50 protein-coding genes, 1 other RNA gene and 1 pseudogene are annotated in these 52,841 nt (G+C 69.5%); 22 read left to right on the forward strand and 30 right to left on the reverse strand.

Annotation, left to right across the window (positions count from 1 at the left end):
- The 7 genes and pseudogenes from MFF30_RS04910 to gap all read right to left on the reverse strand — a co-directional run.
- A pseudogene (locus tag MFF30_RS04910) lies at positions 1-165 on the reverse strand (inositol monophosphatase); the annotation flags it as partial.
- 146 nt (positions 166-311) lie between these two features.
- Positions 312-1,352: a tetratricopeptide repeat protein gene (locus tag MFF30_RS04915; protein WP_373320840.1), complete on the reverse strand. Its 1,041-nt coding sequence runs from the start codon at positions 1,350-1,352 to the stop codon at positions 312-314.
- Positions 1,349-2,005, reverse strand: coding sequence for a thiamine phosphate synthase (locus MFF30_RS04920; protein WP_238277246.1), 657 nt, complete (start codon positions 2,003-2,005; stop codon positions 1,349-1,351). The genes MFF30_RS04915 and MFF30_RS04920 overlap by 4 nt, the downstream gene beginning before the upstream one ends.
- 12 nt (positions 2,006-2,017) lie before the next feature.
- Positions 2,018-3,091 (reverse strand): class II fructose-bisphosphate aldolase, encoded by a 1,074-nt coding sequence (gene fba, locus MFF30_RS04925; protein WP_238277248.1) that lies wholly within the window; start codon positions 3,089-3,091, stop codon positions 2,018-2,020.
- 116 nt (positions 3,092-3,207) lie between these two features.
- Positions 3,208-4,410: a phosphoglycerate kinase gene (locus MFF30_RS04930; RefSeq protein ID WP_238277250.1), complete on the reverse strand. Its 1,203-nt coding sequence runs from the start codon at positions 4,408-4,410 to the stop codon at positions 3,208-3,210.
- 34 nt (positions 4,411-4,444) lie between these two features.
- A complete protein-coding gene (locus MFF30_RS04935) occupies positions 4,445-4,936 on the reverse strand; it encodes a hypothetical protein (protein ID WP_238277252.1) in 492 nt (163 codons plus the stop codon).
- A gap of 72 nt (positions 4,937-5,008) precedes the next feature.
- Positions 5,009-6,016 carry a type I glyceraldehyde-3-phosphate dehydrogenase gene (gene gap, locus MFF30_RS04940; protein ID WP_056476152.1) on the reverse strand — a complete coding sequence of 336 codons (1,008 nt, stop codon included), beginning with the start codon at positions 6,014-6,016 and terminating at the stop codon, positions 5,009-5,011.
- Between the two features lie 477 nt (positions 6,017-6,493).
- Between gap and MFF30_RS04945 the strand changes: the two genes are divergently transcribed.
- The 7 genes from MFF30_RS04945 to MFF30_RS04975 all read left to right on the forward strand — a co-directional run bounded on the left by MFF30_RS04945 (position 6,494) and on the right by MFF30_RS04975 (position 10,958).
- The gene (locus MFF30_RS04945; protein ID WP_238277254.1) at positions 6,494-6,775 is read left to right on the forward strand and encodes a DUF4164 domain-containing protein; all 282 of its coding nucleotides are present in this window, start codon (positions 6,494-6,496) and stop codon (positions 6,773-6,775) included.
- A 30-nt stretch (positions 6,776-6,805) separates the two neighbouring features.
- The gene (locus MFF30_RS04950) at positions 6,806-7,165 is read left to right on the forward strand and encodes a cell division protein ZapA (protein ID WP_238277256.1); all 360 of its coding nucleotides are present in this window, start codon (positions 6,806-6,808) and stop codon (positions 7,163-7,165) included.
- 48 nt (positions 7,166-7,213) lie between these two features.
- A non-coding RNA gene (gene ssrS, locus MFF30_RS04955) (6S RNA) lies at positions 7,214-7,371 on the forward strand.
- Positions 7,361-7,969, forward strand: coding sequence for a 5-formyltetrahydrofolate cyclo-ligase (locus MFF30_RS04960; protein WP_238277266.1), 609 nt, complete (start codon positions 7,361-7,363; stop codon positions 7,967-7,969). Before ssrS ends, MFF30_RS04960 begins: the two co-directional genes overlap by 11 nt.
- Positions 7,970-7,996: 27 nt before the next feature.
- Positions 7,997-8,818: a TIGR00282 family metallophosphoesterase gene (locus tag MFF30_RS04965; protein ID WP_238277276.1), complete on the forward strand. Its 822-nt coding sequence runs from the start codon at positions 7,997-7,999 to the stop codon at positions 8,816-8,818.
- A 144-nt stretch (positions 8,819-8,962) separates the two neighbouring features.
- Entirely contained in the window at positions 8,963-9,943 is a 981-nt protein-coding gene (locus MFF30_RS04970; RefSeq protein WP_238277285.1) for a MotA/TolQ/ExbB proton channel family protein, read from the forward strand.
- Between the two features lies 1 nt (position 9,944).
- The gene (locus tag MFF30_RS04975) at positions 9,945-10,958 is read left to right on the forward strand and encodes a peptidoglycan -binding protein (RefSeq protein ID WP_238277287.1); all 1,014 of its coding nucleotides are present in this window, start codon (positions 9,945-9,947) and stop codon (positions 10,956-10,958) included.
- Positions 10,959-10,965: 7 nt separating this feature from the next.
- On the opposite strand, the gene MFF30_RS04980 is transcribed toward MFF30_RS04975, so the two are convergent.
- Genes MFF30_RS04980 through MFF30_RS04990 form a run of 3 tightly spaced genes read right to left on the reverse strand, consistent with a single transcriptional unit; the run spans position 10,966 to position 13,403 of the window.
- Complete coding sequence (locus MFF30_RS04980; RefSeq protein ID WP_373320841.1) at positions 10,966-11,343, reverse strand: hypothetical protein; 378 nt, start codon at positions 11,341-11,343, stop codon at positions 10,966-10,968.
- 12 nt (positions 11,344-11,355) lie between these two features.
- Positions 11,356-12,909 (reverse strand): S10 family peptidase, encoded by a 1,554-nt coding sequence (locus MFF30_RS04985; protein ID WP_238277289.1) that lies wholly within the window; start codon positions 12,907-12,909, stop codon positions 11,356-11,358.
- A 41-nt stretch (positions 12,910-12,950) separates the two neighbouring features.
- On the reverse strand, positions 12,951-13,403 hold the full coding sequence (locus MFF30_RS04990; protein WP_238277381.1) for a DNA polymerase III subunit chi: 453 nt from the start codon (positions 13,401-13,403) through the stop codon (positions 12,951-12,953).
- 573 nt (positions 13,404-13,976) lie between these two features.
- On the opposite strand from MFF30_RS04990, the gene MFF30_RS04995 reads away from it, so the two are divergent.
- Positions 13,977-14,201, forward strand: coding sequence for a hypothetical protein (locus tag MFF30_RS04995; protein ID WP_238277291.1), 225 nt, complete (start codon positions 13,977-13,979; stop codon positions 14,199-14,201).
- A 78-nt stretch (positions 14,202-14,279) separates the two neighbouring features.
- Here MFF30_RS04995 and MFF30_RS05000 read toward each other — a convergent pair whose 3' ends face one another.
- The 5 genes from MFF30_RS05000 to secG form a co-directional block, all read right to left on the reverse strand.
- Entirely contained in the window at positions 14,280-15,443 is a 1,164-nt protein-coding gene (locus MFF30_RS05000; RefSeq protein WP_238277293.1) for a glutathionylspermidine synthase family protein, read from the reverse strand.
- Positions 15,443-16,078 (reverse strand): DUF1190 domain-containing protein, encoded by a 636-nt coding sequence (locus MFF30_RS05005; RefSeq protein ID WP_238277295.1) that lies wholly within the window; start codon positions 16,076-16,078, stop codon positions 15,443-15,445. The genes MFF30_RS05000 and MFF30_RS05005 overlap by 1 nt, the downstream gene beginning before the upstream one ends.
- A 94-nt stretch (positions 16,079-16,172) precedes the next feature.
- Positions 16,173-16,571, reverse strand: a complete 399-nt coding sequence (locus tag MFF30_RS05010) for a DUF350 domain-containing protein (protein ID WP_238277297.1) — start codon at positions 16,569-16,571, stop codon at positions 16,173-16,175.
- An 18-nt stretch (positions 16,572-16,589) separates the two neighbouring features.
- A complete protein-coding gene (gene pyrG, locus MFF30_RS05015; protein WP_238277299.1) occupies positions 16,590-18,218 on the reverse strand; it encodes a CTP synthase in 1,629 nt (542 codons plus the stop codon).
- A 271-nt stretch (positions 18,219-18,489) separates the two neighbouring features.
- Positions 18,490-18,906: a preprotein translocase subunit SecG gene (gene secG / locus MFF30_RS05020; protein ID WP_238277301.1), complete on the reverse strand. Its 417-nt coding sequence runs from the start codon at positions 18,904-18,906 to the stop codon at positions 18,490-18,492.
- A 275-nt stretch (positions 18,907-19,181) separates the two neighbouring features.
- Between secG and MFF30_RS05025 the strand changes: the two genes are divergently transcribed.
- The gene (locus MFF30_RS05025) at positions 19,182-19,637 is read left to right on the forward strand and encodes a nuclear transport factor 2 family protein (protein WP_238277303.1); all 456 of its coding nucleotides are present in this window, start codon (positions 19,182-19,184) and stop codon (positions 19,635-19,637) included.
- Between the two features lie 5 nt (positions 19,638-19,642).
- Here MFF30_RS05025 and MFF30_RS05030 read toward each other — a convergent pair whose 3' ends face one another.
- Entirely contained in the window at positions 19,643-20,425 is a 783-nt protein-coding gene (locus MFF30_RS05030; RefSeq protein ID WP_238277305.1) for a GNAT family N-acetyltransferase, read from the reverse strand.
- 20 nt (positions 20,426-20,445) lie between these two features.
- Complete coding sequence (gene tpiA, locus MFF30_RS05035; RefSeq protein ID WP_238277306.1) at positions 20,446-21,210, reverse strand: triose-phosphate isomerase; 765 nt, start codon at positions 21,208-21,210, stop codon at positions 20,446-20,448.
- Positions 21,211-21,405: 195 nt separating this feature from the next.
- Between tpiA and MFF30_RS05040 the strand changes: the two genes are divergently transcribed.
- From MFF30_RS05040 to MFF30_RS05070, 7 genes are all read left to right on the forward strand, one after another.
- Complete coding sequence (locus MFF30_RS05040) at positions 21,406-23,310, forward strand: peptidylprolyl isomerase (protein ID WP_238277315.1); 1,905 nt, start codon at positions 21,406-21,408, stop codon at positions 23,308-23,310.
- A 7-nt stretch (positions 23,311-23,317) separates the two neighbouring features.
- Positions 23,318-24,886: an anthranilate synthase component I gene (gene trpE, locus MFF30_RS05045; protein ID WP_238277317.1), complete on the forward strand. Its 1,569-nt coding sequence runs from the start codon at positions 23,318-23,320 to the stop codon at positions 24,884-24,886.
- A 63-nt stretch (positions 24,887-24,949) separates the two neighbouring features.
- A complete protein-coding gene (locus tag MFF30_RS05050) occupies positions 24,950-25,564 on the forward strand; it encodes an anthranilate synthase component II (protein WP_238277327.1) in 615 nt (204 codons plus the stop codon).
- 63 nt (positions 25,565-25,627) lie between these two features.
- The gene (gene trpD / locus MFF30_RS05055) at positions 25,628-26,653 is read left to right on the forward strand and encodes an anthranilate phosphoribosyltransferase (protein WP_238277329.1); all 1,026 of its coding nucleotides are present in this window, start codon (positions 25,628-25,630) and stop codon (positions 26,651-26,653) included.
- A 9-nt stretch (positions 26,654-26,662) separates the two neighbouring features.
- The gene (gene trpC, locus MFF30_RS05060) at positions 26,663-27,529 is read left to right on the forward strand and encodes an indole-3-glycerol phosphate synthase TrpC (RefSeq protein WP_238277331.1); all 867 of its coding nucleotides are present in this window, start codon (positions 26,663-26,665) and stop codon (positions 27,527-27,529) included.
- 8 nt (positions 27,530-27,537) lie between these two features.
- A complete protein-coding gene (moaC, locus tag MFF30_RS05065) occupies positions 27,538-28,023 on the forward strand; it encodes a cyclic pyranopterin monophosphate synthase MoaC (RefSeq protein WP_238277333.1) in 486 nt (161 codons plus the stop codon).
- Between the two features lie 35 nt (positions 28,024-28,058).
- Positions 28,059-29,279 (forward strand): molybdopterin molybdotransferase MoeA, encoded by a 1,221-nt coding sequence (locus tag MFF30_RS05070; protein WP_238277389.1) that lies wholly within the window; start codon positions 28,059-28,061, stop codon positions 29,277-29,279.
- Positions 29,280-29,384: 105 nt separating this feature from the next.
- On the opposite strand, the gene MFF30_RS25920 is transcribed toward MFF30_RS05070, so the two are convergent.
- From MFF30_RS25920 to MFF30_RS05080, 3 genes are all read right to left on the reverse strand, one after another.
- The gene (locus MFF30_RS25920; RefSeq protein WP_279578187.1) at positions 29,385-29,519 is read right to left on the reverse strand and encodes a hypothetical protein; all 135 of its coding nucleotides are present in this window, start codon (positions 29,517-29,519) and stop codon (positions 29,385-29,387) included.
- 72 nt (positions 29,520-29,591) lie between these two features.
- Complete coding sequence (locus tag MFF30_RS05075; protein WP_238277335.1) at positions 29,592-30,746, reverse strand: hypothetical protein; 1,155 nt, start codon at positions 30,744-30,746, stop codon at positions 29,592-29,594.
- A 3-nt stretch (positions 30,747-30,749) separates the two neighbouring features.
- A complete protein-coding gene (locus MFF30_RS05080; protein WP_238277337.1) occupies positions 30,750-32,120 on the reverse strand; it encodes an RsmB/NOP family class I SAM-dependent RNA methyltransferase in 1,371 nt (456 codons plus the stop codon).
- Between the two features lie 82 nt (positions 32,121-32,202).
- Between MFF30_RS05080 and MFF30_RS05085 the strand changes: the two genes are divergently transcribed.
- Positions 32,203-32,436, forward strand: a complete 234-nt coding sequence (locus MFF30_RS05085; RefSeq protein ID WP_238277339.1) for a DUF1674 domain-containing protein — start codon at positions 32,203-32,205, stop codon at positions 32,434-32,436.
- Between the two features lie 62 nt (positions 32,437-32,498).
- A complete protein-coding gene (locus tag MFF30_RS05090) occupies positions 32,499-32,807 on the forward strand; it encodes a cupin domain-containing protein (protein ID WP_238277341.1) in 309 nt (102 codons plus the stop codon).
- Between the two features lie 357 nt (positions 32,808-33,164).
- Here MFF30_RS05090 and MFF30_RS05095 read toward each other — a convergent pair whose 3' ends face one another.
- Positions 33,165-34,193, reverse strand: a complete 1,029-nt coding sequence (locus MFF30_RS05095) for a helix-turn-helix domain-containing protein (RefSeq protein ID WP_238277343.1) — start codon at positions 34,191-34,193, stop codon at positions 33,165-33,167.
- A 422-nt stretch (positions 34,194-34,615) separates the two neighbouring features.
- Here MFF30_RS05095 and MFF30_RS05100 point away from each other — a divergent pair, with 422 nt between their 5' ends.
- On the forward strand, positions 34,616-35,971 hold the full coding sequence (locus tag MFF30_RS05100; protein ID WP_238277346.1) for an MFS transporter: 1,356 nt from the start codon (positions 34,616-34,618) through the stop codon (positions 35,969-35,971).
- Between the two features lie 157 nt (positions 35,972-36,128).
- Here the strand turns inward: MFF30_RS05100 and MFF30_RS05105 are convergent, their stop codons facing one another.
- The 6 genes from MFF30_RS05105 to MFF30_RS05130 all read right to left on the reverse strand — a co-directional run bounded on the left by MFF30_RS05105 (position 36,129) and on the right by MFF30_RS05130 (position 45,450).
- Positions 36,129-36,437 (reverse strand): hypothetical protein, encoded by a 309-nt coding sequence (locus MFF30_RS05105; RefSeq protein ID WP_238277348.1) that lies wholly within the window; start codon positions 36,435-36,437, stop codon positions 36,129-36,131.
- Between the two features lie 465 nt (positions 36,438-36,902).
- Positions 36,903-37,625 carry an ABC transporter ATP-binding protein gene (locus tag MFF30_RS05110; RefSeq protein ID WP_238277350.1) on the reverse strand — a complete coding sequence of 241 codons (723 nt, stop codon included), beginning with the start codon at positions 37,623-37,625 and terminating at the stop codon, positions 36,903-36,905.
- On the reverse strand, positions 37,618-39,663 hold the full coding sequence (locus MFF30_RS05115; RefSeq protein WP_238277352.1) for a branched-chain amino acid ABC transporter ATP-binding protein/permease: 2,046 nt from the start codon (positions 39,661-39,663) through the stop codon (positions 37,618-37,620). Before MFF30_RS05115 ends, MFF30_RS05110 begins: the two co-directional genes overlap by 8 nt.
- Before the next feature lie 66 nt (positions 39,664-39,729).
- The gene (locus tag MFF30_RS05120; protein WP_238277354.1) at positions 39,730-40,602 is read right to left on the reverse strand and encodes a branched-chain amino acid ABC transporter permease; all 873 of its coding nucleotides are present in this window, start codon (positions 40,600-40,602) and stop codon (positions 39,730-39,732) included.
- Between the two features lie 202 nt (positions 40,603-40,804).
- Positions 40,805-42,022 (reverse strand): ABC transporter substrate-binding protein, encoded by a 1,218-nt coding sequence (locus tag MFF30_RS05125; protein ID WP_238277357.1) that lies wholly within the window; start codon positions 42,020-42,022, stop codon positions 40,805-40,807.
- A gap of 806 nt (positions 42,023-42,828) precedes the next feature.
- Positions 42,829-45,450 (reverse strand): bifunctional acetate--CoA ligase family protein/GNAT family N-acetyltransferase, encoded by a 2,622-nt coding sequence (locus MFF30_RS05130; protein WP_238277360.1) that lies wholly within the window; start codon positions 45,448-45,450, stop codon positions 42,829-42,831.
- A gap of 145 nt (positions 45,451-45,595) precedes the next feature.
- Here MFF30_RS05130 and MFF30_RS05135 point away from each other — a divergent pair, with 145 nt between their 5' ends.
- The 3 genes from MFF30_RS05135 to MFF30_RS05145 all read left to right on the forward strand — a co-directional run bounded on the left by MFF30_RS05135 (position 45,596) and on the right by MFF30_RS05145 (position 48,551).
- Positions 45,596-46,288 carry a class II aldolase/adducin family protein gene (locus tag MFF30_RS05135; RefSeq protein ID WP_238277362.1) on the forward strand — a complete coding sequence of 231 codons (693 nt, stop codon included), beginning with the start codon at positions 45,596-45,598 and terminating at the stop codon, positions 46,286-46,288.
- 591 nt (positions 46,289-46,879) lie between these two features.
- Positions 46,880-47,374, forward strand: coding sequence for a Ros/MucR family transcriptional regulator (locus MFF30_RS05140; protein WP_238277392.1), 495 nt, complete (start codon positions 46,880-46,882; stop codon positions 47,372-47,374).
- Positions 47,375-47,744: 370 nt separating this feature from the next.
- Positions 47,745-48,551: a restriction endonuclease gene (locus tag MFF30_RS05145; RefSeq protein WP_238277364.1), complete on the forward strand. Its 807-nt coding sequence runs from the start codon at positions 47,745-47,747 to the stop codon at positions 48,549-48,551.
- Here the strand turns inward: MFF30_RS05145 and zwf are convergent.
- The 3 genes from zwf to MFF30_RS05160 all read right to left on the reverse strand — a co-directional run.
- Positions 48,531-50,042, reverse strand: a complete 1,512-nt coding sequence (zwf, locus tag MFF30_RS05150; protein ID WP_238277366.1) for a glucose-6-phosphate dehydrogenase — start codon at positions 50,040-50,042, stop codon at positions 48,531-48,533. The two genes, MFF30_RS05145 and zwf, sit on opposite strands and share 21 nt — an antisense overlap.
- 185 nt (positions 50,043-50,227) lie before the next feature.
- Positions 50,228-51,697 (reverse strand): efflux transporter outer membrane subunit, encoded by a 1,470-nt coding sequence (locus MFF30_RS05155; protein WP_238277368.1) that lies wholly within the window; start codon positions 51,695-51,697, stop codon positions 50,228-50,230.
- A gap of 23 nt (positions 51,698-51,720) precedes the next feature.
- A partial coding sequence (locus MFF30_RS05160) for an efflux RND transporter permease subunit (protein ID WP_238277370.1) occupies positions 51,721-52,841 on the reverse strand: 1,121 nt, incomplete at its 5' end.

The raw sequence follows: 52,841 nt of genomic DNA on the forward strand, positions 1-52,841 counted from the left end.
GACGCCTTCTACTTCCTCGGCCTTGCGGTCGGCGGCCGAGACGAAGTTGCCCGGGCCCTTGCGGGAGACCTGAAGGTTCTCGATCTCGCCGTAGTCACGCTTCAGGCCACGGGCGGCCTTGCGGACGGCATCGACCATCACGGTCATGAGGGGTGAACTGATCATCGATCTTCAGGTCCAAGCCGTTTCAAAGAACGCCGTTTGCGAGAACGTCGAGGCGAAGCGCGCCGCGTCGAACGCGAATTCGCGCCGCCATAGCACGTTTGCGCGCCGGCTCACCCCTCGCGAATGCGGGTCTGACCCGAGCGAGCCTATTTGACGTTGGCGCGCTCGGCGGCCAGGGCCTCGGCCCGCTGACGCTCCTCGGGGGGCAGATTTTTCAAGTTGTCGTCGAGCCAGGGGTCGGACAGCCCCTGCGCGGAGGCCGCCAGGTTCCAGGCGGCAGCCTCGACGACGTTCTTCTGGACACCGCGTCCCACCACAAAGAGGCGCGCGGCCCGGTTCTGTGCGATCGCGTTGCCGCGAGCGGCCGCGTGCAGGAAGTAGCGGGCGGCGCGCGCCTCGTCCTTGGGCAGGCCGGTCCCATTGAAGAGCAGAATGGCGAACTCGACCTCGCCGGCCAGATCGCCATTGTCCGCCGCGCGCCGGAACCACTCCGCCGCCTGGGTCGCGTCCTTGGGCACGCCGCGCCCCTGAAGATAGAGGACGCCGAGATCGTGCTGGGCGGCCCCGATCTCGCCTTCGGCCGCCTTGCGGAACAGAGTCGCGGCCCGGGCCTGATCCGGGTCCGTGCCGGTGCCGAGCAGGATCAGCGCGAGGTTGTAGGCGGCGGTGGTGTCGCCCTTCTCCGCTGCCTGCTCGAGCCACTGGCGCCCGGCCTTCATGTCCTTGGCGCCGCCACGCCCGTCGATCGACATCAGCCCGAGGGAGGCCATGGCGTGAACATCGCCCTGGGCTGCGGCGAGGCGGTACCATTCGGCAGCCTTGACCGGGTCCTGCTTGAGGCCGAGCCCCTGGTTGTAGAGCTCGCCGAGCAGCGTCATCGCCGCCGCATCCTTCGGGTCGGCCGCGATCCGCTTCGTCGCCTCCCGGAAGGCGGTGGTGTACTGGCCGCGCTGGTAAGCCCCGAAGGCAGCGTCGACGGGCTTGTCGCCGGGCTTGGCCGTCAGGGGCGCAATCCGCATGGCGCTCGGAGTATAGGGCGTCGGCAACTCTTTCAGGGGCGCCTTGAACACCTCCCGCGTCACCGGCTTGGCCGCCTCGGGCGATTGTGTCGTCGCCGCCAGCGCGCCCGATGCGAGGAGGGCCGAGGCGACAGGCCCGAGGAGGGGGAGCCCGCGCGGCACCCTCACGAATCCGCCTCCCCGGCGGCGGTGACCTGCGCCTGGATCCCGGCCACGTCCGCCCCCAGCCAAAGAGCGCTCTCCAGCCCGAGGAATTCGGCCCGGGTCGCCAGGATCGGTCCGACCTGCTCGGACGCATGGGCCACGGCGATGCAGGGCGTCTCGAAGATTTCGGTCCACCAGGTCGCGCGCTCGATCACCGTCTCGGCATCCGGCGCGACACCGTCGGCGTAGAGGCCGCCGAACATCACGTAATCGACGCCCGCCTCGCCAGCCTCCATCGCGGCGTGGCGCTGCTCATGGCCGCCCGCCCCGAGGATGCGTCCGTCGTCGAGTCGGTCCCGCAGCTCGCGCAGCGTGCCCTCGCGCGGCTTGTCGATATGTACGCCGTCTGCCCCGCCCCGCGCCGAGACGCTGACGAGGTCCCCGGCGAAGCCCGCGCAGGCGACGATCACGGCCGCGCCCGCCGCTTGCGCGGCCGGCGCGAGGCGCTTGACCAGATTGACGAGGCTGCGCTCGTCGGACGGGGCGAGCCGCAGCAGCACGGCCGCGACGTCGCCGGCCGCGCAGGCGGCCGCGATGGCCGCCGCGAGGGTATCGGCGTCACCGGCCTCGACCCGGTGGGGGCTGAGCAGGGCGAGGCGGGTACGGGGTTCCGACATCAGGGTTCCGCTTCAGCCCGCCGCGCCGATTTTGGGGTCGAGAGAGCCGTTGGCGTAGCGCTTGGCCATGGCGGCAACCGAGATCGGACGGATCTTGGAGCCCTGGCCGGCGGTGCCGAACTCCTCGAAGCGCTGACGGCAGAGCTTGGTCATCGCCTCCATGGCGGGCTTGAGGTACTTGCGCGGATCGAACTCGGCCTTGTTCTCGGCCAGGATCTTCCGGATCTGGCCGGTCATCGCCATCCGGTTGTCTGTGTCTATGTTGATCTTGCGCACGCCGTGCTTGATGCCGCGCTGGATCTCCTCGACCGGCACACCCCAGGTCGGCTTCATCTCGCCGCCGTACTGGTTGATGATGTCCTGCAGGTCCTGCGGCACCGAGGAGGAGCCATGCATCACTAAGTGGGTGGTGGGCAGGCGGCGGTGGATCTCCTCGATCACGTTCATCGCCAGAACGTCGCCATCCGGCTTGCGCGTAAACTTGTAGGCGCCGTGCGAGGTGCCCATGGCGACCGCGAGGGCGTCGACCTTGGTGGCCTCCACGAACTTCACGGCCTCGTCCGGATCGGTGAGGAGCTGGTCGTGGCTGAGGACGCCCTCGAAACCGTGGCCGTCCTCGGCCTCGCCTTCACCGCTCTCCAGGGAGCCGAGCACGCCGAGTTCGCCCTCCACCGAGACGCCCGCCCAGTGGGCCATCTTGGTGACGTTGCGGGTGATCTCGACGTTGTAGGCGTAGTCCGCGGGGGTCTTGCCGTCGGCCTTCAGCGAGCCGTCCATCATCACCGAGGTGAAGCCGTACTGGATCGCCGTGGCGCAGGTGGCCTCGTCGCTGCCGTGGTCGAGATGCATGCAGACGGGGATGTGGGGGTAGATCTCCACGAGTCCGTCGATGAGCTTGGCCAGCACGATGTCGTTGGCGTAGGCCCGCGCGCCCTTGCTGGCCTGGAGGATCACCGGGGAATCGGTGGCGTCCGCAGCCGCCATGATGGCGAGACCCTGCTCCATGTTGTTCAGGTTGAACGCCGGCACGCCGTATTCATGCTCGGCGGCATGGTCCAGCAGCTGCCTCAGGGTGATGCGGGCCATGGGTTTCTCCTCACAATCGACCACCGCTTGGGCGGTCCGCTAGCTCGTCGCGCCGGGAGGCGCAGTTGGTTTGGTCTGCCGGCCGTCCTCGCGCGGGGTCGCGCCCCGCCGTAAGGTCAGCCCTTCGCGCGCAACGCCTCGACGCCGGGCAGTTCCTTGCCCTCCAGCCATTCGAGGAAGGCGCCGCCGGCGGTGGACACGTAGGAGAAGGTTTCGCCGACACCCGCATGGTTGAGGGCCGCGACCGTATCGCCGCCGCCCGCCACCGAGACGAGCTTACCGGCCTTGGTGCGCTCGGCCGCGTGCCGGGCCGCCGCCACGGTGGCGGCATCGAACGGGGTCAGCTCGAAGGCGCCCAGCGGCCCGTTCCAGACCAGGGTGGCGGCCTCGTCGATGGCGGCGTTGATCTCGGCCACGGAGGCCGGGCCGGCATCGAGGATCATGCCGCTCTCCGGCACGGCGTCGACCGGCACGGTCTCGTGCGCGGCATTCGCCTTGAACTCGGCGGCCGAGACCGCGTCCACCGGCAGGATGATCCGGCACTTGGCGGCCTTGGCCGCCTCGACGATGCGCAGGGCGGTGTCGGCGAGGTCCTTTTCACAGAGGGACTTGCCGACGCTCTTGCCCTGCGCGTGCAGGAAGGTGTTGGCCATGCCGCCGCCGATCACCAGCATGTCGACCTTGGCGACGAGGTTCTGGAGAAGGTCGATCTTGGAGGAAACCTTGGCGCCGCCCACCAGGGCGATCACGGGGCGGGTCGGGGCTTCGAGGCCCTTGGTCAGGGCGTCGAGCTCGGCCTGCATCAGACGCCCCGCATAGGCGGGCAGCAGATGGGCGAGACCCTCCGTCGAGGCGTGGGCCCGGTGCGCGGCCGAGAACGCCTCGTTGATGTAGAGATCACCATTGGCAGCGAGCTGCTCGGTGAAGGCGCGGTCGTTCTTTTCCTCGCCCGCGTGGAAGCGGGTGTTCTCGAGGAGCAGCACGTCGCCGTCCTTCAGTGCCGCGACGGCGTCTGCCGACGCCGGCCCCACGCAATCCTCCGCGAAGGCGACGGGGCGGCCGAGATGCTCGCTCAGGGTTCCGACCACCGGCTTCAGGGATTCGGAGGCGACGGGCTTGCCCTTCGGGCGGCCGAAATGCGCCAGCAGGACCACGCGCCCACCCTTATCGGCGATCTCGCGGATCGTCGGTACGATGCGCTCGATCCGGGTCGCGTCGGTGACGCGACCGCCCTCCATCGGCACGTTGAGGTCCACGCGCAGGAGCACGCGCTTGCCCTGGAGCGGGCCGGCATCGTCGAGGGTACGGAAAGCGTTCATCGGGGCCTGGACGTTCGGTCGGTTGCGGGCGCGATCAGCGCGGCGGGGGCAACATGGATTCGAGGTGGAAGCGCTGGGCCGCGATGGTGAGCGCCACCGTCAGCACCGCCGTGATGATTGCGGTGAGAACCAGGGCACCGGAGCCCGGCAGGCCGCGTGTGCGGTCCGCGATGGCCCGGACCTCGCTGCGCAGGGCCGAGAGGTCGCTCTGGCGCGCCGCCTCGTTCATGCGGGCGGCCGCGCCCTCCACCTTCTCCTCCACCCGCGAGAGCAGCGCCTCGGAGCGGGCGTACTTGTCCTCGATCCGGGCGCACTTGTCCTCGATCCGGGCAAGCTGGTCTCCGCCCGGAGCAACGGCGGGGGCGGGCAGCGTCTCGGCCTTGCCCACGACCACGGGCGGATTCGCCGGGGCCGGAGATGCGCCCGCCGGCCCGGGAGGGGGAACCGCCGCCGGCGCGGCGGCCGGCGGGGATTGGGTGGTTGCGCCTGGGATGAAGCCGCTTCCGGCGGGAGAGGTCTCGGTCATGTCAGGCACACCATCCTGGTCTTCGCTTGGTCTTCGGGAGCGGTTCGGTCCGTCAGAGTTCCGCGTGGTGGCTCAGAGCAGCTTGCCCATCGCCACGGCCGTGTCGGCCATACGGTTCGAGAAGCCCCACTCGTTGTCGTACCAGGACAGGATGCGCACGAAGGTGCCGTCCATGACCTTGGTCTGGTCGAGGTGGAAGGTCGACGAGTGGGGATCGTGGTTGAAGTCGATGGAGACGTTGGGCTGGTCGGTATAGGCCAGCACGCCCTTGAGCGGACCGTCGGCGGCGGCGCGGATCGCGTTGTTGATTTCCTCGACCGTGGTCTGGCGCTTGGCCGTGAACACGAGGTCGACGGCCGAGACGTTCGGGGTCGGCACGCGGATCGAGGTGCCGTCGAGCTTGCCCTTGAGCTCGGGCAGCACGAGGCCGACGGCCTTGGCCGCGCCCGTGGAGGTCGGGATCATCGAGAGCGCGGCGGCACGGGCCCGGTAAAGGTCCTTGTGCATCTGGTCCAGCGAGGGCTGGTCGTTGGTGTAGGAGTGGATCGTCGTCATGAAGCCGCGCTCGATCCCGACGAGATCGTTCAGCACCTTGGCCACCGGCACGAGGCAGTTGGTGGTGCAGGAGGCGTTCGAGATGACGAGGTGGTCGGCGGTCAGCTTGTCGTGGTTGACGCCGTAGACCACCGTCAAATCCGCGCCGTCGGCGGGCGCCGAGACGATCACGCGCTTGGCGCCGGCGTCGAGGTGGGCCTTGGCCTTGTCCTTCGAGGTGAAGATGCCGGTGCACTCGAGGGCGATGTCCACGCCGAGTTCGCGGTGCGGCAGCTCGGCCGGGTTGCGCACGGCGGTGACCTTGATGCGCTGGCCGTCGACCACGATGAACTCGCCGTCGACCTCGACCTTGGCGTTGAAGCGGCCGTGGATCGAATCGAAACGCAGGAGGTGGGCATTGGTCTCGACGGGGCCGAGATCGTTGATCGCCACCACCTCGATGTCCTTGCGGCCGGCCTCGTGGATGGCACGCAGGACGTTGCGGCCGATGCGTCCGAACCCGTTGATGGCAACCTTCACCGACACGGCGTGAGTCCTTCCCTGATACGGGCACCGACGCGGCGGCACCCTTCAACCTGTTGATCGTCGCAGGCCGCCCGGCGGGCAGGCCTCGATCCGTCGCCCGCTCTGTGCGACTCGCGATTGAACGACGGATGAACCGTCGCCACCGGCACCCCACCGAATGTCGCCGGAAGCCGGACGAAACGCGCGGAACGACCGCGCACGGGGGATGTGCCAGGGCCTGAACGTGTCACGGGACGCCGTATAACCGGTCTGCGGGCGGGCGGTCTCTAACATGGTGACAAATCTTGGCAAAGGTCACCGCCCGGGTCAGAAGGGTGGATAACCCCGGCCCGCGGACGCGTCGTGACCGGCGCGGCCCCTTTCGCGTTTCGCGGCGAACCGGGATCGGCGATAGATTCGCGAGCCCGGCCCCGGTCACGAGCGATGCCCGGACGGGGTCGAATGAGCAGGTGATCCACGCATGAGAGGCAACGATACGTGAGCGAGACTATCGACGACGCCCTCCGGCGTCTCGAGACCGTGCTGAGCCGCCTGGAGGGCGCGGTGGCCCAGCGCTTCGAGGCCGAGCGTGATCCGAGCGACCTGGAGACCGAGCTCGCCGTGATGAGCGAGGACCGGGCGCGGCTCGCGGCCGAACTCGATGCGGCCAGCGCCCGCCTCGTCGAGGTGGAGGCGACCTCCGCGGATGTCGGCCAGCGCCTGGGCCGGGCGATCGCGGCGGTGGAGGGCGTGCTGGCGCCCGCCCGCGGCAGCCGGTAAGCCAGCCATCTTCGAGCGGCCCGACACGCGATGCCCCAGATCAACGTCACCATCGACGGCAAGAACTACCGCATGGCCTGCGCCGAGGGCGAGGAGGCCCATCTCACTGCGCTGGCCGGCGGCCTCGACGCGCGCGTGACCGAGATCCGCCGTGCCTTCGGCGAGATCGGCGACATGCGCCTGCACGTCATGGCGGCGCTGATGCAGGCCGACGAGTTGCAGGAGGCGCAGGGCCGTCTCGCAGCTTTGGAACAGGAGACGGCTGCTTTGCGCGCCCGCGTGGACGGCGCCGACGCGACGCGCGCCGCCGAGGAGGCGCGCCTGGCGGAAGGGCTGCGGCGCTGCGCGGACCGGATCGAGCGTCTGGCGCATACGATTTCGGCGGGCTGAGAGCCGATCCCCCTGGCGCAGGCCACGGGGCGACGCTACATATTGGCTGCGGGGCTGCCGGGTCCGTCAGGAGTACTTTTCCCCGGGGCCTTATCGACTCCCCAGGGAGCTGTCCCTGGCCTCGTCCCTGGACTTGGCCAACACGGCGCCCACCTACATTGTAGGTTTCCCGGGATCGACACTCCAACGGCTCACGTGGCTCCGCACTCAGATTCTCCTCCATCCAATCCGCCGACCGCCGCCGTGAAGGCGACCCTGCGCAACGAGGCCCTGGCCCGGCGTGACGGGCTCTCCCCGGAGGCCCGCATCGCGGGCTCGGCCCGGATCGCCGACACCGTCATGGGTATCGAGGCGCTCGCCGAGGCCGTGATAGTCGGCGCGTTCTGGCCCATCCGCAGCGAGGTCGATCCGCGCCCCCTGGCCCGGCTCCTGTTCGCGCGAGGGCAACGGGTAGCCCTGCCGAAGGTGACGCCCGACGGACTGGTGTTTCGGGAATGGCGCGAGGGCGAGGCCCTGGTGGCTGGCCGCTTCGGCCTCAGCGAACCGCACGACGACCTGCCGCCCGTGGACCCCACCGCCCTGATCGTGCCGTTGGCCGCCTACGACCGGCGTGGCCACCGCATCGGCTACGGCCGCGGCTACTACGATCAGGCTATCGCGCGGCTCTCGCGCAACGGCCCGGTTCTCACCATCGGCGTCGCGTTCTCGGTGCAGGCGGTGGACACGGTTCCCGCCGAGCCGCACGACCAGCCCCTCGACCATCTCGTCACGGAGGCGGGACCGGTCCCGCTTCTGCGGACCTGACCTCTCCTACGGACGCAATTCTGCACGATGCGACTTCTTTTCCTCGGCGACGTGGTGGGCCGTCCCGGCCGCCACGCCATCTCGGACCGGCTGCCGGCCTTGCGCGAGCGCTGGCGCCTCGACTGCGTGGTGATCAACGGCGAGAACGCCGCCGGCGGCTTCGGTCTTACCGAAGCCATCTGTGACGAACTCCTCCAGGCCGGGGCCGACGCGGTGACGCTCGGCAACCACTCCTTCGACCAGCGCGAGGCCCTGGTCTTCATCCAGCGCCAGACGCGGCTCGTGCGGCCGGCGAACTACCCGCCGGGCACCCCCGGCCGGGGCGCCACCGTCGTCGAGACCCAGAAGGGCGCGCGCGTCCTTGTGCTCAACGTCATGGGCCGCCTCTACATGGATGCCCTGGACGATCCCTTCGCCTCGGCCGAGCGGGAACTGTCCGCCTGCCCGCTGGGCGCGGTGGCGGACGCGGTCATCGTCGACGTGCACGCGGAGGCCACGAGCGAGAAGCAGGCCTTCGGCCATTTCCTCGACGGCCGGGCGAGCCTCGTGGTCGGCACTCACACCCACACGCCGACCGCCGACCACCGCATCCTGCCCGGCGGCACCGCCTACCTCTCCGACGCGGGCATGTGCGGCGACTACGATTCGATCCTCGGCATGCAGAAGGACGAGCCCCTGCGCCGCTTCCTGCAGAAGACGCCGGGCGCCCGGCTGGAGACCGCCCAGGGCGAGGGTACCCTCAGCGGCATCGCCGTGGAAACCGACGATGCGACGGGGCTCGCGAAGCGCGTGGCCGCGGTGCGGCTCGGTCCCCATCTGGAGGAGACTTGGCCGCGCGACTGGGATTAGCCGGCGCCGCGCGGCCACCATCCACGGGACGTCGCCACGCGCGACTTGATCGGGGCCGAACCACCCTGCAATGTGCCGGCGCGTCCGCCCCGAGGCCCGCCGTGCGCGGGCTGCCTTTTCGCGTCCGAGAGTGTGCCCGAGCCGATGGCGACCCCACCCGCACCTGCGACGATCGCCAAGCCGGGCATCTACCTCATCCGGATGCTGATCTTTCTGATCCTGGTCGGCTTCCTCGCCTTCGTGCTGTTCCGGCAGGTGACGCCGGCCTTCCTGGCCAATCCGGGCCTCAACGGACTCATCCTCGGCGTGCTGCTCATCGCGGTGCTGCTGGCATTCGGGCAGGTGGTGCGGCTCTACCGCGAGACCGCCTACGTCAACGCCGTGGCGGCGGGGGAAAGCCCGAGCAAACCGCCGCCCCTGATGGCGCCGCTCGCGCCCGCCATCGCCGCCCGGCACGACGGGATCACCCTGCCGACCAGCCGGTCCTTCCTCGACACCGCCGCCGCGCGCCTCGACGAGGGCCGCGAGATCCTGCGCTACGTCTCCGGCCTCCTCATCCTCCTCGGCCTGCTCGGCACGTTCTGGGGCCTGATCGACACCCTGAGCGCGGTCGGCTCGGTCATCCGGACCATGCGCGGCGGCGGCGAGGCGGCGGCGATGTTCGACGAACTGAAGAACGGCCTCGCGGTGCCGCTCTCGGGCATCGGTCTCGCTTTCTCGGCCTCCCTGTTCGGCCTGGCGAGTTCGCTGATCGTGGGCTTCCTCGACCTGCAGGCGGGCCAGGCCCATGCGCGTTTCCACAACGAACTGGAGGATTGGCTGCTATCCGGCGATCTGCCCGCAGCAGGGGCCATCACCGTCGCGGCCAAGCCCTTGCCCCAGCAGGATCCGGCCAGCGCCCGCGAGCTGAAGGAGGCGGTGGACCGCCTGACCGCCGTGGTGGCGGAGGGCGCCAACGGGCGCGTCGCCACCCAGGCGATGACCAACCTCGCGGAGGGTATCCAGGGCCTCGTCCAGCACATGCGGGCCGAGCAGCAGATGATCCGCGACTGGGTCGAGGCGCAGGCGAACCGCGAGCGCGAGCTGAAGCAGGTGCTCGATCGCCTCGGCCGCGAGCGGGGCTGAGATGGCCTCCGCCCGCGTCCGCCGCGACCGGAGCCTCAACGTCTGGCCGGGCTACGTCGATGCCCTGGCGACGCTGCTGCTCGCCGTCGTCTTCCTGCTCACCATCTTCGTGGTCGGACAGTTCTTCCTGTCCCAGGAAATCAGCGGGCGCGATTCGGTTCTGACGCGCCTCAACCGCCAGATCGCCGACCTCACCGATCTGCTGGCCCTCGAGCGCTCCACCCGCAAGACCCAGGAGGAGCAGGCCTCCTCCCTGCGCAACACCCTGCTCGGCGCGCAGGCGGATCGCGACCGGCTGAGGGCTCAGGCCGAGGCGGCGCAGGGCTCGGCCGGGCGCCAGGGCGAGGTCGACAAGCAGCTGGCGGCCGAGCGCGCCAACACGGCGCGCGCCGCCTCGCAGATCGACCTCCTCAACGAGCAGATCGCGGCCATGCGCCGGCAGCTCGCGGCCCTGGAGGACGCCCTGGCGGCCTCCGAGAACCGCGACCGCGAGAGTCAGGCCCGCATCGCCGATCTCGGCAGCCGCCTGAATGTCGCCCTCGCCCAGAAGGTGCAGGAACTGGCGCGCTACCGCTCGGACTTCTTCGGGCGCCTGCGCCAGATCCTGGGCAACCGTCCCGACATCCGCATCGTCGGCGACCGCTTCGTGCTGCAATCGGAGGTGCTTTTCCCGGGGGGCTCCGCCAGCCTCAAGCCGGAGGCCGGGCCGGAACTCGACCGCATCGCCGGTGCGATCCTCGACCTCGCCAAGCAGATCCCCGCCGACATCCCCTGGGTGCTGCGCATCGACGGCCACACCGATGCGCGGCCGATCGCATCGGCGCAGTTCCCCTCGAACTGGGCGCTCTCGGCGGCCCGCGCCATCGCGGTGGTCCAGGCCATGGTGGCCAAGGGCATCCCGCCGCAGCATCTGCTCGCCGCCGCCTTCGGCGAGTTCCAGCCCATCGAGGCCGGGACCACCGAGGAGGCCTATGCCCGCAACCGCCGGATCGAGATGAAGCTCACCGAGCGCTGAGGCGCCGCTACTTCACGATCCGGTCGAGGCGGTTGTTGACGAAGAAGTACAATTCCTTGGCGCCGGGCTCGTTGTAGAGCACCTGCACCTCGCGGCCCGAGCGACCCTCGCCCACCAGCACGTCGGTGGGCGGCTTGCCCTTGAGGCGGACGAGATCGCACTCGCCGATGCCAATCTCGATCGTGGCCGCCATCGTCGGGGCCGGGCCCGTACAGGTCCCCTCCCCCGTCAGCACCGGCCCCGTGAAAGTCGGGGCGGGGGGCGGCGACGTTACCGCCACGGGAGCCGGGGCCGGCGGACGGGTCTCCGTGCTGGTGCAGGCCGCGAGGCCGAGGGCGAGAAGGCCCGCCGACGCCAGCCCGCGCGGAGTTCTGAAAACGGTCACGGTCGCGAATCCTCAGCGCTGCGCAGCGCCCCGCGCGGCCAGGGCGGCCGCGTAGAGGGCGGCCGCATCCCGGTGGAAGGCGGCGCGCGAATCCGGGCGGGAATAGAACATGTGGCCGCCGGGGTACACGGCGAGATCGAGCCGGCCGCCGCCGAAGGCCGGCATCTGGTCGATCAGCAGCTTCGAGGCGAAGTACGGCGTCACGAGGTCGGTGTAGCCGTGGGCGACGAGGACGCGCATGTTGCCGTCCAGCGCCAGCACGCCCCGCAGGGCTCCGAGGGCCTCGGGCGCCGAGCGGCCGCTGCCCCAGGTCCAGCCCCGGTTCACCTGGTTGTTGAGGAGTTCGTAGCGCAGGTCCGGCACCCGGTAATTCAGCTTTTCGCTGTAGAGCGCGATCATCGCGCTGGTGAGGGGCGCCTGGAGCCCGGTGAGCAGCGGGTCGTCGAAGCCCGACGCGGCGGCGTTCGGGTCCGGGTCCCAGCCGGTGACGCCGGTATCGTAGGCGCTCGCCACCCGGCCGGTCTCGCGACCGATCTCGCGCTGGACGCTCTGGCCCGAGAGGCGTCCGGCCTGACGGCGCACGAAGCCGGGGTCGAGCCCGGCGAGCGCCCCGACCTTATCGCTGAGCCGCGCCAATGCGGCCTCGTCCGACGGACCTTTAAGCAGGTCCGCGAGGTAGGGGCCGGTGGCGTAGGCCTCGGCCTCGGCCATGGTCTGGCGCGTCGGCATACCCCCGGACCGCTCGATGGCGGCGGCGGCGAAGGAGGGCAGCTTGATGACGTGGCCCCAGGGCGTCGTCCGGGGGGCTTGCAGCCAGGCGAAATCCAGCACCGGCGAGAGCAGCACCATCCCGGACAGGCCGACGCCGATCTCCTCTTGGAGCTTCGCGGCGATCAGCGGCCCCCGGAACCCGCCGTAGCTCTCGCCGACGTAGAATTTTGGCGCCGCCATGCGGTCGTTGGCCCGCAGCCAGCGCGCGATGGCGGAGGACAGCACCGAGGCGTCGGCGTCGATGCTCCAGTAGCGCTTGGCGTCCCCGTCGGCGGCGCGGCTGTAGCCGGTCCCGACCGGATCGAGGAAGACGAGATCGGTGAAGTCGAGCCAAGTTCCGTCGTTCGGCACCAGGCCGATCGGGGCAGACGGGCTGATGCTCGTGCCCTCCACCGGCAAGCGCCAGGGCCCGATGGCGCCGATGTTCAGATAGGCCGAAGCCGCCCCCGGGCCGCCATTCAACGCGAAGGTGACGGGTCGCGACGCATCCGGCCCGCCGGTCCCGTCCGCGCCCTTCCGCATGTAGGCGATGAAAGCGATCTCGGCCTGAAGCTTGCCGGCCTCGTCGACGAGGGGCAGGCTCCCGGCCCGGGCGGTGAAGGCCAGCAAGCGACCATCCGGCAGGGTGACGCTGTGCTCCGTCACGGAATCGGCGGGGAGCTTGCGGCCCTCGGGGCCGCGCGGCTCGGCGGCCCGGCGCGTCTCCGGCGGGCGCTCGCCGTGGGGAGACGGCTGAGCGTGTAGGGGCGCACCCGCGAGGAGCAGGGCCGCGAGGCCGATGGCGAAACGTCTCATGGCGATTCCTCTCGGCGTGGTCCGGTCGTCGGGCCGGAGCGTCAGGCTTTCTTCTGCCAGCGCCCGTCCTCGTCCTGCTGCCAGTAGGCGATGGTGTGCCCGCCGGCCTTGGCCTCCTTCCACTGCTCGCGGGCGCGCAGCAAGGCATCCTGGTCGGTGCCGTCGAAGAGCACGCAGATGCGCGCGTAGCTGGCGGCATCGGACGGAAGGTCGGCGCCTTCCACGAGGAAGCGGATCGAGGCCGCGTTGGGGTTGGTGTCCTTGAGGGTCAGCACGACGGGCTGGCTCGCGGCGTCCGCCTCGCGATCCGTGCCGTGCGGCAGAAAGCTGTCGTCGCTGTAGGTCCAGAGCTGGTCGTCGAGGGCCTGGAGCCGCTCCTCGCTGGCGGCCTGGATCGCCGCGCGCCACTGGCGTTCCAGGGAACGCTCGACGAGGTTCGGCAGCACCTTCTCGAGGGGCTGCTGCTGGAGGTGGTAGAACAGGATCTCGGTCACGCTTGGCAAGGTAGGCACGTTGCCCGACATTGCCAGCGGCCGAACCGCTCGGAGCGCCCGATCGGGCCCCTCGCCCGCGCGTGAAATCCGCGCAGGTCCGGCGGATTGCAAACCGGAGCCGATCCCGACGGGAACTCTCACGGCGGGGGGCCGATCGCTGCCGCGCCACGATGCGCAGCGCCCTCGCCTACCGGATCCACCGCGTACAGGTGCGGATCCTCGACGGTGATTCGGACAATGTCGTAAGCACGCCGCGCCGCGGGTAGCGGGCGTCGCTGCCTATGCCGGGCGGCGCGAGTCCAGCGCCTGTCGCGGACAGGCCACGGGCTGCACCACCAGCATCCCGTGGCCGTTCCGGACGCCGCGTCCAACGTGCTTCACGAAAAAGCCTGATCTTTCCACGGCCGAAGCCCGATTTGGCGAACACTTCGTCAATCGGTCGCCTTTATTGCAGTGCACGCACCGTAGGCTCGGCGCGAACGTACGCGTCCCCCGCTGGACACTTCCCCTCACCTCCACGGAACCGGACCGGGACAGACCCGCCGGAACCGACCGCATCAGGAATCCCACCCCGTGAGCTTCACCGTCCGCGCGCGCGTCTCCGCTCGTCAGTTCGCCTTCCAGCATCGCTCGATGCTGGGTGCGCTTGACCAGAGCCTGTCGCTCCTCACCGCGGGGATGTCCGACGTGCGGATCGTCGATGCGGATGGCCGGGTCCACAGCCCTTGTGCCCTTCAGGCCGTGCTGTTCGGCGCCCGCGCCCAGGAGACGCCTCGGCCCGTTGCCCAGGCCGCCTGAGGCCGAGGCCGCGCTTCGGGTCTCGACGGATCGCGGTTTCGCGTCGCGAGACCGGCGGCCCCGTCGCGCGAAACACGCTCAGTCCGCCGCGATGTAGTGCGGCACGAAGAGAGCGGCGTTCGTGGTCACGGGCCCCGCGCTCTCGCGGATGCAGAGGCCGGCAGGGACGTCACCGACGATCCAGGACCCGACCAGGGGCCGGCGCCCGTCGAAGCTGGGCAGCGGCGCCAGGGCCTGGCGCACATGGCCCTCGGCTCCGTAGGGGCCCACGTCCTGCACCACGACGCGGTCGTTCTCCACCATCAGGATGTTCGCGCCCTCCCGCGAGAAAAGTGGCTTTCGCACGTAACTCGCCCCGAGGCTCGCGGCGGCCGGATCCCCCTCGAAATAGGTCGGCAGCAGGTTCGGGTGATTCGGCTCCATCGCGTGGAGATGCGCGAGCAGACCCTTATTCGACAGGACGGCCTTCCAGGGCGGCTCGATGAAGCGGGTGGCGGTGCCGCCGACCTCTCGCCCGAAGGCATCGGCGAAGGCCCATTCCCAGGGGTAGAGCTTGAACAGCCGCGTGATCGGGACCCGCCGGTCGTCGACAAAGCGTCCGAGGGCATCGAGGCCGATCCCCGAGAGGTCGAGGAACCGGCAGTCGAGGCCCGCCTGGCGGGCGCAATCCTCCAGGTAGGCGACGGTGCCGCGATCCTCGGGCGCGTCGGCATAGGCCGCGAGCGTGAGGGTGCCGTCGCCCGGCAGCGTCCGGAAGAGCGCGATCAGGCGCTCGTGGACCGCGTTGTACTGGTCCGATCCCGCCGGAAGGGTGCCGCGCGCGAGCAGATCCTCCAACCAGAGCCACTGGAACACGCCGGTCTCGTAGAGGGCCGTCGGGGTGTCGGCGTTGTATTCGAGGAGCTTGGCCGGCCCCGTGCCGCCATAGGCGAAGTCGAGGCGGCCGTAGAGCGAAGGATCGCGCCGGAGCCAGCTCGCCCGAACGACGTCCCAGGCATGCCGGGGGATGTGAAGGCCGGCGAGGATGCGCTCGTCGCCCACCGCGCGGTCCACGAAGTCCAGGCAGAGCGCGTGCAGGTCCGCGCTCGGCGCCTCGATGTCGGCCTCGATCTCCGCGAGCGTGAAGGCATAGGCGTGGCTCTCGTCCCAATAGGGCTCGCCGTCCAGGCTGTGGAAGTGGAAGCCGTTCCGGGCCGCCACATCACGCCAGTCGGGGCGTGCGCCGATGGGCACGCGGCGCATCAGCCGCCGCCGCCATGATGCGACGCGGGCGCATCGTCCCCGCAGATGGCGCGGCCCGTGCCTCCGAATCCGTTGAGCACGGGCGGCCGAGCGATGGCCTCCGGGACGCGGGCGATGCTGCCGCCGTCCATGGTCGGGGTGACGGCACAGCCCCAGCTGGTCTGGTACGCCGGCTGCGCGAAGGCGCCGACGCCGTAGACCACGCCGGCGGTCGGGAAGAGCGGCTGCAGATCCAGCTTCTGCGCGGCCGTCGCCCCGACGAAGTAGGCGGCCATCCGGGGCGCGTAGGGCCCGCCGGATTCCGGCGCCGAGGCCACAGCGCGCGCCTCGCAGGCGCCGAGGCCGTGCCGTGCCTCGCACGCACCCTGGGAGGGATAAAGGGGCGCGCGGGCAGCCGCGACCGTTCGGGCAATATCGTCCTCGATCCGGCAATCCACCGCCGTGCGGACCCGGCCCGCGATGCAGGCCTCGACATTGGCATAGATCCGGACGTCCTCCATCCGTTGCGAAGGATCGAGGCGGGCCAGGGCCACCGCGGCCGCACCCGCGCCGGTGAGCAGCACCAGGGTAACGGCCTCGGAGCGCTTGAGGCCGCCCGTTCCCCCCGGCCCATCCTTCCGGTCCTGCGAAGACATCCCGTTCCGGGCCGCCATCGGCGGACCGCTCCCTGCCGCGACACCGTGCGGCTTCAGCCGACAATTATGATCGAGCTTGGCCGTCGATAAGGGGTCAGTACGTCATCGCCGCCGCGTCGAGGATGCCGCCAGCCAGGGACGCCGCCGCGAGGAAGATGGCACCAGCCATCTCGCCGGCCTCGATCCTTCGGGAAAGGTCGGGCAGCAGAGCACGGACCGCAAGATAGATCGCCACCTGGACCACGAGAGCGACGAGGCCCCAGATCGCGCAATCGACGATCGACTGCGCGTTGTGGATGGAGACGGCCAGCGGCAGGGTGTAGCCCACCAGGCTCCCGCCGAGGGCGAGGGCGGCCGCGCGGTTGTTGGCGCGGATCAGGGCGAGTTCACGGTGCCCCGTCGCCTGCAGGTAGACGACGAGGTAGGCGCCCACGAGGGCGAAGGCCACGGCGAGGTAGGCCAAGAACGGACCGAGGCCGGCAATCGACGTCATCCGGACTTCTTCGGTGTCTCAGACCAGCCGGCTCTGCACCATCGCGGCGCCGACGAAGCTCTTGAAGAGCGGATGCGGCTCGAAGGGCCGCGACTTCAGCTCGGGGTGGAACTGCACGCCGATGAACCAGGGATGCCCGACATGCTCCACGGTCTCGGGCAGGAGCCCGTCCGGCGAGAGGCCGGAGAAGCACAGGCCCTTGGCCTCCAAGCCCTCGCGATAGGCCATGTTGACCTCGTAGCGGTGCCGATGGCGCTCGGAGATCTCCGTGGTCCCGTAGATCTCGGCGATCTTCGTGCCCGGGCGCAGGGAGGCCTGGTAGGCCCCGAGCCGCATGGTGCCGCCGAGATCGCCGGCCGCCGCGCGACGCTCGAGTTCGTTGCCCTTCAGCCACTCCGTGAGCAGGCCGACCACGGGCTGGGCGGTCTCGCCGAACTCGGTGGAATTGGCGTCCGCGACACCGGCCAGGGCGCGGGCGGCCTCGATCACAGCCATCTGCATCCCGAAGCAGATGCCGAAATACGGGATCTTGCGCTCGCGGGCGTAGCGGGCCGCGCGGATCTTGCCCTCGGCGCCGCGCTGACCGAATCCACCCGGCACCAGGATACCGTGAATGCCCTCGAGGAAGGGCGCCGGGTCCTCGCGCTCGAAGACCTCGGCCTCGATCCACTCGAGATTGACCTTGACCCGGTGGGCGATGCCGCCGTGGGTGAGGGCTTCGGTGAGCGACTTGTAGGCGTCCTTGAGGCCCGTGTACTTGCCCACGATGGCGATGGAGACCTCGCCCTCGGGGTTCTTGACCCGCTCGGAGATGGTGCGCCAGCGCGTGAGGTCGGGCTCGTCCTGCGAGGGCAGATCGAAATGGGCGAGCACCTCGCGATCGAGGCCGGCCTCGCGGTAGGAAAGCGGCACGTCGTAGATCGAGGCGACGTCGCGGGCCTCGATCACGGCGGTCTCGCGCACGTTGCAGAACAGGCCGAGCTTGCGCCGCTCGTCGGCCGGGATCGGCCGGTCGCACCGGCAGAGGAGCATGTCCGGCTGGATGCCGATCGAACGCAGTTCCTTGACCGAATGCTGGGTCGGCTTCGTCTTCAACTCGCCGGCGGACGGGATGTAGGGCAGCAGGGTCAGGTGCACGAAGGCGGTGGCGCCGCGCGGCAGTTCCTGGCCGAGCTGGCGGATCGCCTCGAAGAACGGCAGGCCCTCGATGTCGCCGACCGTTCCGCCGATCTCGACCAGCACGAAGTCGAAAGCGTCGTTACCTTCGAGGACGAAGTCCTTGATCGCGTTGGTGACGTGCGGGATCACCTGGATCGTCGCGCCGAGATAGTCTCCGCGCCGCTCCTTGGTGATGATGTCGAGGTAGATCCGCCCGGTGGTGATGTTGTCGGCCCGGGTCGCCGGCAGCCCGGTGAAACGCTCGTAATGCCCCAGATCGAGGTCGGTCTCGGCGCCGTCGTCGGTGACGAAGACCTCGCCGTGCTGGGTCGGGCTCATCGTGCCCGGATCGACGTTGAGGTAGGGGTCGAGCTTGCGCAGGCGGACCTTGTAGCCGCGCGCCTGCAGGAGGGCCGCCAGGGCGGCGGAAGCGAGACCCTTGCCGAGCGAGGAAACCACGCCGCCGGTGATGAAAACGTACCGCGTCATGGGCCTCGGTCCATAAACAAGGGGGAACGATTCGCCAAACCCCAAAAACGCTTATCCCCCGCGATGCGGGCGCATGCGCGGCAGGAACCGTATCTCGGGGATGGCCGTGAACGCTATGCGGCGCCCGATCGCTCGGACGCCGCGTGTCTCAGATCGACGAAGACTGTCTCGACGAACGCAACGCCAGCGCGATCACCGGGTCGATACGCGCCAGGATGGCGGCGCGATCACGTCACGCAGCAAGCAACATCGATTAACGGGCGATATCCGATCAGCGCGACTGCGGTGCCTGCGGCACGGCGGGCTGGGCCGGCTGCGTCGCCGGGACCTCGGCCGGCGTGCCCGGCTGCGCCGCGCCACCGCTCTGCCCGCGCAGGGTGTCGAGGAGGTTGCCGGCATTGGGCTGCGTCGCCGGCTGGCCGGTGGCGGTGCCCTCGAGGATCGAGCGGGGCGCCGCGCCGCGATGGGACATGATGGCGAGCGCCATGCTGGTGGTGAAGAACAGGGCCGCCAGGATCGCGGTGGCGCGCGTGAGGGCGTTGGCCTGGCCGCGCCCGGTCATGAAGCCCGCGACGCCGCCGCTGCCGCCGCCACCCAGGCCGAGACCGCCCTCGGAGCGCTGCAGCAGGACCACGGCGATGAGGCCGAGGACGACGATGAGGTGGATCGAGATCAGAACGGTCTGCATCGGACTTCCGGAATCTTCACCATCCACGCATCGAACCCGCGAGAGCGGGTCGGACACGGGCGCGCCAGGGGCCGGAGCGTCCTGGCGCCGCCGACGGAAGTCCGGGGCCATACACCAGATGGCCGCCCACGCCAACCACGGGATCGCCCAGAGCGCTGGAGCCTAGCATCTCGCGGATCGATCGCCGGTGTGCTGTTCTCGGATGAGGCCGATGCTCCGCTCAGAGGGCGCGGCGACGCGCAGTGCGCATGCCGGCACCGCCACGGAGGAACCCCATGACCGCCAGATTCCGACCGATGCTCCGCGCCGCCCTCGCGGCCGGCCTTCTCGCCGGCACCCTGATGATGCCGGCGCGTTCCGACGCCGCCTCGCCGGAGGCGGAGGTCGAGGCGGCGGTGGACGAACTGACGCGGGCGATCCTGGCCGCCGACGGGACGGCCCTCGACGCCCTCGTCCTCGACGGCCTGAGTTACGGGCATTCGAGCGGTGCCGTGCAGGACAAGGCCGCGTTCGTCGAGGCGCTGGCGAGCCGGCGCTCGAGCTTTCCCAGCATCACCCTCTCGAACCGCACGGCCTCGATCGTCGGCGACGACGCGATCGTCCGGCACGTCTTCGACGGCGAGACCGTCTCGAACGGCAAGACGGTTCCGGTGCATATCGGGGTGCTCCAGGTCTGGCACCGCGAGGGTGGACGCTGGCGGCTGCTGGCGCGCCAGGCCTTCAAGCTCTGAGGCGCTCAGTCCCGGCGTCGGTAGCGGTAGCCATAGAGGTCACGGGTGAAGCCGAGCCCCCCGTAGAGCGCGCGCGCTGCTCCATTCGCCGCGACGACCTGGAGACAGGCCCCGGTGGCGCCCTGCCGGCGAGCCCAGGCCATCAGGGTCAGGACGAGGGCGCGCGCGTGACCGGCCCGGCGATGCGCCGGGTGGGTCGCCACCGATTCCAGCACGAGGAGACCCCGATGCAGGACTCCGTAGGCGACCGCGACGGTGGCACCGGCGTTGCGCCGTTGCACGAACAGGCGCGGCAGGACGAGACAGTCCAGGGAGGCGCGGTAGGTCCGCAGGGCCTCCGCGCCGGACACCCCCTCGCAGGCCGCCTGGGCCGCGAACCAGGCCACATCCGGATCGGGTAAAAGTGCGACATCGTCAGCCTGCGCGCGGTCGAGTTGCGGCAAATCGGCGTACAGCGTGCAGGTCTCCCCCTCGGCGCGGTAGCCGAGCCGGTCGAGCAGGGCGTCCATCTCGGGCGCGAGATCGGGGACGCGTATGATCAGGGGCCGGCCGAGCCCCCGGTAGATCGCCTCGGCCTGGGCGAGCACGGCTTCCGGATCGTCGCGGTGGCCGCGCAGAGGGTTCAGGGAGTTCGTCCGGCGGGTCGGCCCGCCCGCCGCGCGCAAGGTCCAGCCGCCGAGGCCGACCTGCACGGGGGAAGGCCGCGCGTTGAGGCAGGCCTCCTCCACCGTCCAGGCCAGATCCAAGTCCGCCACATCCTTGTCCGCGACCGGGCCGCGCGTGGGCATGGCGATGCGCGCCTCGCGGATCAGCGCAGGTAGGCGCGGGCGATGCCCAGGAAATCCTCGGCCACGAGGCTGGCACCACCGACGAGAGCGCCGTCGACGTTCTCCACGGCCATCAATTCGCGGGCGTTGCTGGGCTTCACCGAACCACCGTAGAGGATGCGCACCGCCTGGGCCTCGGCGCCGATGAGCTGGCCAAGCATCTCGCGCAGGCTCGCGTGGACCTCTGCGATGTCGGCCGGGGTCGGGGTCAGGCCGGTGCCGATGGCCCAGACCGGCTCGTACGCGATGACCGTGTCCCGGGCGGAGGCGCCCTTCGGCACGCCGATGGCGAGCTGGGCGCGCACGATGTCGAGGGTGCGGCCCTCCTCGCGCTCTTCCTTGGTCTCGCCCACGCAGATGATGCCGCAGAGGCCGGCGCGGCGGGCGGCGAGGGCCTTGGCGTGAACGCCGTCATCGGTCTCGTGGTGATAGGCCCGGCGCTCGGAATGGCCGACGATAACGTAGGAGGCGCCGAGATCGGCGAGCATCTCGGCCGAGATACTGCCGGTAAATGCGCCGCTCGGCTTGGCGTGCAGGTTCTGGCCGCCGATGGCGATGGGGGAGCCGTAGGCCGCCGCGACGCAGGAGGCGATCAGCGTGGAGGGCGGGCAGATCAGGACGTCGGTGGATTCGCCGAGTTCGGGCGTGAGACCGTTGCGCACAGCCTCCACCACCGCGATCGACGCGCGCAGGCCGTTCATCTTCCAGTTGCCGGCAACCAGTGGCCGTCGCCCCGATTTCGTCATCCCGTCCCTCGTCACCATGGCTTCGCTTGCCGGCTGAGCCGCCCCTAACAGAGGCGCCATGAGGGTGCAAACCCGGACGGGGCCTTTGCGATGACAGCCCGGATGGTCTATCGCGAACGGCTTTCCTTAGGATTGCGGCCCACCCCGGAGTGACGGGCGCGCGGCCGCGCCTCCCGACGGGTACCCGGACGTTCGATGCTCCAGAACATGCGCAGCGCCAGCCAGCACTGGCTCGGCAAGATCATCCTGACGGTGGTGTTCACCTTCCTCATCGCGGGGGTGGCGATCTTCGGCGTCGAGGAATTCTTCCGCGCGGGCTCGTCGAACACCGTCGCCACCGTGGGCAAGGCACAGATCTCGGCCGAGGCCGTGCGCTCGGCCTATCAGAACCAGCTTCAGCGCTACCAGAGCCAGACGCGGCGCACCCTCACGCCGGATCAGGCCCGGGCGCTCGGCATCGACCGGCAGGTGCTGGCCCAGCTCGTCAGCGAAGCCTCCCTCGACCAGCAGACCGCGGCCCTCGGCCTGAGCATCCCGGACGCGGCCGTGCTGCGGGCGATCCAGGAAGAGAAGAGCTTCCAGGGCGCGGACGGCAAGTTCGAGCCGGCCCTGTTCTACCAGACCCTCCAGCGCGCCGGCATCAACGAGGCCACCTTCGTGCGCGAGCAGCGCGCCGTCGCCGCGAGGCTTCAGCTCGCGGAGGCGGTCGCGGCCGACCTGCACGTCCCCGAGGCCCTGCGCGAGGCCGTGCACCGCTACGCCACCGAGCGCCGCAGCGTGGCGCTGATGATGCTGCCGCCCTCCGTGGCCGGCGAGATCCCCGCCCCCAGCGAAGAGGCGGTGAAGGCCTATTACGAGGAGAACAAGTTCGCGTTCCGGGCACCGGAAGCCCGCGCCGTCACCCTGCTGGTCCTCGACCCGCAGGCCCTGGCCAAGCCCGAGGCCGTGACGCCGGAGGAGATCACCGCCCGCTACGAGAAGGACAAGGCTCGCTACGGCACGCCCGAGCGTCGGACGATCCAGCAGATCGTGTTCCCGGACGCGGCCGCCGCGGACGCCGCCCGCAAGGCGATCGAGGCCGGCGAGAAACCGTTCGAGGCCGTCGCCGCCGAGACCGGCGCCGATGCCAAGAACCTTTCCCTCGGCACCCTTTCGAAGGCCGAACTGTTCGATCCGGCCGTTGCGGACGCCGCCTTCGCGCTGCCCCTCAACGGGGTGAGCCAGCCCGTGAAGGGCCGCTTCGGCACCGTGCTTCTGCGGGTGACCGCCATCCAGCCCGAGACCGTGAAGCCGCTCGCCGAGGTCTCGGCCGACATCGCCAAGGCCATCGCGCTGGAGCGCGCCACCAGCGGCATCGACACCGCGCACGACGCGATCGAGGAGCAGCGCGCCAACACCAAGCCGCTCGCCGACATCGCCAAGGAGCGGGACCTTCCCCTGCGTACGATTCCCGCCCTGACCGCGCAGGGCCTCGACCCCGCCGGCAATGCGGTGGAAGGCATCCCCGACCGCGACACCACCCTGACCGCCCTGTTCCGGGCCGAGATGGGCGGCGACAACGAGCCCCTGCGCACCAAGAACGGCGGCTACATCTGGTACGACATCGCCAACATCGACCGGGCCCACGACAAGCCCCTGGCCGACGTGCGCGACGAGGTCGTCACCCGCTGGCGCGCCGCCGAGACGCAGAGCCGCCTCCTCGCCAAGGCTAAGGAGCTCTCCGCGCGTATCGACAAGGGCGAGGCCGTGGAGACCGTGGCGGCGGAGGCCGGGCTCAACGTCCAGACCCTGAGCGATCTGGCCCGCAACCAGACGCAGGGCGACCTCAGCGCGGACGTCGTCAACCGCGTCTTCGCCACGGCCGTCGACAAATCGGCCTCGGCCGAGGCGGGCGAGAGCCGCGCCCTGTTCAAGGTCACCGCCGCGACCATGCCGGCCTTCGTGCCCGGCTCCCCAGAGGACGAGACGATCATCAAGCGCTTCCAGCCCACCATCGCGGACGACGTGCTCGGCCAGTACATCGGCGACGTGCAGGCGTCGGTGGGCGTCAACGTCAACCAGGCGGCCTTCCGCCGGGCGATCGGCGGCGGTGAGTACTGAGCCGGCGATGACCCAGGACTCCGCCTTTCACGACTCCGCCTTTCACGACTCCGACCCTCGGGACCCGGCCTTCGAAACCTTCGCCGAAGCCTACGCGGCGGGCCGTCCCAGCCTCCTTCACCTCGCCCTGGTGGCGGACCTGGAGACGCCGGTCGCGGCCTTCCTGAAGCTGCGTGCCGTCCATGCGGGCGCCGCCTTCCTGCTCGAATCCGTCGAGGGCGGTGTGGTGCGGGGACGCTACTCGATGATCGGGCTCGACCCCGACCTCGCCTGGCGCTGCCGGGACGGACGGGCGGAGATCGCGCGCGGGGCCGACCTGTCGGTGTTCACGCCGGAGGACGCGGCGCCGCTGGCGAGCCTGCGCGCCCTGATCGCCGAGAGCGCCATCGGCGCCGAGGCGGAAACCGATGCGCTGCCGCCGATGGCCGCCGGCCTGTTCGGCTATCTGGGCTACGACATGGTCCGGGCCATGGAGACCTTGGGAACGCCGAACCCCGACCCCCTCGGGGTGCCGGACGCCATCCTGGTGCGCCCCCGCGTCATGGTGGTGTTCGATTCCGTGCGTGACCTCATCACGGTGGTCGGGCCGGTGCGCCCGAGCTCCGGCCTCTCTGCGCGGGCCGCCTACGAAGCGGCCCTGGGGCGGCTCGAAGCCGTGGCCCAGGCCCTCGAAGGCCCCCTGCCCGTCGAGGCGCGGATCGACCCGCGCGCCATCGCGCATCCGGAGCCCGTTTCGAACACTTCGCCCGACGAATACCTGGCCATGGTGGCGCGGGCGAAGGAGTACATCGTCGCCGGGGACGTGTTCCAGGTGGTGCTCTCGCAGCGCTTCGAGGCGCCTTTCACCCTGCCGGCGCTCGCTCTCTACCGCTCCCTGCGGCGGACCAACCCGGCCCCGTTTCTCTGTTACCTCGACTTCGAGGATTTCCAGCTCGTCTGCTCCTCGCCCGAGATCCTCGTGCGGGTGCGGGACGGGCGCGTCACCATCCGGCCGATCGCCGGCACGCGCCGGCGCGGGGCGAACCCGGCCGAGGACAAAGCGCTCGCCGAGGAACTGCTGGCCGACCCGAAGGAGCGCTCCGAGCACCTCATGCTGCTCGATCTCGGCCGCAACGACGTCGGCCGGGTCGCGCGCATCGGCAGCGTCACGGTCACGGGCTCGTTCTTCCTCGAGTTCTACAGCCAGGTCATGCACATCGTCTCGAACGTCGAGGGCGACCTCGACCCGAAGCACGATGCGCTGGCGGCGCTCGCCGCCGGGTTTCCGGCCGGCACGGTCTCGGGGGCGCCGAAGGTGCGCGCCATGGAGATCATCGACGAACTGGAGCGCGAGAAGCGCGGGCCCTACGGCGGCTGCATCGGGTATTTCGGCGCGCGTGGCGAGATGGATACCTGCATCGTGCTGCGCACCGCCCTGGTGAAGGACGGCCGCATGCACGTCCAGGCGGGAGCCGGCATCGTCTACGATTCCGATCCGGTTTCCGAGCAGCAGGAATGCGTCAACAAGGCCAAGGCGCTGTTCCGCGCGGCGGAGGACGCGGTGATGTTCGCGAGCCGGGCCCGGCGGGGGCAGTGACGCCCGGTTGACGGCTCGACGGAGTCGCGCCACACCGCCTGCATGCCCGCGTCCCAGAGCCCGATGCCCGACGTTCTCGTGATCGACAACTACGATTCCTTCACCTGGAATCTCGTCCACCTGATCGGCCCCCTCTGCGGCTCCATCGACGTGGTGCGCAACGACGCGATCACCACGCGCGAGATCCGCGCGCGCCGGCCCGACGCGGTGGTGCTGTCGCCCGGCCCGTGCTCGCCCAACGAGGCCGGCATCTGCCTCGACGTGGTCAAGGACCTCTCGGACGAGATCCCGATCTTCGGGGTCTGCCTCGGCCTCCAGGCGATCGGGCAGGCCTTCGGCGGCGACGTCGTTCGGGCCCCGACGCCCATGCACGGCAAGGTCTCCAGCATCCAGCACCGGGCCTCGGGCATCTTCCGGGGCCTCAACGGCCCGTTCGATGCAACGCGCTACCATTCCCTGGTGGTGGAGCGCGGCAATTGTCCGCCGGACCTGACGGTGACGGCGGAGGCCGACGGCCTGATCATGGGGCTGCAGCACGCACGCCTGCCCGTGCACGGCGTGCAGTTCCACCCCGAGAGCATCCTCTCGCATCACGGATCACAGATCCTGCGGAATTTCCTGGACATCGCGGCGGCGTGGAACGCGACGCGTGACAAGGGCCGCGACGGCGTGCATTGACGGGGCACGTCGTCCCTCAGAAATAATCCCGGTCTGCGCACCGGATCGCCACGCCCGAGTCCCATGGAATCCTTCAAGCCCCTCCTCGCGAAGGTCGCCACGGGTGCGAGCCTCACGCGCGACGAGGCCCGCCGGGCCTTCGACGACCTGCTCTCCGGTGAAGTCACGCCGGTCCAGGCCAGCGCCTTTCTCGTCGCCCTGAAGGTGCGCGGCGAGGCCCCGGACGAGATCGTCGGCGCCGTCGAGGCCATGCGGGCGCGGATGCTGCCGGTGGCGAGCGTGCCCGGCGCCGTCGACGTGGTCGGCACCGGCGGCGATCATTCGGGCAGCTACAACGTCTCGACGCTGGCCGCGATCATCACGGCCGCTTGTGGCGTGCCGGTGGCCAAGCACGGCAACCGGGCCGCCACCTCGCGCTCGGGGGCCGCGGACGTGCTCTCGGCTCTCGGCGTCCGCATCGGACTCGCCCCCGACGAACTGAGCCTCTGCCTCGCCGAGGGTGGTCTGTGCTTCATGTTCGCACAGACGCACCACGCCGCCATCCGCCACGTGGCCCCGGTGCGGGCCGAGCTGCCGACGCGCACGATCTTCAACATGCTCGGCCCCCTGGCCAACCCGGCCAGCGTGCGCCGCCAGCTTTTCGGCGTCTCGTCGCCGGCCTGGGCCGAACCGCTCACCGGCGTGCTGGCCGAGCTCGGCAGCGACCGGGTCTGGACCGTGCACGGCAGCGACGGTCTCGACGAGATCACCGTCACGGGTCCCACCGCCGTGGTGGCGCTGGAGCAGGGCCGTATCGCCCGCTTCACCATCGACCCGCGCGACGTCGGCATCCCGCTCCACCCCATCGAGGCCCTGCGTGGGGGCGACCCGGCCCACAATGCCCTCGCCCTGGGGCAGGTCCTGGACGGAGCGCGCAACGCCTATCGCGACATCGCCGTGCTGAACGCCGGTGCCGCCCTGGTCGTCGCCGAGGCCGCCCAGACCCTCGCCGAGGGGGTCGCCCGGGCCGGCGAGGCCCTCGACAGCGGCGCGGCGCGCGCCACCCTCGGTACCCTCGTCCGCCTCTCGCATCGTCGCTCGAACACCTGAAAGCACCCCATGTCCGAGCACAAGTCGCCCGAGCCGAAATCCGGGGCCGTCCCCGAGGTCGCTCCCGCCGAGCGCAAGGACGTGCTCGCCCGGATCGAGACCTACAAGCGGCGCGAGATCGCCGAGGCGAAGCTGCGGGTGCCGCAGACGAAGCTGGAGAAGCGCATCGCCGACGTCTCGGCCCCGCGCGGCTTCGCGGATGCCATCGCGGCCCACATCGCCGAGAAGCGCCCAGCCCTGATCGCCGAGGTGAAGAAGGCCTCGCCCTCGAAGGGGCTGATCCGGGCCGACTTCGACCCGGCTGTGCTCGCGGCCGCCTACGAGGCCGGGGGCGCCACCTGCCTCTCGGTGCTCACCGACACGCCCTCGTTCCAGGGTAGGCCCGAATACCTCACCGAGGCGCGGGCGGCCTGCTCCCTGCCGGTGCTGCGCAAGGACTTCCTGTTTGAGCCCTACCAGGTGTTCGAGGCGCGGGCCTGGGGGGCCGACTGCATCCTCGTCATCATGGCCTGCCTCGACGACGAAGAGGCCGCCGCCCTGGTGGAAACCGCCGACGATCTCGGCATGGACGTGCTGGTCGAGGTGCATGATTCCGAGGAATTGGCCCGCGCGCTGCCGCTGGGCACCCGTCTGATCGGCATCAACAACCGCAACCTGAAGACCTTCGAGGTCTCGTTCGAGACGGCGATCCGCCTCGCCGAGGGCGTGCCCGCCGATCGGATCGCCGTGGCGGAGAGCGGCATCGCCGGCCACGCCGACGTCGTGCGCCTGGCCGAGAGCGGCCTTAACACCATCCTGGTGGGCGAGAGCCTGATGCGCGAGGCCGATGTGACGGCAGCCACCCGCCGCCTGCTCTTCGGCGACGCGAAGGCTTGAGGCGAAGCATGGCCGAACTCACGCATCTCGACGCCTCCGGCGCGGCCAACATGGTCGACGTCTCGGAGAAGGACGCCACCACGCGCACGGCCCGCGCGACGGGCTGCGTGGCGATGCTGCCCGAGACCCTGCGGTTGATCCGCGAGGGCGACGCCAAGAAGGGCGACGTCATCGGCACGGCACGACTCGCCGGCATCATGGCCGCGAAGCGCACCCACGAACTCATTCCCCTCTGCCACCCCCTCCTGCTGACGAAGGTCCGCGTCGATTGCGAGCCCGACGACAGCCTGCCGGGCCTGCGGGTAACGGCGGAGGTGAAAGTGCTGGGGCCGACCGGCGTCGAGATGGAGGCGCTGACCGCCGTATCGGTCGCCTGCCTGACGATCTACGACATGGTGAAGGCGGCCGATCGCGGCATGCGCATCGAAGGCATCCGGCTTCTGGCCAAGGATGGCGGGCGCTCCGGCGCTTTCCGCGCCGAGGATCAGGCTTGAGCGGCGGGTCGGCGAAGGGGAAGGCGGCCGGGGGCATGATCTCCGTGGCCGAGGCGCTGTCGCGCATCCTGGCGAGCATCCCGGGTCCGGTGGAGGCGCAGACCGTCCCGATCGCGCAGGCCCCCGGGCGGACGCTGGCCGAGAACGTGCTGGCGGTCCGCACGCAGCCGCCCTTTCCCGCCTCGGCCATGGACGGCTACGCCGTGCGCGCCGCCGATCTCGATGCGGCCCCCGCCACCCTGCGGCTGATCGGCACCAGTTCCGCCGGCCACGGCTTCGCGGGCTCGGTCGGACCGGGCGAGGCTGTGCGCATCTTCACCGGTGCCCCCGTTCCCGAGGGCGCGGACGCGATCCTGATCCAGGAGAACGCCGACGCGACGCCCGAGACGGTCACGGGTCGCGAACCCGTCCCCACCGGCCGCTTCATCCGCCCGAGCGGTCTCGATTTCCGGCAAGGTGACACTTTGCTGGCGGCCGGCGACACCCTCGATCCGCGGCGCATCGCCCTCGCGGCTGCAGGCGGCCACGGCACGCTCTCGGTCCGGCGGCGCCCACGCGTGGCGATCCTGGCCACCGGCGACGAATTGGTGGCGCCGGGTCAGCCCACGCGCTGGGATCAGATCGTGGCCTCCAACGGCCTCGCCGTCGCGGCCCTGGTCCGGGAGGCCGGTGCCGAGGCGATCGACCTCGGAATCGCCGGGGATACGCTCGAAGCCCTCGACGACGCGATCCTCCGGGCCGTCGCGGCCGATGCTGACCTCCTCGTCACCCTCGGGGGTGCTTCGGTCGGCGACCATGACCTCGTGCAATCGGCCCTCCATGCGCGGGGGCTCGACCTCGGCTTCTGGCGCGTCGCTCTGCGCCCCGGCAAGCCGTTGATGCACGGGCGCCTCGGCCGCATGGCCGTACTTGGCCTACCGGGCAACCCGGTGGCCTCGGTGGTCTGTGGGCTGCTGTTCGTGGTGCCGGCGATCCGCGCACTGCTCGGCGATCCCCTTGCGGAGCGCGACGCGTCGGAGCCGGCGATTCTCGGGTGTGACCTTCCGGAGAACGACCTGCGCCAGGATTACCTCCGGGCGCGGATCGAGACTGCCCCCGATCGGCTGCCCGTGGTGTATCCCGAGAATCGGCAGGATTCCTCGATGTTGTTCATTCTTGGATCGGCCGAAGCGCTCCTGATCCGCGCTCCACATGCGCCCAAGGCGCGGACTGGCGAGTCCTGCCGCATCCTGCGCCTCGACCGGCGCCTGCTCTGATCGAGATCGCCTGCGGGCAATCGCCCAATAGGAACACGCCCCCTCACCGGAAGGAGAGGAGGCGCGTTGCGCGCAGGCTGTCCTGCGCAATTAACCGGAACCGTATTAGACGAGGTAAAGGGTCGCCTCAGACCGGAAAACCCGGGGGCAGTGAGCCGCATCGACCCAGGCGCGCGCCTGTTCGACGCTGATCTCGCGGGCGGCAGCGATATCGTTCAGGGTCATCCAGCGTGATGTCATGATGATTCACCTCGTGATCGCGAGCTCAACGGATGAAACGCCGTTTTGTTTCGCCGGTTTTTCCGGCCCGGTTCAGCGCAGGTAGGTCACGCTGTAGAGCGTCCGCCGCAGCGCCTCCTCGCCGACCCAGACGCGCCCGTTCTCGCAGGCCTCGCGCATCCCCTCGCGCATGCGTGCGCAGTACTCGCCGGTATTGTCCTGGATCCGATACTGGCAGGTGCCGCCGACCTTGCGACGGGCGATCACCGGGCTCGCATGGTCGGCGTGCAGGTCCGGGTCCTTGGGGTCGCGGTCCTCCAGCAGGTACCAGCTGTAGCCGATGGTCGGCACCCGGCCATGGTCCAGGGCGTAATCGATCATCGCCAGGATGCGGGTGATCGCCTTCTGGCTCGGCGGCGTGCCGGAATCGCGCAACTCCACGAACTCCGCCTGGTTGGCGGCTACCCGGTAGGAGACCGGCAGCAGCGGCACGGCCAGAGGCACGCGCCGGCAACGGGATTCGACGTGGGCGATCCAGGCCGCGTTGAAGGTGTCGGTCTGGGGATGGCGTAGATGCGGTACGGTGCCGGCGAGGCTGCGGAAGCTCATCGGCCTCGGCGCGAGCCGGCTGCGGTAGCGCAGGCGCCGCAGGGTCGGATTGGCGTAGCGGTACCCGTCGTTGGAGGGCAGGTCGCGATCCTCGCAGAGCCCGCCGATATTGTAGAGGAGGGCTGCCGTATCCTCCTCGCCGCCCTCGATCTTGTCGAAGTACGGGAGCAGCTTTGGGTTACCGATGTTGGACATCTCGGCCGCGTTCCGGCTCCAGGCGATGTCGGCACGCCAGTTCGGATGGGCCTTCAGGTGCTCGCGCAGGGCCGGAATCGCCGCGAGGCGCTCAGGGTCCGCGAAGTAGGTCTTCGTGGCGACGTCCAGCGGCGCGATCTGGCGCCCGAGCCGGTGCGAAATCATGTCGGCGGTGGCGTAGGCAAAGCAGATCGCGCTCTCGCCCTGGTTCATGGGCATCTCGCGCGGGGACGGCGACAGGGCGACGTCGCGGGTGCCCTCGTGCACGTCGAAGGGGATGCGGGTCTCCACCGTCGCGCAGGTGGGATTGCGCCGATGGGTCGCCTGGAGCGGCAGGATGCGCGGATCGACCTGGGCCAGGGCCGGCAGCGCCCAGGTGGCCAGCGCCGCCGCGCAGGCGGCGATGACCGGGCCCGGAAATCGGCTGGACCGGCGGCCGCGCACCGCTCAATCCCCCCGGACGAGCCGGCTCGCGAAGAAACCGTCGAGGCCACCGCGTGTCTCCGGCGTGGCGCCGCCGAGGTGGGCCGGCAGGGTCCGCAGGTCGCCGGAAGCGTCGATGACCTCGGACAGGCCGCCGACCTCGTCCACACGCACCGCGACGCGCGAAAAATTCGGGTTGCGGGTCAGGAAGGTCGCCACCTGCGCCTCGCCCTCCTCGGGCTCCAGCGAGCAGGTGCAGTAGACGAGGTGACCGCCCGGACGGACCAGGGTCGCGGCCTTGTCGAACAGGCGCTTCTGCAGGCCGATGAGCCGGCTGACGTCGCTCTCGGTCTTGGTCCAGGCTACATCCGGGTGCCGCCGCAAGGTGCCGGTGGCCGAGCAGGGCGCATCCAGCAGGACCGCGTCGAAGGCGGCCTCGTCCGGGAGGGCCAGAGCGTCGCCGACCTGGATCTCCGCCTCCAGGCCGAGACGGGCGAAGTTCTGCGACAGGCGTTCGAGGCGCGGGCTGGATCGGTCGACGGCGAGCACCGAGGCCCCAGCGGCCGCGAGTTGCGCGGTCTTACCGCCCGGCGCGGCGCAGAGGTCGGCGACGCGATCGCCGGGCTTTACGGCGAGGAGCCGCGCCGGCAGGGCGGCGGCGGCGTCCTGCACCCACCATTGCCCCTCGGCGTAACCGGGCAAGTCCGCGACGTTGGAGCGGACCTCGTGCAGGCGCACGCTGCCGGTCGGCAGGGCCACGCCGCCGAGGCGCTCGGCCCATTCGGCCACCGAACCCCGCACCGTGATGTCGAGGGCGGCGCCCTGAAGATGCGCGGCCGCGATGGCGCGGGCGGTCTCGGGCCCGTAGGCGGCGCTCCAGCGCCGGGCGAGCCAGTCCGGCGTGTTGTCGGCCAGCGGATCGCCGGGTTGGGCCAGGATCTCGGCGCGCTCGCGCACGATCCGGCGCAGGACCGCGTTCACGAGGCCGGACAGGTGCTGGAGCTGCGGATCGGCCTTGGCGAGGCGGACCCCGAGATCGACCGCCGCGTGGTCGGGCACGTTGAGGTCGAGGATCTGCACGGCGCCGGTCGCCAGCAGCGCCACGAGGCGCGGCTGATCCTCGGGCAGCCCCTGCGACATCCGCGCGGCGAGCACCCTGCGCAGGAAGCCGAGGCGCCGGAAGGTGGCGGTGGCGATGGCGCGGGCGAGGCCCGCATCGGCGGCATCGAGCCCGGCGGTGCGGCTCGCCTGGGCAAGCGCATCCTCGAGGGCGAAGCCGCGGGTCTTGCCGACGAGGTCGGCCACCGCGCCTTGCGCGACCTGCCGCGCCGCGAGCCCCGCGATGGTGCGGTCGATCGGCGCCGACGGCGCATCCGTGTTGCGGCGTATCGCCATGAATGCCACTTCCTGAAGATGGGTCCGTTCGCGACGGGCCGTGTCCCCCTGCCCTTCCACCCGACACACCGAGATGCAAGCCATGACGAGCCCCGAGCCGACGGAAAACCGCGCCGACGAGACCCGGCCGCCGCCCGCTAAGCGTGATCTGACCCCGGAGGCCGCCCGTGCGCTCGCCGAGGCGGCCGAGCGCCGCGCCGCCATCGACGCGCGCGCGGCCGAGATCGCCACCGCCCGCGAGCGCCAAGGCCGGGGCGGACTGGAGCCGGTGCGCTACGACGATTGGGAGATCAAGGGCATCGCGGTCGACTTCTGAGAGCCGGAACGTCGTGGGCGCCGCCCCGTTGACCGCGTCCCAGTTCAGACGCGAGGACGACCATGGCGACGAAGGTTTCAGGCAGCAATGCGGGTACGGGCGCGCACGGTGAGGTCGCCCTGGCGCGGGGCCAATCGGTGGCCATGCGGATGTGGCGCGACGAGGCACCCGGCACCGACAAGCCGATGGCGAGCCGGCCCTACGAGACGGTCGGCTACGTCATCGCCGGCCGCGCCGAGCTGACGGTGAGCGGCGAGAAGGTCCTGCTGGAACCAGGTGACTCCTGGCTGGTGCCCGAGGGGGCCGAGCACACCTACACGATCCTCGAGGCCTTCACGGCAGTGGAAGCCACTTCGCCGCCGGCGCGTTGAGACCTGACTGCTAGGCACGAGGGCGGCCGGAGCGCGATTCGTGGCGCCGTTTTTCGGGCCACGGGATGCGCAGGGCGCATGCTCTCGCATCGACGGAGACCGTATCCCGAAGAAATCCGATCGGGCGTCACCGCATCTGGCATGAAACCAAGGCGAATCCGGTGGTATTCCGGCAGCTGTTGCTGAATTGTTGCTGCGAATCGCTCACGGATGATGTCGTGTCGACGTGTTGAGGTCGACGCCCGATCAATCGTTGGATCTCACGATCACGCCCGCCCGGCTTCAGCCGCGGCGGGCTCTTTTGTTTCGCGGGCGATCGTTCGGATACCGCGGCTGCGCTCGCCGGGCGCGCTCGTCTCAGGACGATAGGGGCGCCCGGTTCAAACCTTGGAACCAGGATCGCAGACAATCCGGTACAAGGTCGTCCACCACGCCGCGCTGCGGTGCGCGGACCTCGTTGCGAAGCTGCGCGGGCGCGAGGCCGTAGGCCCCCTTGAAGGCACGCGAGCCATGGCTCGGCGTCGAGAATCCGAAACGCCACATCAGCGTCGAGATCCGCACGTCGCCCCCCTGACTGAGGATCGCCGACCGCAGGCGGGCCACCCGGCGCCTTATGATCTCCTGCGCGACCCCGCCGACCGGCGCAAAGGCGCGGTAGAGGGAGCTGCGGGACAGGCCGGAGCCGGATGCGACCGCGTTCACGTCGAGATTTCGTTGTCCGAGATTCGCATCGATGAAGAGCAAGGCTCGCAGGCGCCTTGCGGCGTCGAGGTCGTCGTCGACATCCTCCGGCCAGGAACGCTCCGGCCAGGAGCGCTCCGGCCAAGACGATGGGTCGCCGGCGGGACGCAGCAATTCGGCAAGCAGGCGGCTCCCGCCGCGTGTGACATCGGGGGTGCCGAATGTCCCGCGAGCGAGTGAGAAGACCGCCTCGGCGAGGGCGGGAAAGGTGGCGCGGGGAAGAATGCACCCGTGCAGGCTGCGGATGTTCGGCACCGCTTCCTCGACCACGTCACGGGCCAGCGAGACCGTGACGTAGTCGGCATCGTACAGAACCGTGCGCTGCGGAAGCGTCGTATCGAACAGAACGGTATCGCCGGACGCGAGTACGCGCTCGTTCCCCGGGGCGCCTGCCAGCATGCGTCCCGACCGTAGGACCTGGATGTTGATGTGTTCGTGCTCGTCCCGCCGGACGCGGGGCACTTCGCGCTGATGGACAGCACCGACGATCTGCCGGTCGAACAGCAGCAGCCCGGCGGCGCGGCGCCCCAGCAAGGTCGCCTCGAACCGGTCGCCGATCCGCGACACGGTCGAACCTGCGGCATAGAGATCGTGGTAGGCCCCGAAGCTTTCTGGCCCGGCTTGGGGGAAGACGGCCTGGTTCACGGCAATCCCGTCCGCATTGCGATCGGCGACGGGCCGCCACCCCCACATCGGTGAACCGGGAGGGGCTCTGAGATCCTGCTATCCATCGCCGTCCTCACGCACCTCATGTTTGCAAGGTAGTCTGACGATTGGCAATTATAAGGCTCGCAGACACAGCACGAATTCGTGATCATTACAAAGGCGTTACGTCGATCTGACAGGAAACCCCGCTGTTTCGGGAAGAGACGCCTCGCAACGCCGAAACGTGTGTTCGATCGCCACGCTCGACTGCCTCGCAAATCGTTCCGGCATGCGACGGACATCGGTCGATCGTGATGCGAACACGCGTTGCGACGCCTGACGATTTCCTCGAAGAGGAACGATCGCGCCGGCCGATCGACGCGCGACGGCATCGCTCCAACGACCCGGCGGATGGACCATACATGAGGCCGCCGTCCCCTGAATCTCAGGACCCTGCCGGTTCCGTCCGCCTCGCGCTCCTGCTCGGTGGGATTCAGCTGCTCGCCTTCAGCGAGCGGTTCCTTCTCACCGTGGTGGCTCAACCGCTGAAGCTCGACCTGGACCTCACCGATGCGCAACTCGGTTTCCTGCAGGGCTCCGCGTTCGTGCTGCTCCATGCCCTCGGTATGCCGGCCTGGGGCGAGATTGCCGACCGGGGCCACCGGCGCGCGCTGCTCGTCGCCGGCATCCTCCTGTGGAGCGCCGCCGGCATCGCCTTCGGATTGGCGGGGCCTTTCCTGCTCCTGGTCGTCGCGCGGATGCTGCTCGGGCTCGGGCAGGCCGTGGTCGCGCCGGCTGCGCTGTCCCTGCTGGCCTACCGCTCGCCGCCCGGCCGCCTCGGACGGGGCGTGTCCTGGCTGACCGCCGGCGCGAGCCTGGGGCGCAGCCTCGCCCTGCTCGCGGGGGGAGCCCTCCTCGCCCTGCTGACCGCCATCGGGGGATTGTCTCTACCGATCGCCGGCCACCTCCCCCCGTGGCGGGCCCTGCTCATCATCGCCTGCCTCCCCAACCTGCTCGCCCTCGTGGCTGCCCTAAACATCGCCGAGCCGCCGGCGCGGCGGAGCATCCAGGCCCGGGCACGCCGCGCGCGTGCCTGGGCCTGGATGCTTCGCCATCGCACCCTCTACCTCGCCCTATTCGGGGCGGCCGCCTGCGCGGTTCTGGTGGCGCAGACCCTCGCGGCCTGGGCACCGACATTCTACGTCCGCACCCACGGGCTGACGCCCGCCGAGAGCGGCGTGCGCCTCGGCTTGGTGATGCTCCTGATCGCCCCCATGGGTCACCTTGCGGGGGGACATGTCCTCGACAAGGCAGGCGCGTCCGGCCGGCGTATCGCGGCGGTCCGGATGCTGTGCACCGGGCTGCTCCTCGTGCCGCCCTGCAGCGCGATGATGACGCTGTCGGCGAGCCTACCGGTCTCGCTGGCGGGATTCGGCTTGCTAGCGGCGGTGCTCGGCCTCACGAGTCCGGCGGCGCTGGCTTTCCTGCAGTTCCTAACCCCAGCCGCCATGCGGGGGTTCGTGAGCGCCGTATTCATCGCGGGCGTGACACTGACGGCGCTGGGCCTGGGGCCGATATCGGTCGGAATCCTCAACGACCGCGTATTTGGACCGGCCGCCGTTGGGTCGGCCATGCTGACCGTGTTCATCGCGACGGCTCTGATCGGCGCGACACTGACCTATGTTCTGGGTAGACCCGCCCGTAGGACGCGGCGGGCCTCGCTGCTCGAACCGGCGTTTGCAGAGACTGGAACCGCGGATGCCCCGCATCGGCCGTGATGCGACCCGTGTCCGCGTTCCACCGCACCGCATGGGGTGGCGAGCCACGTCCAAGCCCTCAAGCACTCCATCCGCGACGGGACGTCCAGCCGACCGGCGCATGTGATGAAGAGGGACGGGCGCGAACCGATCGCGAAAAGCTTCCGGCAAGCGGTTCTCAGCCGCGCGAAGCGCGCGTCTCCCAGCCCGTTCGGCCCTCGGCCATTCCATGTTGCAGGAAGTGCAGGAGCGGACAGACGCGGATCGCGGCGACATCCGGATTCGCGTCGAGATAGCCATGGGTACTGAAGTCCGGACCCGGATCGTTGCGATCCTTCCAGCCGATCAGAAGGTAGTGTTCGATCGGGCTCAGATCGTGCGCAGCAACTTCCGGGTAGACGCGAATATAATACGCCTCATCGAAGTACCGTAATGCTGGTTTTCGACCGCCCTTCGAGCGTAAACGAATTCTTTCGACAAAAGACATCTATGGTCTCACGAACACCAAGCGTGTGCTGACGGTGCTCGATTCATACGTCGACAACTTCGCACCAACAATTAGCACGCCGTCCGTTTTGGTTGTCGGTGCGTCCCAAAATCCAGGCTCGAACCCGAACGGAGCCGATGCTTGCTGTGAGACCGCGTCGAGCCCGATCTATGGGTCGAGCCCAACTGAGGGATATAGGCTCGCACTAGAGCAGGACGGCGCGCTGCGGCGGGCCTGGCTCGGCCATCGAGCGTCTGGCGATGAGGCCCGTCCCGCCGGTCCATCGGCCCGCTTTCCGCGCGCAGGACGAACGGCAGGGCATATTCGGCAGCATCCGAGCCCCGACGGTGAGCCGCCACCGGCGCGACGGCCCACCGGGTCACGATCAATCCGTCCGCATCACGGGGGAGGCCCGGAGGGTGGTTCGCCCGGGCGCTCGATCGCGAGGAACGGATGCCTGTCGCTTTAGTGACCGCCGCCCAGATAGGCCGCCTGAACGGCAGGATCGTCCCGCATTTGCGCGGCGGGCCCCTGGAACCGGATCCGGCCGTTCTCCAGCACGTAGGCGTAATCGGCGACCCCCAGGGCCGCCATAGCGAACTGCTCGACGAGGAGCATCGTGACTTGCTCCTCCTTCAGCCTGCGGATGGTGCGAAACACCTCCTCGACGAGCTTGGGAGCGAGGCCCATCGAGGGCTCGTCGAGAAGGAGGATATCCGGGCGCAGCATCAGCGCCCGGCCCATCGCGAGCATCTGCTGCTCGCCCCCCGACAAGGTTCCGGCAAGCTGGTGACGCCTCTCCCGGAGGCGCGGAAACAGCTCGAAGGCGCGCTCGCGGTCGGCCGCCACATCGCCCTTGGGGCGGGCGCCCGTCAGGCGTGGGAAGGCGCCGAGGGTCAGATTGTCTTCCACGCTCAGCGTCGCGAAGACGCGACGGCCCTCGGGCGAGTGGGCGAGGCCCGCACTCGCCACGTCATGGCTCTCGAGGCCCCCGACCTCGCGGCCGTTCAGCCGGATCGATCCGCTGCGTGGGCGGATCATGCCGGAGAGCGCGCGCATGGTCGTGGTCTTTCCGGCGCCGTTCGAGCCGATCAGGGTCACGATCTGTCCCTTGGGCACCTCGAACGAGAGTCCGTGCAGGACTTCGATCTGGCCGTAGCCGGCCGAGAGGTTCGTCACCTCAAGCATGGGCGGGCTCCTGGTCTGAAACGGGACTGCCGAGATACGCTTCGATGACCTTCGGATCCTTCTGGATCTCGCGGGCACCGCCCTCCGCGATCTTGTGGCCGAAGTCGAGCACGCTGACGCGGTCGCACAGGCCCATCACCACGTCCATGTGGTGCTCGATCAGGATCACGGTGATGCCGGCGTCGCGGATCTTGCGGATGATCGCGGTGAGATCGGCGATATCGGGTGCCGTGAGGCCGGCGGCGGGTTCGTCGAGGAGGAGGAGGACAGGGTCGAGGGCGAGTGCGCGCGCGATCTCGAGCAGCCGCTGCTTGCCGTAGGGAAGGTTGCGTGCCTCGACCTGCGCGAGGCCGCCGAGACCCATGAAGTCCAGGATCGCGACCGCGCGGACCCGCGCCTCCCGCTCCTCCCGGCGACGCCGGGGCGTGCCGAAGATCGCGTCGACGATGGTGCCCTTGAAGGTGTGGTGCAGGCCGACGAGCACATTCTCTAAGGCCGTCATCTCCCGGAAGAGCTGAACGTTCTGGAAGGTGCGGGCGACGCCCGCCGAGGCGATCTCGGACGGGGTCCGTCCGTTCAGCCGCTGCATTCCCCCGTCCCGCGCCAAGGTCACCGAGCCGCCGGTCGGGATGTAAATGCCGGTGAGCACGTTCATCATCGTGCTCTTGCCCGATCCGTTCGGCCCGATGAGACCGTGGATCGTGCCCGGCCGCACGGCGATGTCGACGCCCGCGAGGGCCTTGAGGCCGCCGAACTGCATCAGGACGGACTCGATCTTCAGGAGCGGATCCGCGTCGGCCCCGCCGCGCTGCGCGACGAGGGCCGCGCCCTGCGCCGTCAGGACCCGGCCCTCAGCGGTATGGGCTGGGCGCAGAGCCGGGATCTTGTCACGCAGGAACCCCACGATGCCGTCGGGCAGGTAATAGACCACGAACAGGATCATCAGGCCGAACACGGTCAGGCGGAAATCCGTCACCGATTGCAGGGCGAGCGTGGCGGGCAGGAACAATACGCAGAGCACGACCGGCACGAGGATGGCGTACCGATTCTCCTGCCGGCGCAGGAACGCGCGCACGCCCACCACGAGGGCGGCCAGGGCGATCGCCCCCGCCATCATGCGGACGAGTTCGATATCGGCCAGGATGTTGGGCATCATCACGATGATGGCGGAGCCGATCAGTGGCCCGGCTCTCGACTTGCGCCCGCCCATCGTCACCGCGAGCAGGAACAGCACGGTCAGTTCGAAGCCGTAGGAGTTCGGGGCGACGTAGCGCTCCGACCACGCGAACAGCGCGCCGGCGAGCCCCGCGAGGGCCGCTGAGATGACGAAGGCGTAGACCTTGTAGCGATAGACGCTGACGCCCATGCAGTCGCAGGCGATCGGCGAGTCGCGCAGGGCCTCGAAGGCTCGACCGAACGGCGAGCGCACGACCCGGTTCACCACGACGATCGTCAGCAACAGCGCGGCGCAGACGAGATAGTAGAATTCCAGCTTGCGCCCCGCGGCGCCCCACGGCGACGACATGCCGATCAGCGAGAAATCGAGGACGCGCGCCGGCGGCAGCGTGATGCCGAGGGGGCCGTTGGTGAGGGGCGTCAATTCGTTGATGAAGATCTGGATGATGGTGCCGAAAGCGAGTGTGACCATCGCCAGATAGGGGCCCGTCACGCGCAGGGCCGGGACCGCGAGCAGAAGCCCGAAGACCGAGGTCACGGCGGTCCCGGCGATCAGCCCGGACCAGAGGCCGAGTTTGAAGTGCAGGAACAGTACGGCCGCCGAATACGCGCCGATGCCGAACAGGCCGGCATGCCCGAGACTGACCTGCCCGGTATAGCCGACGACGATGTCGAGACCCAGGATGAGGATCGCATAGATCGCGATCACGACCAGTAGGTGGATGTAATAGGAACTCGTCACCACGTGCGGGAAGGCGGCAAGGAAGACGACGAGGAGGACGGCGCCGAGGAGGCCGACATGGCGGCCGAGCCTCGGCGCGGCGGCGGGCGTCGCCGCCGGTGCGAGGGTGGACTGAGCCATGGCGTCAGGCTCCTGCTGGCTGGATGCGGGGGAACACGGGAGGGCGGGGAGCGAGGAGGGGCACGCTCAGACCTTCTTGATCACGGCCTTGCCGAACAATCCGACGGGGCGGATCGAGAGGACGACGAGGAGGAGGATCAGACCGGGCACATCCTTGTAGCCGGTCGAGATGTAGAAGCCGGTGAGCGTCTCGGCGACACCGAGGATCAGCCCGCCGACGATCACGCCGAGGCCGGATTCGAGCCCTCCGATGATCGCGACCGCGAAGGCCTTCAGGGCCAGCACCGCCCCCATGGTCGCACCCGTGAGGGTGACGGGTGCAACGAGAACGCCCGCGAAGGCGGCCGTCATGGCGCTGATCGAGTAGGAGAGCGTGATCACCTTCTGTGTGTTGATGCCCATGAGGCCGGCGGCGTCGATGTCGTTCGAAGTCGCAACGACGGCCTTCCCCCAGATCGACTTGCGATTGAAGATCTCGACCGCGAGCATCATCAGGAGGGCGCCGGCGACGATCAGCAGTTCCATCGGCAGGATCCGGGTGTCGCCGACCTGGATGGCCGCCTCGGGCAGGGGTGAGGGAAACTTCAGGTCGTCGCGGCCCCAGATGTTCTCCGCGACGTTGCGGAAGATGATCCCCAGCGCGATCGTGGCCATGATCCATCCGTACTCGGACTTGATCTTGACCGCGGGCCTGACGCCGAGCCGCTCGACCACGGCGCCGAGCGCGAAGCCGAAGACGAGGACCAGCGGAATCATCAGCCAGTACCCGACGATCGGCACCAGGGTCAGGCCGAACAGGGCACCGAGGGCGAGCGCCTCGCCCTGACCGAAATTCAGCGTCTTCGAGGTGGCGAAGGTGAGTTGATAGCCGAAGGCGATCGCGGCGTAGATCATGCCGACGGCGACGCCGGACGCGATGAGCTGAAGGAAGATGGCCATGAGCGCGTTACCGTAGAGGGTGAGACGTCGGTGTAGATGCAGGACATCGAGTCCTGGGAAGGCCAGAACCCGGTTCGGTTCATCGTCGCTCCAATGCCCGGGGACGGCGCGTCTCGCCAAACCTGGCGGACGGCCGTCGCTTGGTCCGATTCACGGGTCTTTCACGAAGGCCGACGGCCCTTTGAGAGACCCGCGAAACGTCTCAGTTGGCCGACTTTTCCTTCACGCGGACGACGCCCGCGTTCTTGGCATCCTCTTCCTTGGCGTAGACGATCTTGCCGTCCTGCACCTTGCCGAACACCACCATGTTGCGCGTGATCGCGTTGTGGTCCTTGGCGGTGAAGGGCTTCTCGTAGGTCGTGACCACGCCCTCGACGCGCTCGTTCAGGTTCTCGAGCGCCGCCCGGATCTTCGCCCCGTCGGTGGAACCGGCCTGCTTGATCGCCGCGGCGAGCAGATAGACCGAGTCGTACCCTTGCGCTCCGGCGACCGGGGTCGGAATCTTCGAGACGCCGTAGGTCTTGTAGTAGTTCTCCAGGAAACTCTTCCGCTTGGGCAGCGTCTGATCTTCGATGAAGGTCTGCGGCATCATCACGCCGTTGCCATTCGCGCCGGCGATATCGAGGAAGCTCTGCATCGAGGAGGGCCAAGAGGTGATCATCGGCACCTTCCAGCCGAGCTTGGCCATTCCATTCGCGATCTGCGCGAGTTCGGGCCCGATCCCGTAGGCGAGGATGACGTCGGCTCCGGCCTGCTGCGCCTTCAACAACTGGGCCGTCATGTCGACGTCCTTGATGTTGAACTTCTCCACCACGACCGGCTTCACGCCCTTGGTGGCGAGGTACTTCTCGATGTCCTCGCGGCCGAGCTGGCCGTAATTCGTCGAGTCGGCGAGGAGCGCGATCTTCTTGAAGTTCCGGGCCAACGCCTCGTCGACCATCATGCCTGCCTGGAGCACGTCATAGGCCGAGTTCCGGAAGACGTAGTTGGCGTCGTAGTCCGGCTCCTTGAACTGGTTGGTGATGATCGTGCCGGTGGCGACGTTGTTGAAAACCGGAATTTCCGCTTCCTGGTAGAAGCGCTGCGCGGCCAGAGCCACACCGGTGTTGATGAAGCCGATGGTGGCGGCGACTTTTTCCTTGTTGATCAGTTCCTGGGCGACCTGAGCGCCGACCTCGTTCTTGGCTTCGTCATCGCGCTCGACCAGCAGCAGCGGACGTCCGAGCACGCCACCGGCCGTGTTGATCTCCGCGGCCGCGAGGCGTGCCGCGTCCCGCATCGAAACACCCATGGCCGAGGAACCGCCGGTATAGGGCCCGGTCACACCGATCTTGATCGGGTCGGCCGCGTAAGCCGGGAACGCCGCAAACGTGGTGCAGACGAGCGCACCCAAGAGTACGCGTCTCTTCAGCGTGATCATATTCTCTCCCTCGCTCCGACCGCATGCCCTTCAGGGTGGCATTTTGTATCGAATCCTCAGTATTCCTGACGCAAGAGTTATAATTCTGTCAAGGCATAGAAGCGCTTCGGTCCGTTTGATTATGCACCGGAAAATAGCCGTGCTCGCGGATTAATTTTTGAATTTCATTTCCAGTCGATGCGTACTCTCGACAAGCGTCGATTTCAGTAAAGTGTTTCCTTTACGCGACCCTGAATAGCGCGCGAATCCGCCATCACAAGATGAAGCGAGCCATCATAAATCCAGGTCGTCAGCCCGCTAAAGGAAGCAGGAAGCAGGATTTTCTAAAATACATAATAGCTTTTCTACAAACACAGCGAAAGCATATCACCTTCGATATCCCAACCACACCGGGCCATCATCGATCACATAGCCTTACCCGGATCGACGGCGGAAATTCGATGCTTATCTACGATCAATCTCGATGAGCCGGGCGAGCTTGGGGACCCGACGCAATTTCGAGATACTTGAGACCGAAGCCAATCTCGGATTGATTTCGCTGACTTGGTCCGACGCAGCGGCGCGCTCCCTGGCTCGACGGCGGTCACTCGGATCAGCGCAAGCCTCTCGGGACCGGCGAGCAAGTCGGCGACCAGGTCGGTTCAAGTCCACGGGACCGCCCCCACGGCGCCAGCGTCAGGAACCCCCGCAAAGTGGCTTCCACGCCGGGGCGCACGCATACGCGCGCCGCGTGCCGGAATGCCGGCCTCTGCGGTCGGTCGCAATCCCGACGCGACCCGCCCGGTGAGAAGTCCGGACCGATCCGCCTAGAGGGTGAGCGACACCTTCACCACGCCGCCATCCTCCTTGTCGGGGCGGGTGGTGAAGCCGAGTTGCCGACAGACCGTAAGCATCGGCCGGTTCTCGCGCAGAACCGTCCCCTCCACCCGCGACAGCCCCTCGACCCGGGCCCAGTCAATCATCAGGCTCATCAGGGCGAAGCCGAGGCCGGTGCCCTTGCGGTCGCCGCGGATGAGAATGGCGTATTCCCCGCTCTCGTGATTGGCGTCCGCGTGCAGACGAACGGCGCCGAGCATGAGCCCGCTGCCGGCGTCGATCGCCACGAAGGCGATGGCGCGGGCGTAGTCGAGCTGCGTGAGCTTGGCCAGGAACGCGTGGTTGAAGTCGCGCACCGGGGCGAAGAAGCGCAGCCGCAGATCCTCCGCGCTCACCGACTGGAAGAAGGTAAGGAACAGGGCCTCGTCCTCGGGCCGCACCGGGCGCACCGTCACGGTCTCGCCCTTCAGGGTCAGCTGGCGCTCCCATTCCACCGGGTAGGGCCGGATGGCGAAGCGCGGATGGTAGGCCCCGCGCGACCGCCGGCCCGCCGCCTCGGGCGCAACCATCACGCGGGCGTCGAGGGCGACCGCGCCGCGCGCGTCGGCGAGCAGGGGGTTGATGTCGAGCTCGCGCACCTCCGGGCAGTCGGCGGCGAGTTGCGCGAGCTTCACCAGCACCAGGGCCACCGCGTGCCGGTCCGCGGCGGGCACGTCGCGGTAGGCGGCCAGCCTCCGGGCGACGCGGGTGCGGTCGATGAGCTCGGAGGCGAGCCGGAGATCGAGGGGCGGCAGGCCCAGCGCGCGGTCGTCGATGACCTCGACCGCCGTGCCGCCCCGCCCGAACACCACGACGGGGCCGAAGGTCGGGTCCTCGGCGAGGCCCGCGATGAGTTCGCGTTGCTGGCCGCGCCGGATCATCGGCTGGACGGCAAACCCCATGATGCGCGCTTCCGGTGCGAGGCGCCGGGTCCGGGCGATGATGTCGGCGGCCGCCGCCCGCACATCGGCCTCGCTGGTGAGGTCCAGGCGCACGCCGCCGACGTCGGATTTGTGAACGATGTCGGGCGAGACGATCTTGAGGGCGACCGTGCCGCCGCCGGCGATGATACCCCAGGCGGCGGTGGCCGCCGCATCGACGTCGGGAGCGAGCGTGAGCGGCACGCTGTCGATGCGATAGGCGGCCAGCAGCTCCGACACCGCCAGTGGGTCGAGCCAGGTCTGGCCGTTGGCAAGCGCGCGGGCCACGATGGCGCGGGCGGTCTCCACGTCCGGCGAGAAGCCGCGGGGCAGCGAATCCGGCGTGCGCATGAGGTCGTCCTGCGCCTCGCGGTAGCGCACGAGGTGCAGGAAGCCCTCGACCGCGTCGGAATCGGTGGGAAAGCGCGGAATGCCGGCCTCCGCGAGGCGGCTCGCGGCCCCGGCCTCTTCGCCGATCGTCACCGCGAAGACCGGCTTCTTGCGCGACCCGCTCCGGCGCACTTGCGTGACCGTGTCGGCGATCGCGGCGGCGACCTCGGTGCTGTCCGAGCGGGCGGTCGGCACGTGCACGGCCAGCACCGCGTCGTTGCCCGGGTCGGCCAGGAGGGGCCCGAGGGCCGCCGCATAGGCCTCGGGGCCGGCGGCGACGCCGAGATCGACGGGATTGCCGAGGGTGCCGGCGGCCGCCAGCGTCCCGCCCCGGTCGGCGAGGCGGTCGGCGGCCAGGGCGCCGATGCCGCGCCCGTTGCCCAGGATCGCGAGGCGATGGCCCGGAAAGGGTCGCTGCCGGCCCAAGGTTTCCACGGCGGAGAACATCGCGTCGAGGCTGTCGACGGACAGGAGGCCCGCCCGGCGGAAGGCCGCTTCGTAGACGGCGTCGGGCCGCGCCAGGGCGCCCGTATGGGTGGTGATCGGGCGGGGCGCCGCCCGATGGCGCCCGGCGCGCAGGATGACGACCGGCTTGGCCCGGGCGGCGGCACGGGCCGCCGACATGAACTTGCGTGCATCCGTGACCACGTCGAGGGAGAGCAGGATCGCGCGGGTGCGGATGTCGGCGGCGAAGTGATCGAGGCAATCGGCGACATCGATGTCGCAGGCGATCCCGAGGGACATCACCGCCGAGAAGCCGACGTGGCGCCGGGCCGCCCAGGCCACGATCCCGGCCGCCACGGTGCCGGATTGCGAGACCAGGGCGAGATCGCCGTCCTTCGGCGGGAGGGCGAGCAGGCTGGCGTCGAGATGGGCCCCCGGAACAGAGAGGCCGATGCTGCCCGGTCCGAGCAGGCGCAGGCCGGTGCGGCGCGCCGCGGCGCGCGCGGCCTCGCACAGGTCGCCGCCGACGTCCGGCGTGAGGATGACCGCGGTGGCCGCGCCCCTGCGGCCCGCCGCGGCGACGTGATCGGGGATCGCGCCGGCCCCGGTGGCCAGGACCACGAGGTCCGGCGCCTCTGGCAGGTCGGCGAAGCCCGCGAAGTGGCCGGCGCCCGAACTGATGCAGCGGATCGGGTTCGGAAACCCGCCACGTTCGAGGTTGGCCAGCGCCGCCGCTGCGAGGCCGTCGGGTCCATCCTCGAGCCCGGCGAGGGCGATGGCGCGCGGGGCGGTCAGCGCCTCGAAGCGGTACGTGCTCATCGGACGGACAGCCTCATGAATCGATGACCCTGGATCCGCAGACCCTGACGGAACCTCCGGGTCGGAGCCCGGGACGGGATGTTGCGTCGCACGATGTTATAGAGCGGTCGAGCGCCCGATGCAGGGCTTCGCTCAGGAGATTCACATGCCCGAGACCGTTCCCCCGCAAGATCCCGGCGCGCGCTCCGAGGCGTCCATCCGCGCAAGCATCGTCGCGGCGATGCGGGACCTCATCGGCCTCGGCCTGAGCCAGGGCACCTCGGGCAACGTCTCGGCGCGGTTCGGCGACGGCTTCCTCGTCACCCCGTCGGGCATCCCCGCCGAGCGGTTGCGCCCCCAAGACATCGTCGCGATGTCCTGGGACGGCGCCTTCAGCCATGCCCTCGCCCCGTCGTCGGAATGGCGCTTCCATCGCGACATCCTCTCGGCACGGCCCGAATTCGGGGCGGTCGTCCACGCGCATCCGACCCACTGCACGGCGTTCGCCATCTGCGGCCGCGCGATCCCGGCGATCCACTACATGATCGCGGCGGCCGGGGGCCCGACCATCCGTTGCGCGCCCTACGCGCCCTACGGAAGCCAGGAACTCTCCGACGCCGCCCTCGCGGCTCTCGAAGGCAGGGCCGGCTGCCTGCTGGCCAACCACGGCATGATCGCAGCCGGAACCGACCTGACCAAGGCGCTCTGGCTCGCCGTCGAGATGGAAGCCCTCTGCCACCAATACGCCGTCGCCCTGCAAGTCGGCGCTCCCGTGATCCTCAGCGACGACGAGATCTGGCGGACGGTGGAACGCTTCAAGTCCTACGGGCTACGCGAGACCACCAGCAACTCAGAGTGATCGGCCCTGGCCTCAACCTCGTAATCCGGCGCCCGAGCCTCCACGAAGACCGACGCGACGCGAGGTCTAAGTGGTTTTCCGGCGACACCGCCTTTGGAAAACGTGCGGAAACCCTTCCGGCAACGAAGGCTTCTACGCTCCCAGAGCAATCGCACTTTGTATTTTTGATCCGCGAAAGGTCAGATTTGGCGCTAGACGAACAGGTGGCGAAGTTCGTTCGTTGGCCGGTCGCTTCTGAACGTTTCCCGCTCACACCTGAGCCCCTTTCGTTCAAAATAAGACCCAAAACCTGAATCCCAGATCGGTTTCCTATTATTAAATTTGTGGCCGTCACGCCCCGTTGGCGAAGTTCGCGAAAAGCCTGCGAAATCAGGGCTGGCTTTCCAGAACGATCAGGATTCATTTGAAACTTTTTAGATCATTCTTGTCACGCACCACCTGACAGAGATGAAAAACTGCCGTCCTCTTGCGCTCTTGCTTGCAACATCATAGTAGGCAGTAAGTCACAACCTTGAACTCAGAGGCCGACTGCTTGAAGGGTACGCCGCCCGGGCAGCCGCCATGAATTTCATCGACCATCAGGGGTATAGAATGAATTCAGACAATGAAATCGCTCCGGACTTCATTGAGCTGGCAGCAGACATCGTCGCGGCGTTCGTGAGCAACAACTCGGTTCCGATCGCGGATCTTCCGGCTCTGATCAGCTCGGTCCACGCGACGCTGGGCAAGCTCAATCAGGCGGCGCCGGAGGAAAAGCCGGAGCCGTTGACCCCAGCCGTCTCGGTCAAGCGCTCGATCACGCCGGACTACATCGTCTGCCTGGAGGACGGGAAGAAGTTCAAGTCGCTGAAGCGCCACTTGCGGACGCGCTACGACATGACCCCTGAGCAGTATCGTACGAAGTGGAACCTCGCGAGCGACTACCCCATGGTGGCGCCGAACTACGCCGCCGCGCGTTCGGAACTCGCCAAGAACATGGGTCTCGGTCAGCAGCGCCGTAAGCAGGACAACGGCCCCGCCGCCGACAGCGAGGCGAAGGTGCCGGCACCGCGCGGCCGCCGTCCCAAGGTCGCCGCCCAGGCCTGAGACGCGTCGCCAAGCCGCCCCACGCCGTCATCCGCATGGGGTGCCGCAACGGAGGCCGGAGCTGATCGCTCCGGCCTCCGTTTCCTTTTGTCCACAGCTCATCCGATGCCCGAACCGGGGCGGTCGAAGACTTGGGAATTGCAGCCGGCGGCGGAGCACCACGCTCCGCTCACCTTCGGCGCGCACCGCCGATCCGCCTGGGCGGGCGCGCATCTGGCGATCTTGGTCGACGGTCGGGGGCGAGGGGCGCGCTCCCGGCGGAAACGCGGCGCGTCCCGTTAGAGATCATGCAACGCTCGGATGGCACGGTTCCGAGGAGGACGCCGCCCGCGACGGGCGCGGACGGCGCCTCCGGGGATCGGGCCAACGCATGACGGAGACATCGCGCCTCGTGGCGCGCCTGTTCTGGACGAGCGTGATCGGAGGGTGCCTCGCCTTCTGGTTCGGTCCGCCGGCCGCCGCGGCCACCGGCCTCGCCCTGGCCGCCCTCCTAGCCCACAGGCTCGACCGGCCTCGCCGCATCCGGCGGCTGATCCGCCGGGTGGCCCGGCGGCATGCCCGCACCCTCGCCCTGCGGCGGCGCCAGGAATGCTTCGTCGATGCCTACGGGAACCTGATCGAGGACGGGTGGGAGCGCGAGCGCGCCTATTTCGCCGAGCGCAGCGTAGTGCCGCTGCTCGAAGCCCACGGACAGGGAGAGATCGACGACGCCCTGTGGGAGGACATCCTTGGAATCATTGAGGCGGTGGCGGCCGGCGTGGACCTGCCCGACGAGAGCGAGGCGCCGGAGGATGGAATCGCCTACGAGCGCTATTGCGCCGCGCAGCTGCGCGAGGCCGGCTGGCAGGCGCGGGCGACCCGGGCCAGTGGCGACCAGGGCGCCGATATCGTCGCCGAGCAGGCCGGCGTCCGCCTCGTGGTCCAGTGCAAGCGCTACGCGAAGCCGGTGGGCAACGGGGCCGTCCAGGAGATCGCGGCGGCGATGCCCTATTGGTCGGGCGACATGGCGGCGGTCGTCTCGAATGCCGGCTTCACGCCGGCCGCGCGCAAGCTCGCCGCCGCCGCCGGGGTGCTGCTGCTCCACCACGACGATCTGGCGGCGCTTCGTCCCGTCCGCCGGGTCGAGGCGCGCCGGACGGGGCGTAGCGCCAAGGGATCAGCGCTGGTCGAGCGGTAGCCAGCGATGCCCCTGCCGGGCCAGCAGCGCCTCGGCACCGGCCGGGCCGTCGCTGCCGGCGGCGTAAGCTTCCGGGTCTGCGCCGGCCGAGGCTTTGAGCACGGGATCGACGGCGGCCCAGGCCGCCTCGATGCTGTCGGCTCGCTGGAAGAGGGTCGCGTCGCCGATCATGCAATCGTAAAGCAGGGTTTCGTAGCCGACGCTCGGCGTCTCACGGAAGAAGTCGCCGTATTCGAAGGCGGCGGTAACCGGGCCGAGATCCATGCGTGGCCCCGGCCGCTTGGCGTTCATGGCGATGTCGAGGCCCTGCTCGGGATCGATCCGGAAGCGCAGCATATCCGGCGCCGCGCCGACGCCCGCGAAGGGCGAGGGAACCGGTGCCTTGATGTGGAGGGCGATCTCGGTGACCCGGTCGGTCATTCGCTTGCCGGTACGCAGATAGAATGGAACGCCGCGCCAGCGGTCGTTGTCGATGGCGAGCTTCAGGGCGATGTAGGTCTCGGTACGCGAATCCGTGGCGACGTTCGGCTCGGCGCGGTAGGCGGGCACAGCGTGCCCGTGCTCCGTGCCGGCCGTGTACTGGCCGCGCACGGCATCCGCCGTGGAGACGGGGCGCACGGCCTGGATCAGGCGGGCCTTCGCGTCGCGGACATCCTCGGCGTCGAGGGATTTTGGCGGCTCCATCGCCACCATGCAGAGTAGCTGGAACAGGTGGTTCGGCACCATGTCGCGCAGCGCCCCGGTGGGTTCGTAGAAGGCGCCGCGTGCCTCGACCCCGATGGTCTCGGCGGCCGTGATCTCGACGTAGTCGATGTGGTCGCGGTGCCAGACCGGACCGAGCAGTCCGTTGGCAAAACGGATCGCCAGGATGCTCTGCACCGTCTCCTTGCCGAGGAAGTGGTCGATGCGGAAGAACTGGCTTTCGGCTCCCTGCTTCAGGATGCGCGTGTTCAGTGCGCGCGCGGAGTCGAGGTCGCTGCCGAAGGGCTTCTCGATGACGACGCGACGGAAGGCCCCCGCGCCTTCCTTCAGGAGACCCGCCGCCCCGAGGGCATCGACGATCGGCCCGAAGAAGCGGGCCGAGACCGCGAGGTAGAAGATCACGTTGCCGGACAGGGCCTGAGCGAGGCCCGAGAAGGTCTCGGGGGCGGTGAAGTCGCCCTGCCGGAAGTGCAGGCGCTCGCGGATGAAGCCCCAGGCCTCCGGATCGATGTGATCGGGATGGAACTCCGATGTGCGGTCCGTTGTGAAGGACTGCATCGTGTCCGACAGCGCTTGCCGCCAGCCCTCGTCGGTGTTGGCATTGTGGTCGACGCCGATGATGCGGACTGCGTCGTCGAGCAGGCCGCCGGACGCGAGATTGTAGAGGGCCGGCATCAGGAGGCGCTTCGTCAGGTCGCCGCCGGCCCCGAAGATCACCAGGGTGCAGGGCGGCGCCTTGGCAACGGGCTCGCCCGTCTCGGCGACCTTGGGGGGCGGTGTCTCGTCCATGGCCCACGACCTCCATCGTTGGTTGCGGCGCAGCACGCCCGCGAAATCCGCTCGTCAACCTGCGGCGTCCGGCGTCGTTCCGGCCAAGGTCGTGACAGATCGCGGGAATCGGCTCGGTCCACTCGGCGGGACCGGCGCGGGCGCTATTCGTCCGTGCGGACGGCCTATTCGTCCGTGCGGACGGCTTATTCGTCAGTGCGGGCGGCTTGGCCCGAATCCACCGGCAGGCGGGTCTCCTTCAGTTCGTCGCCGCTCGGCAGGCTGCGCACGTCCCAGCCGCCGCCGAGCGCCCGGATGAGGGACACGGCGGTGGTGAAGCGGTTGAGCCGGATCTGCAGGGCCGTGACCTCGTTGTTGAGGGCCAGCGCCTGGGCCGTGACCACCGTGGTGAAGTTCTGGGTGCCGGCCCGGTACTCGTTCAGGGTGATCTCCACGGCGCGCCGCGCCGAGGCGACGGCTTCGTCCTGGGCCACCTGCTGCCGGGCCAGGATACGCACGCCGGCCAGCCCGTTCTCGACCTCCGCGAAGGCGGTGAGCACGGTCTGGCGGTAATTGGCCACGCTGGCGTCGTAGGCCGCGCGGGTGATGCGCAGCGCCGCCGCGCGGGCGCCGCCGTCGTAGAACACCTCGGAGCCCGCGGCGGCCACCGACCAGACCTGATTGACCGCCGAGAACAGGCCGTTGGCGGGGTTGCCCGAGATGCCGCCGGAGGCCGAGAGGGTCACGGTGGGGTAGAACGCCGCCACCGCGACGCCAATCTGCTCGCTCTGGGATTGGACGTTGCGCTCGGCCTGCGCGACGTCGGGACGGCGCTCCAGAAGCGCGGAGGGAATGCCGACCGGGACGGCGGGCGGGCGCACGGCGAGCGGCGCCACCGGCAGGCTCAACGCAGAGGGCGGCCGCCCGACGAGGAGCGCGATGGCGTGCTCGAAGGTGGCGCGCTGGAGGCCGACGGCGATGGCCTGGGCCTGGGTGGTCTGGAGCAGAGTCTGGGCGGTGATGACGTCCGAGCGCGCGGCGACGCCGGCATTGTACTGGTTCTCGGTGATCGCGAGGCTCTTCTTGTAACCCTCGATGTTCTCGTTGAGCACCCGCTGGAGCGAATCCTGGTACCGCAGGGTCAGGTAGTTGGTCGCCACCTCGGACTGGAGCGTCAGGCGCACCAGGGCGAGGTCGGCGGCGCTGGCCTGCGCGGTGGCGACCTCGCTCTCGATGTTGCGGCGGATGCGGCCGAACAGGTCGAGCTCCCAGCTCGCCTGGCCCTGGAGCGAGACGTTGGTGCGCTCGATCCCGATGGCGCGGGACCGCGAGATGCTGGGTGCCCCCGTGACCGTCGGGAACAGGGCGGCACGGGCCTGGACGACGAAGCCGCGCGCCTGCTCGTAGGCGGCGACCTGGGCGCGCAGGCTCTGGTTGTCGACGTCGACGAGGCGGATCAGCCGGTCGAGGGTGGGATCTCGGAACACCCGCCACCAGTCGCCGCGCTCGGCCCCGTCATTGGGCGCGGCCGGACGCCAGCCCTTGCGGCTCGCCACGTAAGCCGCGCTGTCCTCGCGGGTGCCGCCTTCCTTGAACGCCAGCGGCGTTTCCACGGAGGGGCGGGAATAGTCGGGGCCGACCATGCAGCCGGACACGAGCCCGGGAAGGCTCAGCATCGCGAGAAGTCCGGGGCGCAGCTTCATTCGGCGGGGCTCAACGCGGCGCCCCCGGCCGGCGCCGGTCGGCGGCGCAGCCGGTCGAGGTACAGGTAGACGACGGGGGTGGTGTAGAGGGTCAGGATCTGGCTCACGATCAGGCCGCCGACGATGGCGATGCCGAGGGGCCGCCTTAACTCGGAGCCCTCCCCGCCGGCGAGGATGAGGGGCAGGGCGCCGAGCATCGCGGCGAGCGTTGTCATCATGATCGGGCGGAAGCGCAAGAGGCAGGCCTCGAAGATCGCCTCCTGCGGGGAGGCCCCGCGCGTGCGCTCGGCATCGAGGGCGAAGTCGATCATCATGATCGCGTTCTTCTTGACGATGCCGATGAGCAGGAAGACCGCGATCAGCGCGATCACCGTGAATTCGGTGCCCGAGACGAGGAGCGCCAGCAGGGCGCCAATGCCGGCGGACGGCAGGGTCGATAGGATCGTGACGGGGTGGACGAAGCTCTCGTAGAGGATTCCCAGGATCGTGTAGACGGCCAGGAGTGCGGCCAGGATCAGCAGTGGCTGGCGTGAGGAGGATTCCTGGAAGCTCTTGGCCGAGCCCGCGAACTCGCCGTGGATGGTGGCGGGCAGGCGCAGATCCGTGATCGCCGCCTCAATGGCGGCAGTGGCATCCGACAGGCTCTTGCCCGGCACGAGGTTGAACGAGATCGTGGTGGCGACGAACAGGCCCTGGTGGCTCACCTGGACCGGCGCGTTGCCGGTCTCCAGGCGGGCGAAGGCCGAGAGCGGGATCATCGTCTCCTTGGCGCTCGACACCGGCGCGCTCGACGAGGCCCCGCCCTTGCCCCCCGCGATGGCGTTGGCGGCGGCGTTGCGGGCCGAATCGGTGGCGATTGCGGCCGCGCTGGCATCGGACGTCGCCGCGCCGACCGCACCGGACGTGGTCGCGGGGGCCACGGCCCCCGCCACCGTGCCGGCCACCGCGTTGGTGGTGGCCGAGCCCCGCGCCTTGCCGCCGGACGTCGAGACGTAGAGCATTTTCAGGGTATCGGGACTCTGGAGGTAGCGCGGGGCGATCTCCATCACGACGTGATACTGGTTCAGCGGGTTGTAGATCGTCGAGACTTGGCGCTGGCCGAAGGCGTCGTAGAGGG

Source organism: Methylobacterium goesingense, from assembly GCF_022179225.1.
GTDB classification, from domain to species: Bacteria; Pseudomonadota; Alphaproteobacteria; order Rhizobiales; family Beijerinckiaceae; genus Methylobacterium; species Methylobacterium goesingense.

Excerpts from the sequence above, each read along its gene's own strand:
- MFF30_RS04920 (WP_238277246.1), bottom strand. The coding sequence starts at position 2,005 with ATGTCGGAACCCCGTACCCGCCTCGCCCTGCTCAGCCCCCACCGGGTC.
- fba (WP_238277248.1), bottom strand. The coding sequence starts at position 3,091 with ATGGCCCGCATCACCCTGAGGCAGCTGCTGGACCATGCCGCCGAGCAT.
- MFF30_RS04930 (WP_238277250.1), bottom strand. The coding sequence starts at position 4,410 with ATGAACGCTTTCCGTACCCTCGACGATGCCGGCCCGCTCCAGGGCAAG.
- MFF30_RS04935 (WP_238277252.1), bottom strand. The coding sequence starts at position 4,936 with ATGACCGAGACCTCTCCCGCCGGAAGCGGCTTCATCCCAGGCGCAACC.
- MFF30_RS04950 (WP_238277256.1), top strand. The coding sequence starts at position 6,806 with ATGCCCCAGATCAACGTCACCATCGACGGCAAGAACTACCGCATGGCC.
- MFF30_RS04965 (WP_238277276.1), top strand. The coding sequence starts at position 7,997 with ATGCGACTTCTTTTCCTCGGCGACGTGGTGGGCCGTCCCGGCCGCCAC.
- MFF30_RS04970 (WP_238277285.1), top strand. The coding sequence starts at position 8,963 with ATGGCGACCCCACCCGCACCTGCGACGATCGCCAAGCCGGGCATCTAC.
- MFF30_RS04975 (WP_238277287.1), top strand. The coding sequence starts at position 9,945 with ATGGCCTCCGCCCGCGTCCGCCGCGACCGGAGCCTCAACGTCTGGCCG.
- MFF30_RS04985 (WP_238277289.1), bottom strand. The coding sequence starts at position 12,909 with ATGAGACGTTTCGCCATCGGCCTCGCGGCCCTGCTCCTCGCGGGTGCG.
- MFF30_RS05000 (WP_238277293.1), bottom strand. The coding sequence starts at position 15,443 with ATGCGCCGCGTGCCCATCGGCGCACGCCCCGACTGGCGTGATGTGGCG.
- MFF30_RS05005 (WP_238277295.1), bottom strand. The coding sequence starts at position 16,078 with ATGTCTTCGCAGGACCGGAAGGATGGGCCGGGGGGAACGGGCGGCCTC.
- MFF30_RS05010 (WP_238277297.1), bottom strand. The coding sequence starts at position 16,571 with ATGACGTCGATTGCCGGCCTCGGTCCGTTCTTGGCCTACCTCGCCGTG.
- pyrG (WP_238277299.1), bottom strand. The coding sequence starts at position 18,218 with ATGACGCGGTACGTTTTCATCACCGGCGGCGTGGTTTCCTCGCTCGGC.
- secG (WP_238277301.1), bottom strand. The coding sequence starts at position 18,906 with ATGCAGACCGTTCTGATCTCGATCCACCTCATCGTCGTCCTCGGCCTC.
- MFF30_RS05025 (WP_238277303.1), top strand. The coding sequence starts at position 19,182 with ATGACCGCCAGATTCCGACCGATGCTCCGCGCCGCCCTCGCGGCCGGC.
- MFF30_RS05030 (WP_238277305.1), bottom strand. The coding sequence starts at position 20,425 with ATGCCCACGCGCGGCCCGGTCGCGGACAAGGATGTGGCGGACTTGGAT.
- tpiA (WP_238277306.1), bottom strand. The coding sequence starts at position 21,210 with ATGACGAAATCGGGGCGACGGCCACTGGTTGCCGGCAACTGGAAGATG.
- MFF30_RS05040 (WP_238277315.1), top strand. The coding sequence starts at position 21,406 with ATGCTCCAGAACATGCGCAGCGCCAGCCAGCACTGGCTCGGCAAGATC.
- trpE (WP_238277317.1), top strand. The coding sequence starts at position 23,318 with ATGACCCAGGACTCCGCCTTTCACGACTCCGCCTTTCACGACTCCGAC.
- MFF30_RS05050 (WP_238277327.1), top strand. The coding sequence starts at position 24,950 with ATGCCCGACGTTCTCGTGATCGACAACTACGATTCCTTCACCTGGAAT.
- trpD (WP_238277329.1), top strand. The coding sequence starts at position 25,628 with ATGGAATCCTTCAAGCCCCTCCTCGCGAAGGTCGCCACGGGTGCGAGC.
- trpC (WP_238277331.1), top strand. The coding sequence starts at position 26,663 with ATGTCCGAGCACAAGTCGCCCGAGCCGAAATCCGGGGCCGTCCCCGAG.
- moaC (WP_238277333.1), top strand. The coding sequence starts at position 27,538 with ATGGCCGAACTCACGCATCTCGACGCCTCCGGCGCGGCCAACATGGTC.
- MFF30_RS05070 (WP_238277389.1), top strand. The coding sequence starts at position 28,059 with ATGATCTCCGTGGCCGAGGCGCTGTCGCGCATCCTGGCGAGCATCCCG.
- MFF30_RS25920 (WP_279578187.1), bottom strand. The coding sequence starts at position 29,519 with ATGACATCACGCTGGATGACCCTGAACGATATCGCTGCCGCCCGCGAG.
- MFF30_RS05080 (WP_238277337.1), bottom strand. The coding sequence starts at position 32,120 with ATGGCGATACGCCGCAACACGGATGCGCCGTCGGCGCCGATCGACCGC.
- MFF30_RS05085 (WP_238277339.1), top strand. The coding sequence starts at position 32,203 with ATGACGAGCCCCGAGCCGACGGAAAACCGCGCCGACGAGACCCGGCCG.
- MFF30_RS05090 (WP_238277341.1), top strand. The coding sequence starts at position 32,499 with ATGGCGACGAAGGTTTCAGGCAGCAATGCGGGTACGGGCGCGCACGGT.
- MFF30_RS05100 (WP_238277346.1), top strand. The coding sequence starts at position 34,616 with ATGAGGCCGCCGTCCCCTGAATCTCAGGACCCTGCCGGTTCCGTCCGC.
- MFF30_RS05105 (WP_238277348.1), bottom strand. The coding sequence starts at position 36,437 with ATGTCTTTTGTCGAAAGAATTCGTTTACGCTCGAAGGGCGGTCGAAAA.
- MFF30_RS05110 (WP_238277350.1), bottom strand. The coding sequence starts at position 37,625 with ATGCTTGAGGTGACGAACCTCTCGGCCGGCTACGGCCAGATCGAAGTC.
- MFF30_RS05115 (WP_238277352.1), bottom strand. The coding sequence starts at position 39,663 with ATGGCTCAGTCCACCCTCGCACCGGCGGCGACGCCCGCCGCCGCGCCG.
- MFF30_RS05120 (WP_238277354.1), bottom strand. The coding sequence starts at position 40,602 with ATGGCCATCTTCCTTCAGCTCATCGCGTCCGGCGTCGCCGTCGGCATG.
- MFF30_RS05125 (WP_238277357.1), bottom strand. The coding sequence starts at position 42,022 with ATGATCACGCTGAAGAGACGCGTACTCTTGGGTGCGCTCGTCTGCACC.
- MFF30_RS05130 (WP_238277360.1), bottom strand. The coding sequence starts at position 45,450 with ATGAGCACGTACCGCTTCGAGGCGCTGACCGCCCCGCGCGCCATCGCC.
- MFF30_RS05135 (WP_238277362.1), top strand. The coding sequence starts at position 45,596 with ATGCCCGAGACCGTTCCCCCGCAAGATCCCGGCGCGCGCTCCGAGGCG.
- MFF30_RS05140 (WP_238277392.1), top strand. The coding sequence starts at position 46,880 with ATGAATTCAGACAATGAAATCGCTCCGGACTTCATTGAGCTGGCAGCA.
- MFF30_RS05145 (WP_238277364.1), top strand. The coding sequence starts at position 47,745 with ATGACGGAGACATCGCGCCTCGTGGCGCGCCTGTTCTGGACGAGCGTG.
- zwf (WP_238277366.1), bottom strand. The coding sequence starts at position 50,042 with ATGGACGAGACACCGCCCCCCAAGGTCGCCGAGACGGGCGAGCCCGTT.
- MFF30_RS05155 (WP_238277368.1), bottom strand. The coding sequence starts at position 51,697 with ATGCTGAGCCTTCCCGGGCTCGTGTCCGGCTGCATGGTCGGCCCCGAC.